Below are 42,204 nucleotides of genomic sequence, written 5' to 3'. Positions count from 1 at the left end.
GGCACGGGCCCTGGCCGAGTACCAGAATCAAACCAATCAAGCAGCAGCTTAAGAAGAAAAACCAATCAAGCTGTCTCAAAAACTTGACGGGCGCATCCTGCTGATCGCTGTGGCCGTGTACATCCGCCTCCAGCTCAAGGAAACCCCGGTCTTCCAGGAGCTGGAAAAGCACAAGAACGTCACCAAGAACCCGCTCGGCACGCTGTGGCGCACCTCCAAGAAGAACGTCCTGATCGGCATTGGCTTGCGCATGGGCGAAAACGGCAACTCCAGCATCTACTCCACCCTCCTGGTCGGCTTCATGGCTGCCAAGGGCGGCGTCTTTGAAGGGGACAAATTCATCGGTCCCGTGGGCCTGCTGATCGCGGCTGGATTCGCCGCGGTCATGGTCATTTCCTTCGGTGCGATCTCCGACCGCGTTGGCCGCGTCAAGGTCTACCGCTACGGTGCACTGTTCCAGCTGCTCTTTGCCTTCCCGGCGTTCTACCTGATCACCCTGGGCCACGTCTGGCTTGTCTGGGCTGTCATGGTGGTGGGCATCTCCATCGGCGTGCAGTCCATGCTTGGCCCGCAGTGTGCCATGCTACCCGAGCTCTTCGGGGCCACCCACCGCTTCACAGGCGTCGCCATGAGCCGTGAAATCTCCGCCGTGTTTGCCGGTGGCATTGCGCCGATCGTTGGAGTCGCCCTGTTGGCTGTCACCAACCACTCCTGGCTGGTGCTCGCCGTGTACTCCGCGGTCCTAGCTGGAATCTCCTTCGTGACCACGTTCTTCACACCGGAAACCGCGGCCCGCGACCTGAACCTGGTTGAGGACGCCTCCTAACCTTCCGTTGACCAAGTGGCACCTGCTCCGGCGGGTGCCACTTGGCGTTTAAGGTCCCTTGGTGATGGACGACGCCGGTCCCGTCCCCCTGCGCTGGGAGGGCGAGCCTGTCGCCGTCGTACTTTAAGAGGGCAAGCCGCCACCAGGGTGCGGGCAAAACAGGGTGCGGGCATGCGAAAGGGGAGCCTTCCGCGAACGGAAGGCTCCCCTTGAGGAAGTGCTATTAGTAGAAGTGGACGGGGTCCACTGTGTGCAGCAGCGGCGTGCCGGCCTGGAAACGGGACAGGTTGTCGATGAAGCGCTCGGCGATCAGGCGGTTCTCGGCGGAGCTCAAGGCCGAGGTGTGGGGGGAGACCATGACGCGCGGGTGCTCCCAGAGCGGGCTCGCCTCCGGCAGCGGCTCGACGGCGAACACGTCCAGGCAGGCGTAGGAAACCTGGCCGTTGTTGAGAGCCTCAAGGAGCGCATCCTCATCAATGACCGTGCCGCGGCCCACGTTGACCACAATGGTGCCCGGCTTCATGGCGTTGAAGATCTCGGCGTTGATCATTTTTTCCGTGTAGGGGGTGCCGGGGAGGGTGTTGATCAGAATGTCGGCCGTGGCGACGAGGCCGGGCAGCCCGGCGGTGTCGGTGACAGTCTCGATTCCCTCGATGGGCTCCACGGTGCGCTTGGTGCCGCTGACGTTCATGCCAAGGGCGCGGGCCAGGCGGGCGGTTTCGAGGCCGATCTCGCCCAAGCCGGTGATGACCACGTTGGAGCCGCGGGCCAGGCGGGTGGGGGTGCGCAGTTCGGGCCAGTGCTTGGCGGCCTGGTCAGCAGCCAATTCGGCGCTGCGCTTGAGGCCGTTGAGGGCGCCCATCATGGCGAACTCACCCAACGGCAGGCCGTGCACGCCGGCTGAGCTGGTGACCTTGATGCGGGCCAGCTGCTCCGCCGTCAGGTTGGCTGCCTTTACGGCCCCGCCCGCGCCGGCGGCCATGGCCTGGATCCACTGGAGCTTCTCGCTGGAGGCAATTTCGGCCAGTCCGGCCGCGTTCTCGTTGGGGAAGCCGTACAGCACGTCGGCGCGCTGCAGCATCTCCCAGTAGCGAGCTTCCTGCTCCTGCGTGCGCTTGAACGCCGGATCGCCGGCGTGATCAGCGGGGAAGCGCTCCTGGGGGAGCAGCTCGGGTTCGTACAATACGGTCACGGACGGATTGGCGGCACGGATGGCCTCCACGTGCTCTGCTTCGAGCGGTACGGCAATCGCAACGGTGAGATTATTAGGCGTCATGATGTTCATCATACTGAATTGCGGATAGAATACTGAACAAATGTGGCGATGAGTCACTTTAAGAACCAAACCACAAAGTTGTGAGGACTGGTGTTCAATGACGCAAACCACTGATTCCCCCCGGCAGGCCCCGCCCGCCATTGGCTTTGTCGGCCTGGGCCACATGGGTGCCCCCATGGCCGCCAATCTGCTCCGCGCCGACTGGGACGTGACGGTGTGGAACCGTTCGGCTGCAGCGCTCGAATCGCTAGCCGCAGAGGGTGCCCGGACCGCGTCCGGCGTGGCCGAACTGCGAGATGCCAACGTCATCATCTTCATGCTCCCGGACTTGGGCTTCATTGAAGAAGCTGCGGAGCCGCTGCTAGCCGCATGGCGAGAAGCGCCACCGACACAGGGAACCGTTGTGGTGGTCATGAGCAGTGTCTCCCCGCAGGCGGTCCAGGCCTTCGGTGCCCGGGTAGCGGAAGCCTCTGTTGGCCGGGCGACCGTCATCGATGCTCCCGTCAGCGGAGGCACGGTCGGTGCCGAAAAAGGCACCCTAGCCATCATGGCCGGAGGAGACGCCGCCGACTTTGAGCGCATCGCCCCAGTACTGGACAGCATGGGCACCACCGTGCGCCTGCTGGGCCCGCTGGGCAGCGGATCCCTAGCCAAGGCCTGCAACCAGTTGTTGGTGGGAACCACCATGGCAGCCCTCGCCGAGGCGGCGGAGCTCGCCGAATCCTCAGGCATGGACGTTCCGGCGCTCTTTGAGGTGTTGGCCGGCGGTCTGGCCGGCAGCAACGTCCTGCGGCTCGGCGGGCCAAAGATCGCGGCCAAGGACTACACACCCACCGGCCCGGCGAAATTCATGCACAAGGACTTGGGATTCGTGCTGGAAAGTGCCGCCGCAGTTGGTTCCGCGACCCCCATGGCTAGTGCGGGACACGCCTTGTACGGCACCCTGAAGGATCAGGGCTTGGGGGACCAGGACCTGACAGTGGTGCGGGAAACCATCGCGCGGCTCGGCACCGGGAACAAGCCTTCGCCGCGATGACACGTGCGCGGTGACATGCTCGTGTGCCGGTGACACGTGCGCGGTGACCACCGCTTGGGTGAGCCGTGCGCCGTCGGACCTTTGAAAGTCTTCAAAATCATTGAAGCCCTAGATCGACTAAGACTAGAAAACCATTAAGGACAGAATTGATGAGTGGATTGTTTGACTTGACCGGCTGGGTGGCCCTGGTGACTGGTTCAAGCCGCGGAATTGGCAACGCCTTGGCGCGTGGACTGGCTCAGGCCGGGGCAACCGTGGTGCTTCACGGAATTGATCCGACGCGTCTGGCAGCAGCCGAGGCCGTCATGGCCGCGGATTTTGCCGAGGGGCAGATTCGCTCCGTCGCCTTCGATGTGACTGACGGTGTGGCGGCCGCGGAAGGCATTGCCTGGGTGGAGGAGAACGTGGGCCCACTGGAGATCCTGGTCAACAACGCCGGAATTCAGCACCGCGTTCCGTTGCTTGAGCTAGATGTGAAGGACTGGGATCGGGTCATCAGCACCGACCTGACCAGCGCCTTCCTCGTGGGCCGCGAAGCTGCCCGCGGCATGCTGGCACGCGGACACGGAAAGATCATCAACATTTGCTCGGTGCAGACAGATCTGGCCCGCCCCACCATCGCTGCCTACACCGCGGCCAAGGGTGGACTGCGAAACCTGACCCGTGCCATGACGGCAGAATGGGCCAGCGGTGGCCTGCAGATCAATGGCATCGCGCCCGGATACATTCACACCGAGATGACGCAAAACCTGGTCGATGACGAGACGTTCAACTCCTGGATCCTGGGCCGCACCCCGGCCAACAGATGGGGAACCGTGCAGGACCTGGTGGGGCCGGCCGTCTGGTTGTCCTCCGATGCCTCCAACTTTGTCAACGGCCAGACCATCTTCATCGATGGCGGCATGACGGTGGTGGTCTAAATGGCGAACGAACAACTCCCGCTTCCCGTGACAGCTGCGGCCGTCGTGGCTCACGGCAAGGACGATCTGCGGATTGACCAGGTGACGTTGGGTGAACCGCGTGCCGACGAGGCCGTCATTGAAATTGCCTACGGCGGCATCTGCGGCTCTGATCTGCACTACTGGCTGCACGGAGCTGCCGGGGAATCCATTTTGAAGGACCCCATGGTGCTGGGCCACGAGGTGGTTGGCGTCGTGGCCCGTGCGGCCGCGGATGGCACCGGACCTGGCGTAGGAACCCCCGTCGCCGTGCATCCGGCCACCCCGGCCCCGGGTGCGGCGAGGTACCCGGCTGATCGGCCCAACCTTTCCCCGGGTTGCACCTATCTGGGGAGCGCTGCACGCCATCCGCACACCGATGGTGCGTTCCTGCGCTACGCGAACTTGCCTACTCGCATGCTGCGGGTGCTGCCGGATTCCTTGCCCTTGCGCTTGGCAGCCTTGATCGAACCGGCCAGCGTGGCCTGGCATGCCGTCTCTCGGGCCGGTGACGTGCGTGGAAAATCGGCGCTCGTAGTGGGCTGTGGCCCCATTGGAACCCTCGCAATTGCCGTTCTCAAGCGCGCTGGGGCTAGCCATATCACTGCTGTCGATATGCATCAGAGGCCGTTGGACATTGCTGCGGCCGTGGGCGCTGATGTGTTGCTGCTGGCACCGGATGCCGAGAGAATTGCCGCAATCGAGGCCGATGTGGTGATTGAATCCTCCGGAAACCATTTTGGTTTGGGAACGGCCATCAATGGCGCAACGCGCGGTGGTCGAGTTGTCATGGTGGGCTTGCTCCCATCCGGTGCGCAACCGGTTGCCATCTCACTGGCGATCACGCGCGAGCTTGAGCTCCTGGGGTCATTCCGCTTCAATGAGGAAATTGTCGAGGTGATTGCCGCTTTGGCTGACGGTTCCCTTTTTGTGGAACCCGTGATTACGCATGAATTCGCACTCAGCGACGCCTTGGCTGCATTTGATATGGCTAAGAACTCGGCTCAGTCGGGGAAAGTTCTGCTCAACTTCGCCGATTGAGTCTGAATTTTGGCATCCGATTGCCAGCTTGCCCATGTGGCTTGCGTAATGTTACGTATCCAAATCATGGAATGAGGTGGGGAACTGGACCCATCACCGATAAGCTGTAGGAAACTATTCAATTCACCCTGGAGGTAGTATGTCTGAACTAACTGGCACTGCACAGATCGGTGTTACAGGTCTGGCCGTTATGGGCGCCAACCTGGCACGCAACTTGGCTCGCAACGGATACACCGTTGCGCTGCACAACCGCTCGGTCGCCAAGACTGACGCACTGCTCGAAGCCCACGGCAGCGAAGGCGAATTCGTTCGCACGGAGACCTTGGCCGAACTCGTTGACTCCCTCGAAAAGCCGCGCCGCGTGCTCATCATGGTCAAGGCTGGCGGCCCCGTTGACTCCGTCATCGATCAGCTCGTTCCGCTCATGGAAGCTGGCGACATCATCATCGATGGCGGCAACTCGCACTACCAGGACACTCGCCGCCGCGAAGCCGCACTGGCCGAGAAGGACCTCCACTTTGTAGGCGTTGGCGTTTCCGGTGGTGAGGAAGGTGCTCTTCTGGGCCCATCCATCATGCCCGGTGGTTCCAAGGAATCCTACGATGCTCTTGGCCCGCTGCTGGAAAAGATTTCCGCGAAGGTTGATGGCCAGCCGTGCTGCGCTTGGATCGGCACCGATGGCGCCGGCCACTTCGTCAAGATGGTTCACAACGGCATCGAATATGCCGACATGCAGGTTATTGGTGAAGCTTTCGACCTCCTGCGTAGCGCCGCTGGCATCGAGCCGGCCGAGCAGGCAGAGATCTTCGGCAAGTGGAACGAAGGCCAGCTGGCCTCCTTCCTGATCGAAATCACCGCTGAAGTTTTGGGCCACGTTGACGCCAAGACCGGCAAGCCGTTGGTTGACGTCATCGTTGACTCCGCAGGTCAGAAGGGCACAGGCCGCTGGACGGTTCAGTCCGGCCTGGACTTGGGTTCGCCCATCTCCGCCATCGCCGAGTCTGTTTTTGCTCGCGGTCTCTCCTCACAGCGTGATCAGCGTGCCATCGGCCAGGAAGTTCTGGCCGGCCACGAGGTTGCTGTTGAACTGGGCGCCGACTTCGTTGAAGACGTACGCCAGGCACTCTACGCTTCCAAGCTCATCAGCTACGCACAGGGCATCGACATGCTCACCAGCGCAGCTACCGAGTACAACTGGGATCTGAAGCTGGATGAGATTGCTTCGCTGTGGCGTGGTGGTTGCATCATCCGTGCCGAGCTCCTCAAGGACATCACCAAGGCTTACGCTGCTGATGAGAAGCCGGCCAACCTGTTGTTCGCTCCGGCGTTCCAGGCAGAAATCGCCGAGGTTCTTCCGGCTTGGCGTCGCGTGGTTGCAACCGCCGTTCAGCTGGGTATTCCGGTTCCGGTGTTCTCCTCCTCGCTGGCTTACTACGACGGCCTGCGCCGCCCGCGCCTGCCCGCCGCACTGACCCAGGGCCTGCGCGACCTCTTCGGCGCCCACACGTACAGCCGTGTTGACGTTGAAGGTACCTTCCACACCCAGTGGAGTGGCGACAAGTCCGAGATCGAAGCAGTCGACACACACTAGTCCCCACCCGCTCCCAAGTTGAAGACGCTGGCGCGTCTTTAACTTGGGGCCCTCGCGGGCGTGGGCCCATTGGTTCGGGGGTTCTTTGAGCCTGTGGGCCCATCTGGCTGAGAACGACGGCGGCCGGTGACCTTCCCTAGGAAGGTCACCGGCCGCCGTCGAACTTTAAAACGAAGTTAGATCCACATAGCAGGGTCAATGTACTCGGCAGGATCTACAGCCGGGGCCATTTCCTTGCGGGCGTCGCGATGCCGAATGGTGGCAGGGATGCCGGTCAAGATTGAAGCGGCTGGCGCGTCCTTGACCACGACGGAGTTGGCGCCCACGGCAGAGTCGTCGCCGATGTTGATAGGGCCCAAGACCTTGGCACCGGCACCAATGGTGACCCGGTTGCCGATAGTGGGGTGGCGCTTGGTTTTCTCCAAGGAGCGCCCGCCCAAGGTGACACCGTGGTAGATCATGACGTCGTCGCCAATTTCACTGGTTTCACCGATGACCACACCCATGCCGTGGTCGATAAAGAACCGCCGGCCGATCGTGGCGCCGGGATGGATCTCAATACCGGTGAGGGAGCGGGTGATCTGCGAGAGGAGCCGTGCGGGGAAACGCAGGGCAGGAACGGCCCACATTTTGTGTGTCAGCCGATGCACCCAGATGGCGTGCAGGCCGGAATAGACAAACAAGTTCTCCATGGAGCCTCGGGCCGCCGGGTCATGTGACCGGGCCGATTCGAGGTCTTCACGCATTCTGCCGAAAAATCCCACAGACTTCTTTCAGTTTATCGCCGTCACCATGTGAGGGCGGAGCTTGCATGTATTTGGGGCCACAGACCAGAAGACCCGCATTACCGACATAGCGTCAGTAATGCGGGAAAAATTCCGGCTAACCACAATGTGGACACTTGGGTCCACAATTTGGGCCTACAGCCCGAGGGCCTACAACCCGGGCCCAATGTTCCGGCGCGCCAGCGGCAGAACAAAAGAACATCGGGAGACGTTAGGAGGCTAGCCCCGGATGTCGTCGTAGAGCACCGTGGAAATGTAGCGTTCGCCGAAGTCGGGGACCACGGCGACAATGAGCTTACCGGCGTTTTCTTCACGCTTGGCGAGCTCGATGGCAGCCCATACTGCGGCACCGGCGGAGATGCCGCCGAGGATGCCTTCCTGATTGCCCAGTGCGCGGGAGAAAGCCACGGAATCTTCCAGTGTGGCGTCCAAAACCTCGTCGTAGATGTCCTGGTCCAGGATTTCGGGGATGAAGTTGGCGCCCAAGCCCTGGATCTTGTGCGGGCCGGGTGCGCCACCGTTGAGGATTGCTGAATCGATGGGCTCAACAGCCACAACCTTCAGGCCCGGCTTGCGGGACTTCAGGTACTGGCCTGCGCCGGTGATGGTGCCGCCGGTGCCGATGCCGGCAACGAGGATGTCTACGGCGCCGTCGGTGTCTTCCCAAATTTCCACACCGGTGGTGGTGCGGTGGATGTCAGAGTTGGCCTGGTTGGCGAACTGCTGGGCCCAGATGGCGTTCTCGGTGGTGGCGACGATTTCCTTCGCCTTTTCCACAGCGCCGCGCATGCCCTCAGAACCCGGTGTCAGGACGATCTCGGCCCCGTAGGCGCGCAGCATGACGCGACGCTCAGTGGACATGGTCTCCGGCATGGTCAAAATGACCTTGTAGCCGCGTGCGGCGCCGACCATCGCCAAGGCGATTCCGGTGTTGCCGGAGGTGCCTTCAACAATGGTTCCGCCGGGCGTGAGTTCGCCGGAGGCTTCGGCGGCGTCGACAATGGCGACACCGATCCGGTCCTTGACGCTGTTGGCCGGGTTGTAGAATTCCAGCTTCACAGCGACCGTGGCGGCAAGGCCCTCGGTCAGGCGGTTCAGGCGCACCAACGGTGTGCCGCCAACCAGCTGGGTGACATTGTCATAAATACGTGCCATGTGTGGTCCTTAATCAATCTGTGAAGCGGGGGAGTGCGTGAGTTCGATGCAAGAAACTCGACGCTGTGCTTAGTCGTCAGCGTATCGAGTACCTTAGTTTGGTTCTAGGCGGTGAGCCACTTCGCGTAATGTTTTCTAACTTTCGCAATTTTTGGGTTGATAATGACCTGGCAATATCCAACCTCGGGCCGCTGAGCGTAAAAGTCCTGGTGATAGTGCTCGGCCTCATAGATCACACCGAGTCGGCTGACTTCGGTGACGATCGGGTCCGAGAACAGCGGCTGGTTACGTTCAATCGCAGCCCGGAACTCCGCCTCCTCGGTCTCATCGCGGTAGTACATGACCGAGCGGTACTGAGTGCCGACGTCGTATCCCTGGCGGTTCAAGGTGGTGGGGTCATGCTGGATAAAGAACATGTCCAAAATGACGTCCGCCGGGATGATGGTCTCGTCAAAAGTGACGGAGACAATCTCGGCGTGGCCGGTCATTCCTGTGCAAATTTGTTCATAACTCGGGTTGGGAATGGCGCCGCCGGTATAGCCGGACACCACAGATTCCACGCCGCGGGTCATCTGATATACGGCATCGAGGCACCAAAAGCAGCCGCCGCCTAATACAAAAGTCTTCATGGTTATTTATAAGTCATTAATGGCTCTCAAGATTCCCGGGCGGCGCTGATGTGTGCTGCAGCTCCTGCCCGCCAGTAAGGTAGAAGTATGAGCAAGGAACCAACTTTTCCCACGTCCGACGCCGGAAGTGCTGCAGGTGCCCACCTCGCCGACACTCCGGAACAGTCGGTAGTTGGCGCAGACGCCGCTTTTTCAGGCGCGGAATCCGCTGGTGAAGCTGGCTTCGCTGATCAAGCTGGCGACGGCACTGACATGGACGGCACTTCCATCATCGGTGACGATGAGGGTGGCACGGACGTACTGGAATCGGAAGAAGACGTAACGGACGATTCTTTCGTCACTGAACGCGTCACTGAACGCGTCACTGTGTCCGAGCCTGGAGTAGAGGCGGATTCGGAACTCAACGCTGAGCCTGTGAATCCTTTACAAACCCCTGTCCTTTCCGATGTGCTCCTGGCGGCAGAAGAACTGTGGCCGGAATCGCTCGCCGAGGATTGGGACCGTGTGGGCTTGGTGGTGGGGCGCCTCGAAGCCAGAGTAGACCGGATCATGTTTGCTGTGGACCCCACACATGAGGTCATTGAAGAAGCTCTGGAATGGGGAGCTCAACTCCTCATCACCCACCACCCGTTATTGCTCAAGGGTGTTAATTCAGTGGCCGCCACCACCGGGAAGGGTCGGGCCATCCACAGCCTGATTGAAGGTGGCTGCGCCCTGTTGACGGTGCACACCAACGGCGACAGTGCCGTGGGCGGTGTCTCTGATGTCCTGGCCGACATCCTGAAACTCGACGAGGTCCTGCCGCTCATGCCGGCACCCAATGGATTGGCTGAAGAGGGGATTGGTCGGGTGGGGTTCCTGCCCACTCCGGAAAAGCTCGGTGACCTTGCCGCTAAGGTGTTCCTGACCCTGCCCGCCGTGGCCGGGGGAGTGCGCGTGTCAGGGGACAAAGACGCACTCGTTCGCAAGGTTGCTGTTTGCGGCGGCGCCGGGGACAGCCTCTTTGATGCGGTGCGAGCCAGTGATGCGGATGTGTTTGTCACCGCAGACCTGCGCCACCACCCAGCTTCTGAAGCCCGCGAGGCACGGCTTGATGGACGTCCATACCTGATTGATCTTTCACACTTTGCCAGCGAATGGTTGTGGCTACCTAACGCCATGGTGGCTCTTGGCAATGTACTCGGTGACCAGGGGTTTGCCGCGGAACTAGCACTAAGCCAGACCAACACGGACCCCTGGGACTTTATTCTGACTCCCGGGAACTAGGCTCTTACCAAGAACAATCACAGCACTTGATGCAGCAGGAGGAGTTACATGGCTAAGGCAGCACCGGCCGAACAAATGCGTTTGCTGGAGGTCCAGGTATTGGATGGCAAATTGCGGGCACTAGATGTCCAGGCGAAGGCTTTGAAGGAAGACCCCAGACTTCCGGACCTGCACGCGGGCGTCACCGTGGCCAAGAGCGATCTGGTGGTCTTAGACACGGCTGTCAGTGACTGCCAGCGGGCCCTGACCAAGTCTGAAGATGATGTGGCCGCCGTGGTGGCCCGGATTGAGCGCGACGAAGCCAAGTTGAACAGTGGCACCGGCCTGTCCAAGGACCTCATGGCGTTGCAAAGTGAAGTCGAGTCGCTGACACGGCGTCGCAGTGAGCTTGAGGATACTGAGCTCGAAGCCATGGAAGCCTTTGAGGAAGCCACCGCTAAGGCTCAGGCCGAGCGGGATCTGGTGACCCAGATGCAGAGCGTCCTCGACGAGGTTCTGGATGAGGTGCGCAGCAAGCTAGGCGGCCTCAAGATGGAACGCGATGCCATCCTGGCAGAACGTGCCGAGCTGGCAGCTACCTTTGACCCGGCGCTCATGGCCATCTACAACCGTTCGCTGGCCAAATACGGTGTGGGCGCAGCGCGTTTGTTCCATGGGAAGTCTGAAGGCTCCGGCATGCACATTAGCGCCGGTGACTTGGCTGAGATCAAGAAGGCCAGCCCCGACACCATCGTGATGTGCCCGGATTCCGGTGCCATCTTGGTCCGCTCGGAGGAATGGAGCTAACTAGCTCCTCAGGTGCGGGCGCTCAGGAGCGAGCGCTGCGACAGCAACTAAAAGCTGCGGCCGGTCCGGCATATGCCAGGACCGGCCGCAGCTTTTCGCGCTACTAGTTCAGAATCAGTCGGTCAGGATGATATTCAAGGTATGGGCCTTGCGCGCCGTCCCTGGAACAAGCTCCACCACCCACTTTTCCGCGGCTGCCTTCGCCAGCTGAGCGGGTGTCTCTGGCGCCTTGCCGCGGCGGGTCAGTAAATGCCGGGCCAGTTCCCCACGAGTATGTTTGGCGAAGTGCGAGACCACTTTACGGACGCCGTCGCGCTCGGTGAAAACGTTAACCGCCACGGTGTGGGCCGGATCCGGAACCCAAGCGGCTGCATACGTGCTGGAGCGGCAATCGACCATCAAATGCCCCTCCGTATGGCCGTTGATGGCCTCGGCGAGTTTCGGCTTCCAATAACTGGCCAGCTTGCCTAGGCCAGGCAGACCTATCGACATGGACAGCCTGTACGCCGGAATTCTGTCGGCAAAGCCCACTGCACCCCACAGCCCCGAGACAACCACGACGGCGGCGTCGGCCTTGCGCTGTTGCGTTGCCGTCATGCTCTGGTAACCCAGGGCATCGAACAGCACGCCCGTGTAGATGCTGTGGGCTGGTGCGGCAGGCTCGTGGGCCAACCGGGTATTTCGGCTGACTTCATGCACCAAGGTGGCACCCACACCAAGCTGTTTCAGTGCGTCGTCTTGACCCGAAACGGTGGCCAAGGCTTCGGCAACTTCCTGTCGGGCGGCGTTGAGCTCAGGAAAACTCAGCTCGGCCAGATCAACGGGAGCGCCGGCGTCGGGCGGGGTCTTACCTTCAGAGGGGGGAAGCAAAATTAGCACCGTTCGAGCTTATCGGTTCGGTGGGCCCGACGTTTCCGCTCCGCCCTTTGCTCGAAAGGTGAGTAGCTGACAATCCGGGACGTCAGCATTGTCAGCCGCTCACCTTTCGCTGGGCGCGCGCGGGGCGGGCGTGGGGCATGCGGGGCGGGGCGCGTGCGGGGCGGGCGGGCGTGGTTCACACCTTGCGCTGGGGAGGAGCGGGCAGCGCCTAGACCGGTCTAGTGAGTGCGCTCACTGAACTCGCCGGTAGTATGTGCCTCCTGAGACACTGGGGGTGGCTTAAACCAAGGGTGTTTTAAGCTAGAAGAGGGTAACTACAGTGGTGCAAGAACTCGTGGCTAACAACTCCGACGCCGTCCTGGATTCCTGGATCGGACGCGAGACCATGGCCGAGGCCATGATTCCGCTCATCGGCAAGCTCTACCGGGAAAACAATGTCCTAACCAACATTCACGGCCGTTCATTGATCAACCAATCGGTGATCAGCCTTTTGAAAGCTCACCGCTTTGCCCGTCAGATTGACGAGGTTGAACTTCCCCTGGAGGAGACCCTGCCACTGCTGCGGGCCCTAGTAACTTTGCAACTGGGCGCCGCTTCACTGGATCTGGCCCGACTCAACGCCTGCTTCAAAGCCTCCGGACAAGCCGATCTCGAAGCCTTCCTGCGTACCGAATTGGCCGACATCGTTGACCGATTCGGCGCCGACGAACGCACCAGCACCGACGTTGTCCTGTACGGCTTTGGCCGCATCGGCCGCCTCCTGGCCCGCATCCTCATTGAACACTCCGGCGGTGGCCACGGCCTGCGACTGCGCGCCATTGTGGTCCGCAACGGCGGCGACATGGACCTGACCAAGCGTGCCAGCCTGCTGCGCCGCGACTCCGTCCACGGCCCGTTCAACGGCACCATCACGGTTGACCACGAGAACAACATCATCCAAGCCAACGGCACCGCCATCCAGGTCATTTACTCGGACAGTCCGGCCACCATTGACTACACCAGCTTCGGCATCAACAACGCCCTGATCGTGGACAACACGGGCCGCTGGCGCGATGAGGAAGGCCTGTCCCAGCATCTTAAGAGCACGGGTGTGGCACGGGTACTGCTCACCGCTCCGGGCAAGGGCACGCTGAAGAACGTGGTGCACGGCATCAACCATGGCACCATCACCGCCGAAGACAAGATCGTCACCGCCGCTTCTTGCACCACCAACGCCATCACCCCGGTGCTGAAGGTTCTCAACGACAAGTACGGCATTGTGCACGGGCATGTGGAGACGGTTCACTCGTTCACCAATGACCAGAACCTGACGGACAACTTCCACAAGGGAGATCGCCGTGGCCGCTCGGCAGCCCTGAACATGGTGCTGACCGAAACCGGCGCCGCCAAGGCAGTAGCCAAGGCCCTGCCCGAACTCGAGGGCAAGCTGACCGGTAACTCCATCCGCGTCCCCACCCCCAACGTCTCCATGGCGATCCTGAACCTGACACTGGAGAACGCCACCACCAAGGACGAGGTCAACACCTACCTGCGCGAGATTTCGCTGCACTCGGGCCTGCGCAAGCAGATCGACTACATCGATTCTCCCGAGGTGGTCTCCAGCGACTTCGTGGGCTCGCGCCGCGCCGGTATTGTCGATGGCCTGGCCACCATCAGCACCAACAAAAACCTGGTCCTCTACGTCTGGTACGACAACGAGTTCGGCTACAGCTGTCAGGTAGTGCGCGTCATGGAGGAAATGGCCGGGGTCCACCCACGCGCATTCCCCACACTTGATGCGTCGGCCGAGCTGGCCACAGCGCAGGCCTAGCCTCGGCACCCAAAGCAGGCTCCGGCGTCGAACCTTAATGTCCGACGCCGGAGCCTTAGCTTTTGTACCGAGCGCCACCTTCGCTCCGCTCGCTCGGGGCCCCTCGCCCTGTACACTTGATAACTGGATAGGGCAGCTAGGCAACCGCGCGTCACGCAAGTGGCTCGAGGAACGTCCGGGCTCCACAGGACAGGGTGGTGGGTAACGCCCACTCGGGGTAACCCGCAGGACAGTGCCGCAGAGAATAGACCGCCCGCACGGCTTCGGCTGGAGCGGGTAAGGGTGAAACGGTGGTGTAAGAGACCACCAGTTCCCTAGGTGACTAGGGAAGCTAGGTAAACCCCACCCGGAGCAAGGCCAGACAGGGCATGACTGAGGGCTGTCCGCCCGAGTGCCTGGGTAGGCTGCTAGAGGGCGTCGGCAACGGCGTTCGTAGATGGATGGTTGCCTCTCCGCCACGGGTAACTGTGACGGATGACAAAACCCGGCGTAACGGCTGCCCTATCCAACACACATCACCTTTATGGAAAATGCCGCAGTTTGACGTTGATGCCAGGGTTTGAGCTATGGCATTTGCGTCAAACGGTGGCATTCTTGGGTCTCGAAGACTTTTGGGTCTCGAACGCCTGTGGATAACCGGGCGCACGTTTGCCCGCCAGTCCCTAGACTTAAGCCCATTGCGATTCACCGTTTCTTAGAACACCCAACAGGTGGATCAGAACCCACGGTGGGTCAGGGGCGGGGTGGTTGATGTCACGGCATGCGCAACAGCTCCCTGTGCGCCCGCTACCCCCAGCGCGTCCGCCCCTCACAGCCGCTGCTGTGCTTTTTGTTCTCGTTGCGGTGATCCTTCTTGGCTGGCTCCATACCTCCGGCCGTTGGCCATTTACGCCCGACGCCGGTCCGCCGCCTGCCGTGGGCATCTCACCTCCGGGTTTGGGACAGCCGGTGGCCGTGGTGGGCCCAGGAACTGCGCTGGCGTTGTTGGAAACGCTTGTGGTGAAGGGTAAGGCGCCCCGTAGTGACTACCAGCGCAGTGCGTTCGGTGAGGCGTGGCTGGATGCCGATGCTAACGGCTGCGACACCCGCAACGACATCTTGCGCAGGGACATGCAGGGCCTCACTTTCACGGACGGTTCCCTGTGCTTGGTAGCTTCCGGAACACTGCAAGAGCCCTACACGGGGCATGGGGTTTCTTTTCAACGTGGCAAGGACAGTAGCGGGGCGGTGCAGATCGACCACGTGGTGGCACTCGGCAACACCTGGCAGACAGGAGCCGCGGCGCTGACGCCCATCCAGCGGCAGAGTCTGGCCAACGATCCGCTAAATTTGCTGGCCGTTGACGGTCAGGCGAATCAAGACAAGTCCGACGGCGACGCCGCGACGTGGCTGCCGCCGTCCAAAAAGTTTCGGTGCCATTATGTGGCCCGCCAGATTTCCGTCAAGGCCGCCTACCGGCTGTGGGTCACCCCTGCCGAGAAGTCCGCCATGGTGCGTGTTTTGGGCCTGTGCCCGAAACAGCAAAGCCTGCCCTCTGGCTACCTCCCGTGAAGGAGGCAGCCAGAAGGCAGACTCAGAGCCGGAGTGATCCGGGGGTTGCTACATCGTGGTGCCGATTTCGCTCAGAGGCAGGTCCGGGTGGTTCTTTTCCACGCGGCGCATGGCCCAAATGTCATTGAACAGAGCCAGGAATTCGCCGTCACTGCGCTCCAGCACCTCAGCGCCATGGACATTGGCCAACACGGCTGTTGCGTCCGGCGTCGTCAATCTCGCGAGCGAATAGCTGAGGCGTTCCAGACGCATGGGGGCGTTGAAGTCGTGGTGCATGCGGTCTTCGACCACTTCGAACTGCATGGGTCCGACGGCGGCCAGCACCGGCGCTTGATCTCCACGCAGATCCGAGCGGAGCACCTGGATGACGCCTTCGTGTTCAAGCTGTTCGATGCCGCGGCGGAACTGCTTGTACTTGCTGGGGTCCTTGGACCGCGCCACCTGGAAGTGCTCGGGTGCGAACAGCGGGATGGCCGGGTATTCCACGGGTTCCTCGACAAACAAGGAATCGCCAACGCGCAGCGCCGAAGCGTTGACGAGGCCCACCACGTCGCCAGGGAAAGCCGTATCGATGACTTCGCGGTCGCGGCCAAAGACCTGCTGCGCATACTTGGTGGCGAAGGACTTGCCGGTGCGGGTCTGGGTGACCACCATGCCGCGCTCAAACATGCCTGAGCACACGCGCACAAAGGCCACGTGGTCGCGGTGGGCCTGGTTCATGCCGGCCTGGACCTTGAACACAAAGCCGGAGAACGGGGCGTCAATGGCGCGGTCGCTGCCATCAACATCGGGTCGGGGTGCGGCCGGCGGCGCGAAGTCCACCAGGGTGTCCAGAATCTGCTTGACACCAAAGTTCAGCGCCGCCGAGGAGAACAGCAGGGGGGTGGCCTTGCCGGCGTAGAACGCTTCCAAATCTAGGGGTTTGTCCTCGTCGATGACCAGGGACGCCTCGTCGATGGAATCGCTCCACGCAACACCTTCAGACGCGGCAGCTTCCTCGGGGGTCATGATTTCGGTCAGGGCGATCTGGGCGCCGGAGCTGTTACGGGCAAACTTCGCGAACTCATTGCGGCGAACATCCCACACGCCACGGAAATCACCGGCGATGCCAATGGCCCACGTCAACGGCATGGGGGTCAGGCCCGTGCGCTCGGTGATCTCATCCATCAGTTCCAACGGGTCAAGTCCCGGGCGGTCCCACTTGTTGATCACGGTGATGATGGGCAGGTTGCGCTGACGGCACACCTCGAACAACTTCATGGTCTGTGTTTCCAGGCCCTTACCAGCATCCACGAGCATGACGGCGCAGTCCACAGCCGCCAGCACGCGGTACGTATCTTCGGAGAAGTCGGCGTGGCCGGGGGTGTCGAGCAAGTTGATGACGGTGTCGCGGTAGGAGAACTGCAGCGCAGCCGAGCTGATCGAGATGCCGCGGTCCTTTTCCATCTGCTGCCAGTCAGAAACCGTGTCCTTACGGTTGGACTTGCCGTTCGTGGCACCGGCCGTACCGATCACTTTGGCGTGCAGCGCCAGCGCTTCGGTCAGCGTGGACTTACCGGCATCGGGGTGGGAGATGACGGCGAACGTTCGCCGGCGCTCGGCCTGGCCGGAAATTTCGGTGGCACGGGCGGGGGACTGGGCCGGAGAGGACACAAGACTACTTTCTAGCGGTGAAGAATTTGTTCAAGCAAGATAAAAGGTAAAGAGGGCGCAACGATCTAGTTTACCGCAGCCCGCGGCTCCCTTTGGTGGCACGCACGACGGCGGCATCCCTGACGTGGGTGCGCGGGCTCGGCGAGGGCTAGGCACAGCTCAGGCGATGCTCAAGTGCGAGCTAAACAGGGAGGGTGAGGCTGCCAAAGCCCAGCTGCCAAGCACCTCCGCCATCGATGCGGTTAAGGACAATCTGTTGCAACGCCGTCGTCCGGGGGAGGGAAGTGAGGTTCTCCATGCTGCGGGTGCGGAAGGTGAAGTACACGGCGTCGGTGGGCTCGGTGCGCGGTTCGCCATAGGGAGTGAAGAGGGCAGCAAAGGTGGCGATGTTGGAGGCAGGGGCCAAGTGGGCTGACAGGTATGGATCCAGTAGCCAGGACTCGCAATTGGCGGTCCGGACGGGTTTTTCGGGGAAGTGTTTGGCAAAGAAAGGGGCCGCTAGTGTCAAGCTGTGGGCCACCGCGTCTGCTGGCAGGCCGCCGTCCTCGGGAATGTGAATGCCTAGAATCCACTCGTCGGAGCCAACGCCGGGGATCTGTGCTGCGGGCTGGTGGATGAGATATTGCAGACGGCCCAGCTGGTAGATGCGGCCGGAGAAAACATGGTTGAGCCACTTGTAGGTGTCCATGCCGAAGCGTTGGTGGACGCGGCGGTTGATGGCCATGTTGCGGCCGAAGTCAGCCAGCGTTTCCCGGGAGGTGGTCTCGGGAATACCGCGTTCGGTATGCCAGGCCACGATTTCGGGCACAAAGTGGAGCATGGCAGTGAGCCAGTCGAGCTCCGTGATGGGTGCCTCGGGGCTGCTCAACTCAGGAAGTGAGTCATCGGAGCTGCCCAGGCGCGCTGCCAAATGAGCCAGCACGGCTTCCACCGCCGGCGTCACTGGATTCTGCAGCAGCGCCAAAGCCTCGGCCCGATCCTCCGGAGCAATGTTCAGGTACTCAAGTGTTTGGTCTGGGCTCATGGCAGTGCGCAAGGTCATAAGCCCAGCTTAGCGACCATAGTGGGGACCCGGCCGGCCTTGCTGGATCCGCCTAGTTTGCTCCTGCGCGTGGTTAAACCTTAACGGCGCGCCACTCCAGGAGTGGCGCGCCGTTAAGACGTAACCGAACGCAGCTTCAGACTGCAGGGTTCAGCACAGCACAGATCAGGACTGCTTGGCAGCCTTGGGCTTCTTATCGAACAGGGTTTCAGCCTGCTCCAGCGACATTCCGTTGGTCTCCGGGATCTTGAACATCACGAAGAAGAACGACGCCACGGCGAACAGGGCGTACATGCCATAGGTGAGCGGCAAGGACGCGGCGGCCATGGACGGGAACGTCAAGGTGATGGCGAAGTTGGCAATCCACTGGGCGGCAGCAGCCAAACCGAGAGCGCGGGCGCGGATCCGAGAGGGGAAGATTTCGCCCAACAAGACCCAAACCAGCGGTCCCCAGGAAGCGCCAAAGCTGACAACGAACACGTTGGCTGCAACTAGGGCAACGGGGCCCCAGGCGCCGGAGAGTGAGACATCAGAGCCGGTACCGGTGGCAGTGGAGAAGGCCAACGCCATGGTGCCCAGAGACAGTGCCATACCCACTGAACCGACCAGCAGGATGGGCCGCCGGCCAACTTTATCCACCAGGGCAATGGCAACCAAGGTGACCAGGATGTTCACAATGGCAGTCACCACGGAAATGGTCAGCGAGTCCTTCTCCTGGAAGCCCACGGCCTTCCACAAGGTGGTGGAGTAGTAGAAGATCACGTTGATGCCCACGAACTGCTGCAACATGGACAAGATGATGCCGATCCAGACCACGGGCATCAGGCCAAAGCGCTTGCCGCGCAGCGTACCTTGGCGTGCGGCCATTTTATCGGCGTGGACAGCGTCCAGGATTTCCCGGATGCTGATTTCAGCGTCCTCGTTCGGTGCGATGGTCTTGAAGACCTTGGCGGCTTCTTCTTCCTTACCGTGGAGGACCAGGAAGCGTGGTGATTCCGGCAGGACCATGGCAATGACGAAATAGACCACGGCCGGCACGGCGGCGGCAAGGAACATCCAGCGCCAAGCCGGCAAACCAAACCACAGCTCCTGAGCAGCGCCGCCGGCAGCATTGGCGAACAATGCATCGGAGAGCAATGCTGCAAAGATACCCATCGTGATGGCTAGCTGTTGCAGCGATGCCAAACGGCCGCGGTGCTTGGCTGGGGAAATTTCAGAAATGTAGGCCGGCGCAATCACGGAGGCCAAGCCAATGCCCAAGCCGCCGACGAAGCGCCAGAAGACCAGGTCGTAGACGCTGAAGGCAAAGCCAGTGCCCAAGGCGCTGACCAAGAACAGGATGCCGCCAATCTTCATGGCGGGAATGCGGCCCTTGGCATCGGCGATGCGGCCGGCGAGGTAGGCGCCTACGGCACAACCCAAAAGTGCGACGGCGACAGCGAACCCGGTGAGGGCATCGCCAAGAATGAAGTGATCTTGCATGGCGTCAACGGCTCCGTTGACTACCGATGAATCAAAGCCAAAGAGGAATCCTCCCACCGCACCGGCGATGGCCAGCCCCGCAACTTTTCTAGGTATCCCCGTTGCTGGCTGTTTTTGCATAGTTGTCCCGGACATGGTTCCCCTTTGAAGCCGCCTCGCTCATTAGCGTGGCCCATTTGAAAAAAGTGCTTAGTAATTCCAAATGGTAAAACTACTCCTAGTGGGGCGTTTCTAGCCGTCTTAATCGCTGATTAGAGCCGTGAGATATGACTCATGGGAGCTGTGCCACAGTAAGGGGGCGGCTGCACTGGGGAAGAAAGCGCGTGGATGGGCCCACAATTCCGAGGGGCCCCGGCCGAGGAACGAGGTTGGGGAGGAATTGGGGATTAGTGGCCGAAGGGGTCCGGGTCAACGCCGGGCATCCAGGTTAGCCCCGGAACGCCCCAACCATTGTTCTTGGCGGCACGTTTGGACTTTTTGGAATAGCGGGCGTTGAGCCGGTCCACATAGAGTTTGCCGTCGAGGTGGTCGTATTCGTGCTGCATGCAGCGAGCAAACCAGCCAGTGGCTTCAAAATCGAGGGGGTTGCCGTCTATGTCGAAGCCACGCACTCGAACCCACTCGGCGCGTTTGAGCGGATAGTCGATCCCGGGAACGGAGAGGCAACCTTCCACCTCGTCGTCCACGCTCGGCGGGTTGCCAGAAATCTTGCCCACGGTGAGTGTGGGGTTCACAACCACGCCGCGGGCGGGAACGTCGTCGTCGTTCTCCATTTGGTAGGTAAAGAGGCGCAAACCCACACCAATTTGCGGGGCCGCCAGGCCCACACCATGGGCGGCATCCATGGTCTCGTACATATCGGCGACAAGGGCCTTGAGGTCCTCATCGAAGGCCTGGACCTCATCGGCGCGGCGGTGGAGCACGGGCTCACCCAAAATGGTCACGGGGCGGATGGTCATGACGGATTCCTTTTCAGGCTCGAAAACGTTTTTCAAGTTTTAGCGCACTCAGGCAATGAAAAACACCCCGATCAAATGACCGGGGTGTCTTCGTGATTCTCAGCGAACCACATAAGGGGTGAGATACGGGGGTTGAACCCGCGACCTCCTGGACCACAACCAGGCGCTCTGCCAACTGAGCTAATCCCACCATGTCCGCCGCAGTCTCTTGGAGCATCTTGCGATGTCCGCCTTGCTTGTGGCAACGACAAATAGTCTACCCGAAATAAAAGGGGGTCAAGACCAAAGCGGTCCCTTTTGCAGTATTTGTGATGCAAGTCGCAGCACGGCAGTGGCGGAGGGGCGAAAAGACGCGGAATTTATCCCGAGAATTGTGCCGAAATCTTCTTGGCCGTTTTGGTATCGGGGCCCGGAGCCGGCACGAATACCGCCTCGCGGTAGTACTTGAGCTCGTTGATGCTGTCGATGATGTCCCCCAGTGCCCGGTGGTTTCCGGTTTTAGCGGGCGACTGGAAGTAGGCGCGCGGGAACCAGCGGCGTGAGAGCTCCTTGATGGTGGAGACATCAACCACCCGGTAATGCAGGTGTTCCACCAGTTCGGGCATGTCACGGGCGAGGAACACCTTGTCTGTTCCGATGGAGTTCCCAGCCAAGGGAGCCTTGTTGGCCACGGGGACATGTTCGCGAATGTAGGCCAAAACCTGCGCCTGCGCGTCCTCCATGGTGGTGCCACCGGCCAGTTCGTCGAGCAGTTTTGAGGTGGTGTGCATGTTGCGCACAAAGTCGCCCATCTGCGCCAGAGCCTCGTCACTGGGCTTGATGACCACATCAACGCCCTCGCCCAGAATGTTCAATTCGGAGTCTGTGACAAGTGCCGCAACCTCGATCAGGGCGTCATTGACGGCATCCAAGCCGGTCATCTCACAATCAATCCACACAATGCGTTCATTAGTTATAGCCACCCGTCCAATGTACCGCGAACCCGGCTCCTGCCGCCCCGTGCGCTAAAATTGGGGCTTCGGGGTTGCTGTACCGCCCACATGATATGAAACTACTTTTTGATGGCCGGAGGCGTGGGATGAAGTCGGCACCGTCTGCCGCTGCCCCTGCGGGTACTACCGTTCAAGGGCCTTGGTTCGCGTGGTTGCAGTTACTACAAGGGTTTATTGGCTCCTTGATGATCTTGGCCGGTTCAGTGGGTGTGGGTTGGATTGCCAATGGCTCACCCATGATCCGGAATCAGCTGGTGATAGACATGCGCACGGAAGGCGTAGGGGTCATCACCTCCACCATTCTTTTGACGTTGGGCGCCATTATTCTCCTGCGCTCCTGGCTGCGGCTGGGACAGCGGCTTCGTGCATGGCGCCCTGGGTCGCTGCACACCGTGGTCACGGCAGTGTTGCTCTGGGGTGCTCCGCTGTTCGCCGCCGTGCCCATCTTCTCCCGTGACGTGTACGCCTACACTGGCCAAGGCCGGCTCATGGCAGCGGGCCAGAACCCATACACCACCGGAATCTCGGCACTGAGCAACTGGTTTATGCTCGGCACTGACCCCTCCTGGGCTGAGAATCGGACCCCCTATGGGCCCGTGTTTTTGTGGCTGAGCCGCGGCGTGGTGGCCTTGACCGGTGGGCAGCCGGACACCTCGGTGCTGTTGTTTCGGGCACTTGCGTGTGTGGGTGTGGCGCTGTGTGTCATCTATGTTCCCAAACTGGCCGCCCTGCATGGTGTTGATGGTGCCAGGGCCCTGTGGATCTCTGTGGCGAATCCCTTGTTCCTTATCTCGTTCGTGGCCAGCGCCCACAATGACGCGTTAATGGTGGGTCTGGCCGTGGCCGGCACCTACTTTGCGGCAACACGGCGGGGTGTGCTGGGTGTGTTGTTGGTGACGCTGTCCATTGCGATCAAGCCCATTACGATTGTGCTGCTGCCGTTCATCGGCCTGCTGTGGGCTGGGCACAAGGCCGGCTGGGGGAGGCGCTTCCTGTTCTGGGCAGGGACAGGAACTCTGAGCCTGCTTATTCTGTGGCTCCTAGGCCTGCCGGGAAACTTGGGCTTCGGCTGGACCTGGGCTCTGTTGGATTCAACTCCTGGCTACACCGGATACTCACCCTCAGGCTTTGGTGGCCAAATGGTAGGGGCGCTCAGCAACGCGTTGGGACTGGACGGGGTGGCCTTTGAAAATGGGTTCCGGACGCTGCTGACAGTTCTCAGTGTGGGCCTGGCCGTGTGGTTCATGTTCCGAGGGAACCCGCAACATGTGGTGCGTCGAATGGGGTTGGCGTTTGCCGCCGTCGTGCTGTTGGCGCCCATCATCCAGCCCTGGTACATCCTGTGGTTCCTGCCCTTCTTGGCGGTGACGGGCATCCGCAACAACTGGCAGATCAAGATCTGCTACGTAGTGATTGCCTTCTTCGTGGTGTTTGGGGCACAAGACCAGTTGTTTGTGTGGGGCTTTGTGGAGCTGCCGGTGGGCACAGCATCGCTGTCCATGGCAGTGGCCTTGGCCGGTGTGCTCTACCTGCTGGTGGTGGATGTGTATACGCGCAAGCTGCTGTTTAGCCGTGAGGCTGCCCTCAGCACTGAGAGTGTTGAGGGCACTGCGAACTAAGCCGGCGCTAGTTGACGGCTGGCTTTGCGGGGACAGCTGCGGGCCGTGTCGCGGTGCGGCCCAGTTCCACGGTGCGGCGTACAGCCCAGACCAGCAGTGTCACCAGCAGCACGTTGCGGCTGGTGAGAACGGCCGCCATGATCGGGTTCGCGTGGATCAGCGGGGTATAGAACAACGGGTAAATGATGAAGGTCGTGAAAGCGATGCCCATCAGGAGTGTGGCGGGAATTTTCCACCGATCCCAGTGGTGCACCAGACCGGCGACTACCACTGGCAGCAGCCAGATGATGAACTGCGGGGAACCGACTTTGTTGAAGACAATGAAAGCTGTGACCATCAGCAACGAGCCTTCAAGGAGCAGCTCTTGGCGTTCGGCGCCGCGGCGCAGAGCCCACACCATCAGTAGCGCCCCAGCCAGTGCAGCGACAATGAGCAGCGGCTGCATCAGGAACGCGGCCACTTCGGCGCCCGGACCATAAACCTCGGTGGAGTTGATAGCCACGTTGTCGGCAATTTTGGACCCGCCAATGTTGAACACGCTGAGCCAGACCCACGGCGTAGAGAACGTGGCCTCCAACTGCATGCCACGGTCACCTTGGTTAATGGCAAAGTCCAAGAGGTGCGAGCCCGCGCCGGTCAATACTGCAAAGGCAGCAACGACTGCGCTCACAGCCACACCTGTGAGGAAAATCTGGACTCGTTTGGCGCTGGCAATCAGCAAGGGCGCAATGACTGCCGCCGGCCAGACCTTGATCCAGGTGGCAACTGAGAGCAGCAATGCGGCCACCAGGGGACGTTCCGCCGCGTAGAGCAGCGCAATCAGCACCAACGAGGTGGTGATGCCCTCCACCCGGGCAAAACTGAGAAAGCCCATGAACATGGTGAAGAAGAGCCAAAACCAAGCCGGTGCGATGCCGCTGACAGAGCGTTTGCCGCGGGTTAAGAAAACAAGACCCAGAGCATTGAGGGCAATGATGATCAGCGTCCAGCCCAGCAGATAGAGCGACGGACCAAAGACGTTGGCGGCAAAAATAGGTATTTGAGCCAGCAGGGGGTACACCCAGGGGCTGATCGTATCGCCCAACGAGGAAGGGTTGTAGCCTAACAGCGCCCACTGCCGGTACTGCTCGGTGTCGCTGAATGTGTCCCCGTGGACAAAGAAGCTGAACATCCAGGCCAAGAAAAATGCGTGCACGGCGGCAAATCCCCACCAGACGCTGGCCGGCGTACGGAACCAGGCAATCACCGGCGGTGGCAGGAAGCGGCCACGCACGGCAACCGCCCGTCCTAGGACTCGATCAAACAACGGCGCAGAAATCTTAGTGTTCCTTGTTTATGGGATTGTTAGCGGGATCGTCCGCAGGATCAGTCGCAGCACTCGTGGCCGAAGCCGTACCGGTGGCCGAAGCGGTACCGGTGGCCGAAGTGGTGCCAGTGGCCGAAGAAGTGGCCACAGCGGCGTCAGCTGAGGAAACCACAGCGGCAGGCTCGAGAAGCACGGGGGAGGCTCCGGCGTCGTGCCTGGGAATAGCCAGGGGATTGCGTCCCATGATCACAAGCTGACGCACGCTCCACACAAAGAGGACAACGAGCAACAGGTTCCGCAAGGTCAGCACACCGGCCATGATGGGGTTGTTGTGCGCAAGGGCGTTGTAGAAGAGCGGGTAGACCACAAAGGTCAGCATGGCCACGGCAATGAGCATGGCGGCCGGGACCCGCCAAGCCTTCCACTGATGGGTCAGGCCGACGGCGACAGCGGGGGCCAGCCACACCATGAACTGGGGTGAGCCCACCTTGTTGAACACAATGAAGGCGGTGACGAGGGCGAGTGAACCGAAGAGGAGTAGGGCGGTGCGGTCGGCGCCACCATTGCGCTTTCCGGTGTGCAGTGCCCAGAAGATGAGGGCCGCGACCAGCAGTGCTGCGACGATCAGCAGCGGCTGCATGAGGAAGCTCATGACATCGGATCCGGGGCCATCGACTTGCATGGAGTTGATGTCCTGGTTCATGTACATGCGCGCCCCGCCTATGCCGAGCACGCTCATCCAGAGCCACGGGGTAGTGAAGGCGGCTTCGAGTTGCATGCCGCGGTCGCCCTGTTCGAGCAGGAAGTTCAACAGCAGCGGAAGTGCGTTCATGGCCATGGCCAGCGCCACCACAAATGCGGTGACCAACATGCCAGCCAGCACCACTTGGATGCGTTGTTTCACAACCGTGAAAAGCGCCAAGATGATGGCGGCCGGCCACACCTTGGTCCAGGTGGCCACACTGAGGATGAACGAGGTCAGGAACGGGCTGGCGACGCCGAAGCACAAGGCAATGAGCACCACCGGAGCCGTGAGTCCGTCAACGCGGGCAAAGCCGAGCCAAGCCATCAGTGTGGTGAAGGAGATCCACCAAAGCGCTGCCGGAATGGCCTTGTGGTTGCGGCCCCAGCTGGTGAGTTTGCCCACGGCCAAGGCGTTCAGGCCGGCGATCATCAGAACCCAAATAAACAGGAACGGACCGAGACCGAAGATGTAGGCCACGGCCATGGGCACCAAGGCCAGAATCGGGTAGACCCAGGGGCTGGGACCATCCACGCGGGAGCCATCAAAGTCCACATAAGCCCACAGGCGGTAGAAGCTGGTGTCGCTAAACGCTTCCCCATGGAGGGACAAAAGGCCCGCCAAGGTGAGGAAGACCAAGTGGATGGCAGCAAAGAAAGTCCACATGCCACGAGGGGTCTTGAGCCAAGACTGGGCCCGTGGGGGCAGCACAGCATCCCGGCATTGGGTGAGGGTGGCAAAGAATTTGTCCGTGGACATGGTCCGGTCCTTCTCAAGTGTGGGGGCGCCTGGGCCGGGCCCGGGGCGGTGCAGATGCTGCGTGTTGCATGGCGTCTTTCCAGCGGTCTGCCCTGCTGGAGTGGGTAGAATGCCAAGAACGGTGTCCGCGGCTGCTTATATATTAGCGCAGGCGCCTTGTGTTGCCCGGGTGTTGCCCTTGTGTTGCTCGGGTCTCGCCCGGTGTTGCCCGGGTCGGTCCGCTTCGCCGCAGGCCAGCCATTGCCGCCATGATCGGCGGAACAAGTTCAGGAGTTAGTTGTTGACCAGCACGCGCAGTGTCCATCCGGAGGTGAACGCCAAGGTGTCTAAAAGGCTGCCGTTCCGCCTAGGAACAGCTGATTCGGCCGTGTGGCAGGGTTTTGCCGGTTCCCTGATGCTGCTGTTGGGCTCACTGGGAGTGGGCTGGTTGGCCAGCAGTTCGGTGCTGATCCGGAACCCGTTGTTCATTCTGGCCCGGACCACGCCTGTGGCCGTTGTCACCACCACCGTGCTGTTGTGTTTAGGTGCAGCGCTGATGCTGAGAGCCTGGTTGCGGCTGCGCCAGCACTTGGCCGGCTGGGATGCGAGCAGTGCTCCTGTCCTGAAGAAGGCACTGATCTTGTGGGTGGCGCCGATGATGCTGGCACTGCCCCTCTTCAGCCGGGATTCTTATGCCTATATTGGCCAGGGCCGACTCATGCAAGAGGGGCTGAACCCGTACACCGACGGGATTTCTGCCCTCAATAACTACTTTTTGCTGGGCCCGGACACGCTCTGGACCGAGGCGCCCACACCGTACGGCCCGCTGTGGCTGTGGCTGGAACACTTCGCGGTCATTTTGCCTGCCAACAGCCCCGAAATTGCGTTGATCCCGTTCCGGATCGCCTGCCTGGCCGGTGTGATCTTGCTGGCCTTCTACGTGCCAAAACTGGCCGCCCGCCACGGCTTCAACCCGCACCGCGCCTTGTGGCTGGTGGTCTTAAACCCAGTGGTGCTGATCAACTTCATTGCCAGCGTCCACAACGATTCACTCATGCTCGGACTGGTCGTGGCGGGCCTTTACTACGCCTCCGCGAAGCGCCCTGTGCTGGGCATTTTGCTGGTCACCGCATCCATCGCTATCAAGCCGATCACGTTGATTGCGCTGCCGTTTGTTGGCTTGCTCTGGGCTGGTTCGCAGGCCGGCTGGGTGCGAAAATTTGCTCTATGGGCGGCCACCTTGGGCATCTCGACGGCCGTGATGGCGATCATGGGAGCCATCAACGGATTGGGCTTTGGCTGGTTGGCTGCCCTGCAGACGCCCGGCACAGTATGGATTTGGTACGCACCTGTGGGGCTTTTCTCCAACGCCGTGGGTTTCGTGGTCACGCTCCTAGGAGGAGCCGGGGCTGTGGTGACCGACGTCATTCAGAACATTGGACAGGTGGCCTCGATTCTGATCGTCATGGCCTTAGCCTTCCTACCGGTCAGGGCGCGGATACGACCCCTTTCCGGAAAGTACGACGCCGGCACTCCTGTTCTGGACGAAGCGCAGCTTTACAGCCTGGCCGTCATGCGACGAATGGCGTGGGCTTTTGCCGCTGTCGTGCTCATGGCATCCATGATCCAGCCTTGGTACATGCTGTGGCTGCTGGCCTTCTTTGCGGTGACCGGGATTGAAGAAGGCTGGCAGACACGTACGGTGCTGTACTTGACGGCCTTCTTCACCGTGATCGCTTTGACCGACCAGCTGAGCGTCTTTCCCTGGATTCCGGTGGTGATGGTGCGGGCTGTGGCCATTGCGGTGGGCCTCGCCGGGGTGCTGTACATCATGTATGGCGACAAGAAGACACGGGTGTTGTTTATCCGCCAGCGTGAGCATCAAGATGCCAAGGGTGCTGCGCCACTGAGGTCCTAGGTCTTTAACTGGATATTGCCATAGGGATCTAACGGCTCAAAGCTGCTTGAGCGCCTCGCGGCGGGACAGCGGGCTGAGCTGCTCTTCATGAACGGCTACATAGTGGCGCACCCAGACCGGATCGGTCCGTGCGTGCTGACGCAGTGCCCAGCCAATAGCCTTGCGGATGAAGAACTCGCGGTCTGCAAGATTGGGAGCGATCACCTCACTCAGCAGTTGAGTATCGGTAGATGATTTTGCCGCCAGCTGGGAAATGATGGCGGCCCTGCGGAACCAGAAATTGGGATGCGTACTCCATTCCCGAAGCACCTCTTCCATCGCTGTCCGGTCCCGTTGTAATAGTTCGCATAGGCGAGGCACCACAGAATCCACATAGTCCCACCACTGGCCCGTCCTGATCACGACGGCGTAAAACGGCAGGAGCGTTGGTTCGCCTCGGCCCAGCTTGGAATCGGTGAGCATGATAGCGGCATAGCGTTCCTCGCGGTAGCTAGCCTCATCCCAAAGGTGGCTGACGGTGGCGAGGAGCTCGGCCACGCTGCTGAAAGGGTGTTCCTTGGCGAGCGCCCGCACCGTTTTGCGCACGGCGGGGGAGGGCACGCCCTTGAAGGGCATGGTCGATTTCATATAGCGGGCCATGCCGGCCGCTTTTTCGTGGATGGCCACGGTGTCAAGAGCGGGGCCCAAAGCGTTCAGGAATGCTGCGTTCGGGCTTGCCTGCTCGGGGGAGGAAATAACGGTTGTCATCTCCCCAGCGTAACTGTGACAGGGCTACCCTGAGAGGGTGATGGTGGATCGCGCGAAGATGCCCCAAGGAACACTTGTTGCTGCGCTGCGACATGCCGGTTGTGTCTTTGCCGAGGAGGAAGCGACCATCCTGCTGGAGCAAGCACGCTCTCAGGAGGAACTCGTCGCCATGCTGGCCCGCCGGATAGAAGGACAGCCACTGGAACACATTGTGGGCTGGGCCCAATTCCATGGTCAGCGTATTCAGGTGGGGCCAGGAGTTTTTGTTCCTCGACGGCGGAGTGAGTTTCTGGTGGAGCGAGCGCTCGCCGTACTTTTTGCTGATGATCTTTTTGACGGTGACGGTGACGGTGACGGTGCTCGAGCCGCCGTTGGCGGGCCTGCTGTATCCAGCACCCCAGCATCCACGAGTGAGTCCCACCGGGCAGTGGTCCTTGACTTGTGTTGCGGCAGCGGCGCCATTGGGGCGGCACTGGCTCAAGCGTTGGAACAGCGAAGGAGTGCAGGGCATACAGCCTACTCGGGGAATCTAGGGTGCCATCTGCATGCGGCGGATATTGACCCGGCAGCCGTGGCCTGCGCCTCCGAAAACATTGCCGACGTCCTTGGCGCGGCCTACTGTGGCGACTTGTTCGCAGCGCTCCCGGAATCGCTGCGCGGCAGGATCGATATGATCGTGGCCAACGCGCCCTATGTGCCTTCCGAAGCCATCGAGTTCATGCCTGCCGAGGCCCGAATCTACGAACCGGATGCAGCGCTAAACGGCGGAGTCGACGGGTTAGAGATGCACCGCAGGATCGCGGAGGAAGCACCACAATGGCTTGCTCCAGGTGGCGTGCTGCTTCTGGAAAGCAGCGAGCGGCAGGCAGCTACGACGGCCAGCATTCTTGCATCGCAGGGATTCTCAACCAGTATCGCCAGTAACAAGGGGCTGCAGGGGACAGTGGTTACGGGACGCAGGAAACTCACTCTTTCATAGCGGGCGCTGATGCGGGAAACTTGGGGGAGAGCCCGAACGCTATTGCCGGGCCCGGACGGAGTGGGGGCGCCATGAAACCTCGATTTGGATACGGCCCGGTGATAGTAGGGCTGCTACCGGAACAAGATCCTGCAGTGCTGAATCAGGCCGCCGCCTTGGCAGGGGCTCTCGGTGCTGAATTGATTGGTGCCTATGTTGATCCGGGCAGCTACCTGATTGAGTGGGACCCCAGCGGAAATGTCAGGGGCCAGTCTCTGGAAAGGGCGCTTGATCCGGACGACGAAGCCGCCAGTGCCGTGCGGGAACTGGGGCCGATTCTAGAGGAATTGGCGTTACGATATGGGCTGAAGCACAGCTTTCGTGTCCTGGGCGGGGAACCCAGCCTAGCGCTGGGACGTCTGGCGGATGCTACTGAGGCGGCAGCTATTGTTGTCGGGGCCCGCCGACCGGGGCTGCTGGCTGGCGTCAATGAGGTGCTTACCGGATCAGTGGTCCGCAAGTTGCTGGCCACACAGTCCGTCCCCGTACTGGCCATTCCACGTGTTGATGCGCGCTCTCCACTGCACGGCTGAGGCCGCGGAATGCCCGCGTGACGGATATTCTCGGCGGTGCGAGAATGCCTGTATGCGCACCTTCTTGGAGACTGAACGGCTTCTGCTCCGGCAATTCACCCCCGACGACGCCGATCTGCTGGTGGAACTGGACGGGGATCCGCGCGTGATGTGGTTTATCACCGGAGGCGCCCCCACGCCCCGGCCGGAGATAGAAGGCGAGGTCCTCCCGGCGTTTCTCGACTACTACCAGCGCCTTCCCGGCTACGGGTTCTGGGCCGCGCTCGAGAAGACGACCGGAAAATTCCTTGGCTGGTTCCACTTCCGGCCAGCCCCCGGTGATCCACAGGACCAACCGGAACTGGGCTACCGGCTCCGTCACGCGGCCTGGGGAAAAGGGTACGCGACGGAAGGAAGTCGAGCACTGATCGCCAAGGGGTACACCGAATTCGGGGTGCAACGGGTTGTCGCCTCCACCATGGCAGTCAACACAGCCTCGCGACGGGTGCTGGAGAATTCCGGAATGCGCCTCGTGCGGACCTTCGTCGCCGACTGGCCGGTATCGATTCCGGGCGATGAGCACGGCGACGTCGAGTACGCGATCACCCGAGATGAATGGGAGGCTGACTGTTCCCGCCCGAGCCCCCAACGGCCGCCGGCACCGGCCGATTCCACATAGGGCATCGCTGGATTGCCGGTCCGCCACGTGGCGGTCTGCCGGGTAGGGGTATTCCCGTGGACAGCAGGGGCTGGCCCGTCACCGTGCGCGGGGAAGTTCCAGAGGTTCCCGGCTTGTTCATTGTTGGACTGCCATTCCAGTTCGGGTTGACGTCCACTCTGTTGGGCGGTGTGGGGCGGGACGCCGCTCATATTGCCGGGCGCATAGCAGTGCGGGACGGTCAGCGTTCAGCAGCCACCACGGCAGCCAGATGAGCCAGACCCTTTTCAAAGTCACCGCCCACCAGCTTGTCCATATTCATGAACAAGGCAAACACCCGCCCAAAGCCTTTGTTTTCACCCGTCATGGTCCAGACGACGGTGGTTCCGTGACCGTCGGGGGCAAAGGTGAACGTGGTGGGGTTGACCGCTTTCATGGGCTTGGTAAATTCCAGCCGAATCGCAATCCGGGAGGGCTGCACCGCTTCAACAATCTCCATGGTGCCGGCGCCTGCTTTGCCGTTGCCCTTCCACGCATATTTGGCTCCCACGCCCTCCACAGGACCGGAATACGTCCGTTGCATGGACGGGTCTATTGCCTCCCACGGCGACCAATTGCGCCACCCTCTGAATCCGATGACGTGCGGGTAGATGTCTGCTGCCGGGGCGGGGATGAAGGCGCTGCGGGAAACACTAAAAGTGGACATGGGGACAGCCTATGCCTCAGCACGCACCAAGTCTTCAAGGAGCCGCACAATTTCGTTCGGCGCCGACAAGGCATTGAGCTAAGGTCGCAAGCTCGGCGGCCCGGGCAGCATGCCGCGGATCGGCCATGATCGCGGCAATGGCGCGGGCAAGTCGGGCCACCGTGGGCGTGCCGGTGCGCAAATCGATGCCAGCCCCGGAATAGGCCACCCGGGCTGCAATCTCCGGCTTGTCAATGTCCCCTCCGGTAACGATCAGCGGGACGCCGTGAGAGAGGGCGGCCAGCACCCCGCCCCAGCCGCCGTTGGTGATCATGAGGGAAACGTGCGGGAGCAGAGCTTCATAGGGAATCAAGTCCGTTACATGGGCGTTGCCGGCCAACGGCAGGCCCACATCGGTATGGCCCGCCCTGCCCGTGACGGCCACAGCCTGCACGTCCAGGGGGCCAGGGCGGCCAAGGCTGGCCGGATCAGCTCGGCTGGGCCAACGTTTAGCGTCCCCTGGGTGATGTGGACCAGCGGCCGCGGGGCAGTCAGCACCGCGTCCCACCACGGCGGTGGGTCCCAGTTCTCCACGGGGGTCTTGTGCACTATCTCCACATAACGGATGTGCGCCGGGCACTCCGGCCGGGGATAATCCATTTCCGGAGTGCCAAGGACACAGATCGGTGCCGGTGAGAACCAGGCCGTGTCGAGCCGGATGCGTGAGGGCGGCAGGCCGGCGTCGTGCCTGGTTTGGTTGTAGGAACTGTGGAGCGGGCGGGTCAACAGCGTGTAGGGACCGCGGGCCTTTGCTCCCCGCTGAGGCCGGAAAGGTGGCGGCTAGGTTGAATTCGTCAAAGTCGAGGGCGTGCTCCCACCCCAGCCAGATAGCCACTGCGGGGTGCACCCCGTCCTGATACGCCTTGCCCGTATAGACCCGGACCTCGTGCCCGGCTCGCACGAGGGCGGCGACTACCGGCAGCACCGAGGCGAGGTGCCCGGCAAAAGGGCATGACTGCCACCATGACGCGCATGGGCTTGGTTCCGGCTGGCTTCTGAAGGACCGGGCCGGCTACTCGTCGGGCCCCTCGGCTGCCGCCTGGGAATGCATCCGGATCTCCGGCAGGTCAACGCCGTCCTTGCCCTCGGCGGCGGTTTCGCTGTGTTCGCGGGGGTTGCCCGCCTCGCGTTCGGCCGGTGTTGTCTGTGGGGCGACGGGGATTGTTGAGTTGTTCATGATGCGTGCCTTCCCTCGTGCCGGGCGGCAACTGGGCGCCGCGCGGCCTCACCTTCATTGTGATCCCTTCCCGGAGGTTTGTCATGAGGTTCAGCGGCGGCGGGCAAGCGGCGCAAGGTCCCATTCGTCGTCGGACATTTTCAGGACCGCGGCGGCGACCATCAGTGTGCACAGGGTGGTCAGGCCCCAGCCGAGGGTCAGGTCCAGCAGCCGGCTGGGGATGACGACGGCGGCGATGAAGTGCACGGGCTGGGAGGCGATGAGCGCGATCCAGACCCAAGGCTTCACCACTTTTGCCTTGCCCAGGGCCACCGCCAGGATGATCATGCCCGCGAGGTGGCCGAACAGCCAGAAGATGCCGGCGGCGGCGTTGACGGGGTCGTCAATGATCAGCGCATTGATGTGCACAATGGCTGCCGCGTCAAAGCCGTTGTTGCCCAGCAGGTTTGTCAGATAGTCGGTGCTGGCGGTGTTGGTGGTGCCCACCCAGGACACGAACAATAGGCCTGACCCCAGCGTTGCCAGGACGGGGGCGCTTCGGCGGGCAACGAATCCCAGGGCTAGGGCGCCCAGCAGCAGTGCCGGCATCAGGAGCAGGCCCATCCAGTTCAGCACGGCGATGGAGCCGGGGTTGGCCAGTACGTTGTCCACGATGGTCTCGGGTGACTGGTCCGTCCAGTACGGCATGATGCCCCGCCCGATCGTGACGCCCAGCGGGCCCAGCGGGATCAGCACCGCGGCGCCGATGCGCCAGAACCGGCGCAGGTCCCGGACCGGCGGAACAGCAGTCTGGGTGGTGTTCAATGCTTGAGTGCGGCTCATGGCGGGCTCCTGCCAATCGTGGGTGCCGGCCACTTTGACCGGTGCCTTAAGCGTGGTCCGGCGGGCGGCAGTGCAGTAGGTGGCTGGCACCGGACAATGTCTCCGTGGCAGTACTGAAGACGGCGGGACGGGTGCGGGAATACACTGAAATATGCGGCGGCTGCGGGCTGAACCAGTGGGCATCGTGGTGGTTTCCCTCGGGGTGGCAGCCATGGGATTTTTGCTGCCTGCATTGGCAACGGGCCGGCCGCCGGAACTGTGGCCTGCCCTCTCCGCGGCTGCCGGTCTACCGTCCCTAGTGCTGGGTGTGGTGCTGCTGTGGCTGCGCCCGAACAACCGGACCGGGCTGCTTCTGGCACTCGCCGGGATGGTCGCCCTGCTGCTGGCTGGCATTGACAACTACCTGCAGGCTGCCCAGGTCCTGCAGGCTGCAGGCACCGGCAGCCTTCCCATCAGCGGCATCGCCGTCGCAGCCGTCCAGGGAAGCTGGATGCTGTACTACCTTCCGTGGGCCTGGCTGCTGCTGGTGTTTCCCGGCGGTGCTCCCACCCACCGCATTGACCTGGTCCTGGCGGCAGCCCTGCCGGCCATAGTGCTCCTGTTTGCCGTGCTGGCGGCGCTGGGCCCCGTGGTTTCGCCACTTCCCGGGGTGAGCCGGGATGCGGCACTCGTGCCGGGGGCGGATGTGGCGGCCGTGGCGTTGCTGCCGCTCTTTTTCGCGTCCCTGTTGGCCAGCGTGGTTCGATTTGCCGTCAGGTTCGGCCGCGCACCCGCGGCGCAGAGGGTGCAGATGCGGTGGCTGGCCGCCGCGGGGGTGCTGGTTCCGGCCACCTTGCTGCTGTGTTGGGCAGGCTACTTACTGGGCGGTTCCTCGGATGTTGTGGTGGTGGGGCTGTGGCTGATCTACCTGCTCCTTCCCGCGCTGGTGGTTGTCGCCGTGCTGCGTGCCGAACTTTTTGACGTTGACCGGGTGCTTGCTGCAGGGCTTGTTGGGACTGGACTTGGTGCCGTCGCACTGGCGGCGCTGGCGGCCATTGGAGGCTGGGCCGGTGCGGCACTGGGGCAGGAATCTACCGCGGCCACGGCTGCTGCCACTGCTGTCATGGTGCTGGTGCTGCTGCCGGTGCACAAGATGCTGGTGCGTTGGGTGGACAGGCGGCTTTTCCCCAAACGGTGGCTGATCATGGAGTCTGTTGCTGGCCTTGAGCGAGACGTGTATGCCGGACGGGCCCGCCCCGAAGACCTGGAAGCGAGGCTGCGGGCCGTCCTGTCGGAGCCGCGCTTGGAGATTGGCCATGTGCTCCCTGGCACTGGCGAGGTGGTCAATGCCAGGGGTGGGGCCATGACGCCAGACCCGGCAGCAACGGCCGTTGTAGTGGCGGGCCAGGCCGTGGGATTCTTGGGACAGGTTCCCGAACTGGGGAACCTGCGAGCGCCCGACAAGGAGGTCATGGCTGCGCTTGCCAGGCCCATGGAGCTGGTGCGGCTGCGTCTGGAGCTGTCCATGGCCTTGGCCGAGGTCGAAGCCAGCCGGGCCCGGATCCTGGCAGCGGGCTACGTGGAGCGCCAGCGGCTGGAGCGCGACCTGCATGACGGCGCCCAGCAGCGGCTCGTGACCCTGGGCATGTCGCTGCGCCTGGCCCAGCGCCATCTTGGGGCCGGCAATCAGCAATTACGAGGTGTCATGGATGCGGCAGTGGCGGAATTGGGCACGGTGGTGGCGGAGATCCGCCAACTGGCCCACGGGATCCGCCCCGGCAGCTTGGACGCCGGCCTTCCTGCAGCCTTGGAACAGCTGTGCCACACAGCACCCTTCCGCGTAGACCTCGAACTCCGACCGGCCGGGAACCCGGCGGACGTCATTCCAGAGCTGGTGGGCACCACCGCGTACTTTGTTGCCAGCGAAGCCGTGGCCAACGCCGCAAAATATGCCGAGGCCAGCAGGATTGCCGTCCGTCTGGAGCACGGCGGGGGCATGATCCGCATCGGTGTGCGCGACAACGGAGGCGGGGGCGCCGTCGCACGCATCGGCGGGGGACTGGCAGGACTGATGGACAGGGTGGCGGCGCAGGGCGGCACCCTGCGGGTGGTCAGCCCGGCTGGCCGCGGCACACTGGTGGAGGCGCAACTGCCATGCGTTTAGTCATTGCCGAGGATTCGGCGCTTTTCCGGGACGGACTCGCCCGGCTGTTGGCGGACGCGGGCCACGACATCGTCGCTGCCGTGCCCGACGCCGTCGCCGCCCTTGCTGCCATCCGCGCCCATGCCCCGGACCTGGCCATCCTCGACATCCGGATGCCGCCGGACTGCTCCGACGACGGCGCCCGTCTGGCGGTCACCGCTCGGGTTGAGTTCCCACACATGGGCCTTGTGCTGTTGTCCCAACACGTCCAGGCGCGCCTGTCGGCAGAACTGGTGGGGGCGGGGAGCTTCGCTTACCTGCTCAAGGACAGGGTCCTTGACATTGATGAGTTCCTTGACGTCCTGGAACGAGTCCGCGCCGGCGGCTCCGCACTCGACCCGGAAGTGGTTGCCCGGCTGCTGGGCGCCCGCCGGGCAGACAGCAGGCTGGCCCAGCTCACGCCTCGGGAACACCAGGTGATTGCCCTCATGGCGGAAGGCCTCACCAACACGGGGATAGCGCACAGGATGTGGCTGACGCCGCGAACCGTTGAAACCCACGTCGGCAACATCCTGGCCAAGTTGGAACTGCCGCTGGGTGCCGACGACCACCGCCGCGTCCTTGCCGTCATCGCTTACCTGGACACCCATGGTGCCGACCACGCCTGAGCGTGGCAGGCTGGCTACATAGGACAGACTGCCTGCATAGGACAGACTGGAAACATGGAGAACATCTTGGACAGCACGGTGGGCCGCTGGCGTAGGGAGTTGCGCGGGACGTTCAGCAACAATTCGCCCACCGTCCCGCAGTGGGAGCTTGACCTGGAAAAGGGCGACGACGGAGGGTACTTTGGGCCCGGATCGGCGGCCTGGGCGGTGCACGGCTCCATGACGACGCTCGTGGCCGGGATCCAGTCGCTGCTCATCCAGGCGCTGCACCCGGGTGCGCTCGCAGGGGTCCATGACCATTCCAACTACCGTGCTGACCCGCTGGGGCGGCTGGCCGGGACCATCCGCTGGATCTTCACCGTCAGTTACGGCGACACCGCCGCTGCCCGGGCGGCCTCGGAGAAGGTTCTGCGCATCCACGAATACATCCGCGGGAGCTACACCACCAACGCCGGTGCGGAGCGCCCCTACACTGCCAATGATCCGGACCTGCTGCGCTGGGTCCACCTCGCCTTCACCCAGGCATTCCTGGGCACCCACCGGGCCTTCGGGTCATCCATCCCGGGCGGGGCCGACGCCTATGTTGCCGACTGGGCCGTGGCCGGGGCGCTCATGCGCGTGGACAACCCGCCCACCACGGTGGCCGAAATGGAGGCACAGCTGGCCGCCTTCCTCCCCGAGCTGCGCCACGACGAGCGCGTGGCCGAAACCATCGCCTTCATCAAGGACCCGCCGCTGCCGCGCTCGCAGCAGGCCGGGTACAAGGTGCTCTTCGCCGCCGCCGTGGCGTCCCTGCCACCGGACTACCGGGAACTGCTCCGGCTTGCGGCGCCGTCCCTTGGCCCGGTGCCGCTGCCGGTGACGGTGCCGGCGAAAGCCGTGCTCGGCGTCGTGCGCTGGAGTTTGGGATCTCCGGGACCCAGTGAGGCCGCGGCCCGTGCGCGCCGGATGCGGCTGGGAGTGGAGGCGGCTCCCAGCAAGCGCGGCTAGGATATTCACGGCGCCTTTTGCCGACTCTCTGTCACCAACTAGCCAAGGACTGCACCCAGCCCATGACACCCCGCACTTTTTACCGCGCATTGTCCATCGCCGAGGCCGTCACCTGGACGCTGCTGATTGCCGGAATGATCATGAAGTACGCGCTGAAGGTGGGGGACTGGCCCGTCACGGTGGGCGGTTTTGCGCACGGCTTGGTGTTCATCGCCTACGTGACCACGGCCGTTTTGGTGGGGCTGAACCAGCGCTGGCGCCCCCGGCTGATCGTGGGTGCGGCGCTGACAGCGTTTGTCCCGTACCTGACCATCCCCTTTGACAGGCGGCTGGAAAAGCAGGGCAGGCTCGACGGCGGCTGGCGCACCTCCGCGACCAGTCACCCGGGCGACGGTCACTGGATCCAGGTGGTGCTGCGCTGGATGCTGAACCGCCCGGTGCTGTTGAGCGTGCTGTTTGTGGTGTTTGTTGGCGGAATCATGGCCACCATGATGTTCGTTGGCCCTCCCGGCGGCCGCGCGTAACTTTTCTTTAGTCGGTTTCGGCCGCGTTCTGGCGGAACCCCACGAGCCGTGCCTGCAAGTCCCAATAGGGGGTGGCCGGCGGCAGTGGCGAACCGTCGCGCAGCGCATTGACAGCTTCGACGGCGGCGTCCACTGCCCTGCGGTACGGCAAGGAACCGGAACTGATGCGCCGGACACCCAACGTACCGAGCTCGGCCACCGTCAGTGTGGGATGTGCCAGGACGTTCACCGGCAGGCTAGTTCCGGCGGTGACGGCCTGAATGTCTTCCGCACGGGCGAGTCCGGGTACGAAAATCCCGTCTGCCCCGGCCACTTCGTAGTGGCGGGCGCGGGACAGAACCTGGTCAACCGTGGCCTGTTCGGAGACTCAGAAGTTGTCCACGCGCGCATTGATGAACACGTCCGGGTTGCGGTGTTTCACGGTGCTGATCTTGACGGCGGCGGCAGCCGGATCCACCAGGTGCCCGTCGGTGCTGTCTTCCAGGTTGATCCCGGAAACACCCAAGGATGCCAGCTCGGCAACAAGGTCAGCGACGTCGGCCGGGTCATCGGAGTATCCGTCCTCAATGTCGGCGGTGACGTGGACGTCCATGTGGCTCAGTTCGGCAACCAGGGTGATGGTGGCCTGCTTGCTGGAGCGGCCGCCGTCGGGCATTCCTGCGCTGGCGGCAATGCCGAAACTGGTGGTGCCCACCGCCGGGTAGCCCGCAGCCGCGAAGGCCATGGCCGAGCCCACGTCCCAGGCATTGGGCAGCACCAGCGGGGCAGTGCCGTGATGGAGTTCCCGAAAAGTGGCCATGATCATTCCTGTCCTATTCGTTGGCGGCGTAGGGGTTCACTGTCCTGCCGGCGAACGGCGTGAACCACTGTGAAAAGTCGAGGTTGACGATCCTGAGCTGGGCGTAGTCCGGGTTGCTGCTGATCCCGTCCATGGCGGGGTCGTACAGGAATTCGTGATCCAGATCCTCAAAGAGGGAATCTTCCAGGGAACCGCGCCAGTCCTCGGGCAGCTCCAGAGACGGGAGCAGCTCTGGCAGAATTTCCACGCCGTCCAGGACCAGCCGGAGCGCAAGCTCCTGCGCCACACAGCTCGGCGCGGTGAAGGAGGAAGCGAAGGCGGTGCCCAAATCGAGTGCCACGGCCAGGAACCTTTGTGCGAACAGTGGCCCGTAACTGGCACTGTGCAAGGGAGGCAGGCTGCTCAGTTGCATGGTCTCATCGATGGCGTCGGGTGCCTCGCGGAGCACTGAAATGTCGTCAAAGAGTTCATCGATCAACGACTCGTAGGCCCAGTGGATGGCACCACGGAGCATCGTGGCCCCATACAGTGAATTGGCGCGGGCATCGGGATCGCCCTCGTCCGCGTCATACCCCAGCCGTTCCAGATTCAGGCCCGGCAGCTTGTCGGCATCGGCAAAAATTTTCTCCAGCCAGTCTTCCTCACTGTCCAGCCCCTCGCCGGACGCCAGGGCATCCGTCCCGGCATCCTCCTGGTCCTCAGTGTCGTTGTCCGCAGCAAAGTCCTCCGCGCCCGAGTCGTCGCCGGCATCGCCTTCCGGACCCTCCACCCACATGGTGGCGCCCACCGCCATGACACCAGGAATGCCGCCGACCACGTCGGAGGGCTCCACCAGCATCATGAGTGCGGCGTCGGGTCCTTCACCGGCTTGCTCCAACATGGCGGCCTGTGTTTCCGGATTGTCGCCGGCGTTCTCTTTCGCCCATGAGCGGGCATGGTCCTGTACCGCCCCGGCGTCGGTGAATTCGAGGTCCAGTTCAAGGTGCAGCCGTGCTGTGCGGGTTGTCTCCATGCACGAAATCCTATCCCGCAACCGTGCCGTCGCCGCCCAGCCCGCCACCCTGTCAGCCGGACCGTCGCGGCTTCCCGCTGGCGGGGCGGGTGGCCAGGCGGGACAGGTCCATGCGGTTGGTGGCCCCGGTTTTGCGCAGCATGTTTGAGATATGTGAGCTGACGGTCTTCTCGCTGACAACCAGGGACCGGGCAATCTCGCCATAGGTGCGCCCGGCGACCACATGGTCAAGAATCTCTCGTTCCCGGGGCGTCAATCCGGGCAGCACTTCGTAAAGAGACCGCACAGCATCCTCCGGGTGACTCGTGTCGATGCGGGCGCTGGCGGCCAGTTTCTCGAGCTGGTCCTTGAGTGGAAGGGCCTGCAGCCCTTCGGCCAGCTCAAGCCCGCGGCGCAGCCACAGGGCGGCAGCTGTGCGCTGGGTGTGGCTACGCAGCAGCATGGATTCCGCGGCCTGCCAGCAGCAATAGGCTTCCTCCCAGAGGAACGAGACCGAGTGGAAGGCGTCGGCGGCCGCGGCCCACTGGACGGCGTTGCCGGGCTCTGCCCTCGCACGTCCGACTTCCGCAGCGTACAAGTGGTTGAAAGCGGCCAGCTGCGCCCGGTACAGGGGTGAGTTGTAGCCCTCGTCGGAAACGACCTGTGGGAACCGCGTCTTCAGGTCCTCGAGCAGGGCAAACAGCTCCGCGGTGGGATTCCCGGCGTCCTGGGCCAGCCCGATCCTGTCGGCGAGGGCCCGGGCGGCCAACGGGATCAACCACTCACACATGGTTGGCGGCGCGCCGTCTGTGCAGGACCCTTTCATGGCTGCCGCATAGGCGGCAGCCTGGTTCCCTCCGGCAAGGAGTACCTCGGCACGGACGGCGTCAAAACTCAGGTTCAGGAATGCCACGTTGGCGGCGTACAGTTCTTCCGCGCGGGCCAGGTGCGCCTCCGCCTCATCCTGTCTGCCTTGCCAGGCTGCGAGCCTGGCCGCCACGAGGCGGGTATCGACGTCGGCCATGACCCCGGGGTCGCTGCCCAGTGCAAGGCGGAGCGCTGTGGCGCAGTCACGCCAGCGCCCAACAGCCAAATAGCTGCCGGCCTCGATGGCGGCCAGTTTGGCGACATAGGTGTGCGGGGCGCCAAGATCGAGAAGTTGCTGACGCCCGGTGCGCATGAGCTCGGCAAACGCCACGCTTGACCAGCAGTCTGTGGCGTTGGCCAGCCACATGGTGGCATGGACGAAGGCCCAGAAGTCGCGGGCCTGCACAGCTGCCTGCAGGCCCCCCGCCGCAAAATCGATGGCTTCCGGGGCCCGGTCCGCAAAAACCGCGGCCATGGCGTTCGCCGTCAATGCGTAGCTCAATGCGCGCTGATTCCCGGCGGCCGCGGCTATGGCGAGCGCCTGCCTGGCGCAGGCTGCAGCCTCGGGATCGTCATGCCACAGACCGGAATGGGCGAGCTCGGCAAGCGCCAGCCCGTGCTGCCAACTGTCGGGCTCGACGGCAGCCAGCAGCACTGCCCTGCGTGCATCCTCCACGGGGAGAAAGGCCTTGCCTGTTGAAAAGCGCAGGAGGCTGCGGCGCACCAAAAGTTCAGCCTCGGCCAAAGGCCCGGAACCGCCGTCGGGCAGGGCAAGAAGAGCCTCCACCGCTTCAAGTTCCTCCTCCAGAGAGCCGGTTTCTTCGGCCGCGGCGCGCAGCCGTGACCACAGATCAGCAAAACTCTCCTGCGCTTCTGGAACGCTGCTACGCAAGTCGAGGGCGCGGCGGAGAAGGCGCAGCATTTCAGCCGCTCCGCCAACTTTTCCGGCGGCAGCCGAGGCGCGCAACGCCGCATAGAACGCGTCTTCGGCGTGGCCTGCTGCGTAGTGGTGGTCGGCCAAGGCTGCCAGCGACTGGAAGTTCGGATGTGCCAGCCCGGCCAGCTGGTCCTCGTAGTGTTGGGCAAACGCCGCATGCCAGCGCCGGCGCTGATCACCATCCAGTTCCTGCAGGAGAGCTTCGGCAATCATTGGATGGTGAAACCACCAAAGGGTGGCGTCGGGGCCGCAATCCAAGATGCCAGCCGCGGCGCTTTCGTGCAGGAGCTTCAACGCTCCGCCGGACAGCATTGCAGCAGGGTCCACGGCAGGCATCAGGGCCGCCAGATCCTGTGCCCCGATGGGGCGCCCGCCCACAGCAATGAGCTGGGTCAGCGTCTGGGCACCGGGGGACAGTGCCACCCACGAACGCAGCACAGCGACCTTCAAGTCTGCAGGCAGTGCGCTGGGCAGATGGCGTGAGCCGGTGCGCACATCGGCAACAACCAACCGGTTGAGATACGCGTTTCCGCCCGTGTGGTTGAAGACGTCCTGGACCAGGCTTTGGTGCGGGGCGCCACCCATCAGGCCCGCCAACTGGAACCCG

37 protein-coding genes, 1 tRNA gene, 1 other RNA gene and 2 pseudogenes (1 of these 41 running past the window's edge) are annotated in these 42,204 nt (G+C 62.6%); 20 read left to right on the top strand and 21 right to left on the bottom strand.

The window, feature by feature from the left end; translation table 11 throughout:
• Positions 1-97: 97 nt before the first annotated feature.
• Positions 98-826: pseudogene (locus tag AB0P14_RS08665) on the top strand (MFS transporter); the annotation flags it as partial.
• Between the two features lie 223 nt (positions 827-1,049).
• Here the strand turns inward: AB0P14_RS08665 and AB0P14_RS08660 are convergent.
• The gene (locus AB0P14_RS08660) at positions 1,050-2,114 is read right to left on the bottom strand and encodes a D-2-hydroxyacid dehydrogenase (RefSeq protein WP_363840389.1); all 1,065 of its coding nucleotides are present in this window, start codon (positions 2,112-2,114) and stop codon (positions 1,050-1,052) included.
• Between the two features lie 85 nt (positions 2,115-2,199).
• Here AB0P14_RS08660 and AB0P14_RS08655 point away from each other — a divergent pair, with 85 nt between their 5' ends.
• The 4 genes from AB0P14_RS08655 (at position 2,200) to gndA (ending at position 6,708) form a co-directional block, all read left to right on the top strand.
• Entirely contained in the window at positions 2,200-3,138 is a 939-nt protein-coding gene (locus tag AB0P14_RS08655) for an NAD(P)-dependent oxidoreductase (protein ID WP_363840388.1), read from the top strand.
• A 149-nt stretch (positions 3,139-3,287) separates the two neighbouring features.
• Positions 3,288-4,058, top strand: a complete 771-nt coding sequence (locus tag AB0P14_RS08650) for an SDR family oxidoreductase (protein WP_363840385.1) — start codon at positions 3,288-3,290, stop codon at positions 4,056-4,058.
• The gene (locus AB0P14_RS08645; protein ID WP_363840382.1) at positions 4,059-5,117 is read left to right on the top strand and encodes an L-idonate 5-dehydrogenase; all 1,059 of its coding nucleotides are present in this window, start codon (positions 4,059-4,061) and stop codon (positions 5,115-5,117) included.
• 139 nt (positions 5,118-5,256) lie between these two features.
• The gene (gene gndA, locus AB0P14_RS08640) at positions 5,257-6,708 is read left to right on the top strand and encodes an NADP-dependent phosphogluconate dehydrogenase (RefSeq protein ID WP_363840379.1); all 1,452 of its coding nucleotides are present in this window, start codon (positions 5,257-5,259) and stop codon (positions 6,706-6,708) included.
• Positions 6,709-6,884: 176 nt separating this feature from the next.
• Here the strand turns inward: gndA and epsC are convergent, their stop codons facing one another.
• The 3 genes from epsC to msrA form a co-directional block, all read right to left on the bottom strand.
• A complete protein-coding gene (gene epsC / locus AB0P14_RS08635) occupies positions 6,885-7,472 on the bottom strand; it encodes a serine O-acetyltransferase EpsC (protein ID WP_363840375.1) in 588 nt (195 codons plus the stop codon).
• 240 nt (positions 7,473-7,712) lie between these two features.
• Complete coding sequence (gene cysK / locus AB0P14_RS08630; RefSeq protein ID WP_363840372.1) at positions 7,713-8,648, bottom strand: cysteine synthase A; 936 nt, start codon at positions 8,646-8,648, stop codon at positions 7,713-7,715.
• 104 nt (positions 8,649-8,752) lie between these two features.
• Positions 8,753-9,277: a peptide-methionine (S)-S-oxide reductase MsrA gene (gene msrA / locus AB0P14_RS08625; RefSeq protein ID WP_363840369.1), complete on the bottom strand. Its 525-nt coding sequence runs from the start codon at positions 9,275-9,277 to the stop codon at positions 8,753-8,755.
• A gap of 414 nt (positions 9,278-9,691) precedes the next feature.
• Between msrA and AB0P14_RS08620 the strand changes: the two genes are divergently transcribed.
• Positions 9,692-10,543: a Nif3-like dinuclear metal center hexameric protein gene (locus AB0P14_RS08620; RefSeq protein ID WP_363840482.1), complete on the top strand. Its 852-nt coding sequence runs from the start codon at positions 9,692-9,694 to the stop codon at positions 10,541-10,543.
• Positions 10,544-10,591: 48 nt separating this feature from the next.
• Entirely contained in the window at positions 10,592-11,329 is a 738-nt protein-coding gene (locus AB0P14_RS08615; RefSeq protein ID WP_363840367.1) for a DNA-binding protein, read from the top strand.
• A gap of 114 nt (positions 11,330-11,443) precedes the next feature.
• On the opposite strand, the gene AB0P14_RS08610 is transcribed toward AB0P14_RS08615, so the two are convergent.
• Positions 11,444-12,208, bottom strand: a complete 765-nt coding sequence (locus AB0P14_RS08610; RefSeq protein ID WP_363840364.1) for a peroxide stress protein YaaA — start codon at positions 12,206-12,208, stop codon at positions 11,444-11,446.
• A gap of 334 nt (positions 12,209-12,542) precedes the next feature.
• On the opposite strand from AB0P14_RS08610, the gene AB0P14_RS08605 reads away from it, so the two are divergent.
• The 3 genes from AB0P14_RS08605 (at position 12,543) to AB0P14_RS08595 (ending at position 15,569) form a co-directional block, all read left to right on the top strand.
• Positions 12,543-14,018: a glyceraldehyde-3-phosphate dehydrogenase gene (locus AB0P14_RS08605; protein WP_363840361.1), complete on the top strand. Its 1,476-nt coding sequence runs from the start codon at positions 12,543-12,545 to the stop codon at positions 14,016-14,018.
• 128 nt (positions 14,019-14,146) lie between these two features.
• An RNA gene (gene rnpB, locus AB0P14_RS08600) (RNase P RNA component class A) lies at positions 14,147-14,526 on the top strand.
• Between the two features lie 314 nt (positions 14,527-14,840).
• Positions 14,841-15,569, top strand: a complete 729-nt coding sequence (locus tag AB0P14_RS08595) for an HNH endonuclease family protein (RefSeq protein ID WP_363840358.1) — start codon at positions 14,841-14,843, stop codon at positions 15,567-15,569.
• Between the two features lie 48 nt (positions 15,570-15,617).
• On the opposite strand, the gene AB0P14_RS08590 is transcribed toward AB0P14_RS08595, so the two are convergent.
• The 6 genes from AB0P14_RS08590 to orn all read right to left on the bottom strand — a co-directional run bounded on the left by AB0P14_RS08590 (position 15,618) and on the right by orn (position 21,667).
• Positions 15,618-17,222: a peptide chain release factor 3 gene (locus AB0P14_RS08590; protein WP_363840355.1), complete on the bottom strand. Its 1,605-nt coding sequence runs from the start codon at positions 17,220-17,222 to the stop codon at positions 15,618-15,620.
• 181 nt (positions 17,223-17,403) lie between these two features.
• A complete protein-coding gene (locus AB0P14_RS08585; RefSeq protein ID WP_363840352.1) occupies positions 17,404-18,264 on the bottom strand; it encodes an acyltransferase domain-containing protein in 861 nt (286 codons plus the stop codon).
• Positions 18,265-18,429: 165 nt separating this feature from the next.
• Positions 18,430-19,881: a sugar porter family MFS transporter gene (locus AB0P14_RS08580; RefSeq protein WP_363840349.1), complete on the bottom strand. Its 1,452-nt coding sequence runs from the start codon at positions 19,879-19,881 to the stop codon at positions 18,430-18,432.
• A 251-nt stretch (positions 19,882-20,132) separates the two neighbouring features.
• Positions 20,133-20,705 carry a peptide deformylase gene (gene def / locus AB0P14_RS08575; protein ID WP_363840346.1) on the bottom strand — a complete coding sequence of 191 codons (573 nt, stop codon included), beginning with the start codon at positions 20,703-20,705 and terminating at the stop codon, positions 20,133-20,135.
• Between the two features lie 117 nt (positions 20,706-20,822).
• Positions 20,823-20,895 (bottom strand) — tRNA-His (locus tag AB0P14_RS08570).
• A gap of 169 nt (positions 20,896-21,064) precedes the next feature.
• A complete protein-coding gene (gene orn, locus AB0P14_RS08565; RefSeq protein ID WP_363840343.1) occupies positions 21,065-21,667 on the bottom strand; it encodes an oligoribonuclease in 603 nt (200 codons plus the stop codon).
• Between the two features lie 116 nt (positions 21,668-21,783).
• Here orn and mptB (AB0P14_RS08560) point away from each other — a divergent pair, with 116 nt between their 5' ends.
• Entirely contained in the window at positions 21,784-23,316 is a 1,533-nt protein-coding gene (gene mptB, locus AB0P14_RS08560; protein ID WP_363840340.1) for a polyprenol phosphomannose-dependent alpha 1,6 mannosyltransferase MptB, read from the top strand.
• Between the two features lie 7 nt (positions 23,317-23,323).
• Here mptB (AB0P14_RS08560) and AB0P14_RS08555 read toward each other — a convergent pair whose 3' ends face one another.
• On the bottom strand, positions 23,324-24,562 hold the full coding sequence (locus AB0P14_RS08555; protein WP_363840479.1) for a hypothetical protein: 1,239 nt from the start codon (positions 24,560-24,562) through the stop codon (positions 23,324-23,326).
• A 73-nt stretch (positions 24,563-24,635) separates the two neighbouring features.
• Positions 24,636-26,123 (bottom strand): glycosyltransferase 87 family protein, encoded by a 1,488-nt coding sequence (locus AB0P14_RS08550; protein ID WP_363840337.1) that lies wholly within the window; start codon positions 26,121-26,123, stop codon positions 24,636-24,638.
• Positions 26,124-26,403: 280 nt separating this feature from the next.
• On the opposite strand from AB0P14_RS08550, the gene mptB (AB0P14_RS08545) reads away from it, so the two are divergent.
• Entirely contained in the window at positions 26,404-28,020 is a 1,617-nt protein-coding gene (gene mptB, locus AB0P14_RS08545; protein ID WP_363840334.1) for a polyprenol phosphomannose-dependent alpha 1,6 mannosyltransferase MptB, read from the top strand.
• A gap of 36 nt (positions 28,021-28,056) precedes the next feature.
• On the opposite strand, the gene AB0P14_RS08540 is transcribed toward mptB (AB0P14_RS08545), so the two are convergent.
• A complete protein-coding gene (locus tag AB0P14_RS08540; protein WP_363840331.1) occupies positions 28,057-28,767 on the bottom strand; it encodes a DNA alkylation repair protein in 711 nt (236 codons plus the stop codon).
• Between the two features lie 40 nt (positions 28,768-28,807).
• Between AB0P14_RS08540 and AB0P14_RS08535 the strand changes: the two genes are divergently transcribed.
• The 4 genes from AB0P14_RS08535 (at position 28,808) to AB0P14_RS08520 (ending at position 31,230) form a co-directional block, all read left to right on the top strand.
• Entirely contained in the window at positions 28,808-29,746 is a 939-nt protein-coding gene (locus AB0P14_RS08535) for a methyltransferase domain-containing protein (RefSeq protein ID WP_363840476.1), read from the top strand.
• 71 nt (positions 29,747-29,817) lie between these two features.
• Positions 29,818-30,318 carry a universal stress protein gene (locus AB0P14_RS08530; RefSeq protein ID WP_363840328.1) on the top strand — a complete coding sequence of 167 codons (501 nt, stop codon included), beginning with the start codon at positions 29,818-29,820 and terminating at the stop codon, positions 30,316-30,318.
• Positions 30,319-30,370: 52 nt separating this feature from the next.
• Positions 30,371-30,976, top strand: coding sequence for a GNAT family N-acetyltransferase (locus AB0P14_RS08525; RefSeq protein ID WP_363840325.1), 606 nt, complete (start codon positions 30,371-30,373; stop codon positions 30,974-30,976).
• A 56-nt stretch (positions 30,977-31,032) separates the two neighbouring features.
• A complete protein-coding gene (locus tag AB0P14_RS08520; RefSeq protein ID WP_363840323.1) occupies positions 31,033-31,230 on the top strand; it encodes a hypothetical protein in 198 nt (65 codons plus the stop codon).
• On the opposite strand, the gene AB0P14_RS08515 is transcribed toward AB0P14_RS08520, so the two are convergent.
• The 4 genes from AB0P14_RS08515 to AB0P14_RS08500 all read right to left on the bottom strand — a co-directional run bounded on the left by AB0P14_RS08515 (position 31,197) and on the right by AB0P14_RS08500 (position 33,699).
• Positions 31,197-31,661, bottom strand: coding sequence for an SRPBCC family protein (locus tag AB0P14_RS08515; RefSeq protein ID WP_363840320.1), 465 nt, complete (start codon positions 31,659-31,661; stop codon positions 31,197-31,199). The genes AB0P14_RS08520 and AB0P14_RS08515 overlap by 34 nt on opposite strands.
• A gap of 34 nt (positions 31,662-31,695) precedes the next feature.
• Positions 31,696-32,625 carry a nucleotide disphospho-sugar-binding domain-containing protein gene (locus AB0P14_RS08510; RefSeq protein ID WP_363840317.1) on the bottom strand — a complete coding sequence of 310 codons (930 nt, stop codon included), beginning with the start codon at positions 32,623-32,625 and terminating at the stop codon, positions 31,696-31,698.
• A gap of 87 nt (positions 32,626-32,712) precedes the next feature.
• Positions 32,713-32,877: a hypothetical protein gene (locus AB0P14_RS08505; RefSeq protein ID WP_363840314.1), complete on the bottom strand. Its 165-nt coding sequence runs from the start codon at positions 32,875-32,877 to the stop codon at positions 32,713-32,715.
• A gap of 90 nt (positions 32,878-32,967) precedes the next feature.
• The gene (locus AB0P14_RS08500; RefSeq protein ID WP_363840311.1) at positions 32,968-33,699 is read right to left on the bottom strand and encodes a hypothetical protein; all 732 of its coding nucleotides are present in this window, start codon (positions 33,697-33,699) and stop codon (positions 32,968-32,970) included.
• A gap of 151 nt (positions 33,700-33,850) precedes the next feature.
• Here AB0P14_RS08500 and AB0P14_RS08495 point away from each other — a divergent pair, with 151 nt between their 5' ends.
• The 4 genes from AB0P14_RS08495 (at position 33,851) to AB0P14_RS08480 (ending at position 38,003) form a co-directional block, all read left to right on the top strand.
• Positions 33,851-35,842 carry a histidine kinase gene (locus AB0P14_RS08495; RefSeq protein WP_363840309.1) on the top strand — a complete coding sequence of 664 codons (1,992 nt, stop codon included), beginning with the start codon at positions 33,851-33,853 and terminating at the stop codon, positions 35,840-35,842.
• A complete protein-coding gene (locus tag AB0P14_RS08490; RefSeq protein WP_363840306.1) occupies positions 35,833-36,489 on the top strand; it encodes a response regulator transcription factor in 657 nt (218 codons plus the stop codon). Before AB0P14_RS08495 ends, AB0P14_RS08490 begins: the two co-directional genes overlap by 10 nt.
• A gap of 54 nt (positions 36,490-36,543) precedes the next feature.
• Positions 36,544-37,479 carry an oxygenase MpaB family protein gene (locus AB0P14_RS08485; protein WP_363840303.1) on the top strand — a complete coding sequence of 312 codons (936 nt, stop codon included), beginning with the start codon at positions 36,544-36,546 and terminating at the stop codon, positions 37,477-37,479.
• 62 nt (positions 37,480-37,541) lie between these two features.
• On the top strand, positions 37,542-38,003 hold the full coding sequence (locus AB0P14_RS08480) for a DUF3817 domain-containing protein (protein ID WP_363840300.1): 462 nt from the start codon (positions 37,542-37,544) through the stop codon (positions 38,001-38,003).
• A 7-nt stretch (positions 38,004-38,010) separates the two neighbouring features.
• On the opposite strand, the pseudogene AB0P14_RS08475 reads toward AB0P14_RS08480, so the two are convergent.
• The 3 genes and pseudogenes from AB0P14_RS08475 to AB0P14_RS08465 form a co-directional block, all read right to left on the bottom strand.
• Positions 38,011-38,802 (bottom strand): annotated as a pseudogene (locus AB0P14_RS08475) (isocitrate lyase/phosphoenolpyruvate mutase family protein).
• Between the two features lie 13 nt (positions 38,803-38,815).
• Positions 38,816-39,814 carry a hypothetical protein gene (locus AB0P14_RS08470; RefSeq protein WP_363840297.1) on the bottom strand — a complete coding sequence of 333 codons (999 nt, stop codon included), beginning with the start codon at positions 39,812-39,814 and terminating at the stop codon, positions 38,816-38,818.
• Positions 39,815-39,866: 52 nt separating this feature from the next.
• Positions 39,867-42,204 carry the 3' portion of an AAA family ATPase gene (locus AB0P14_RS08465; RefSeq protein ID WP_363840294.1) on the bottom strand. Its footprint extends 599 nt past the window's final position, so only the last 2,338 of its 2,937 coding nucleotides appear in the window; its start codon lies beyond the right edge, outside the window; its stop codon occupies positions 39,867-39,869.

Source organism: Specibacter sp. NPDC078709 (assembly GCF_040686795.1).
Classification (GTDB): Bacteria; Actinomycetota; Actinomycetes; order Actinomycetales; family Micrococcaceae; genus Specibacter.
Note: the sequence above shows the minus strand (reverse complement) of the source record. Positions and strands in the feature narration are given on the sequence as shown.

Bases quoted from the DNA above. Each gene is read 5' to 3' on its own strand.
- AB0P14_RS08500 (WP_363840311.1), bottom strand. From the start codon at position 33,699: ATGAGCCGCACTCAAGCATTGAACACCACCCAGACTGCTGTTCCGCCG.
- AB0P14_RS08655 (WP_363840388.1), top strand. From the start codon at position 2,200: ATGACGCAAACCACTGATTCCCCCCGGCAGGCCCCGCCCGCCATTGGC.
- AB0P14_RS08470 (WP_363840297.1), bottom strand. From the start codon at position 39,814: ATGGAGACAACCCGCACAGCACGGCTGCACCTTGAACTGGACCTCGAA.
- mptB (WP_363840340.1), top strand. From the start codon at position 21,784: ATGAAGTCGGCACCGTCTGCCGCTGCCCCTGCGGGTACTACCGTTCAA.
- AB0P14_RS08580 (WP_363840349.1), bottom strand. From the start codon at position 19,881: ATGTCCGGGACAACTATGCAAAAACAGCCAGCAACGGGGATACCTAGA.
- AB0P14_RS08585 (WP_363840352.1), bottom strand. From the start codon at position 18,264: ATGACCTTGCGCACTGCCATGAGCCCAGACCAAACACTTGAGTACCTG.
- AB0P14_RS08550 (WP_363840337.1), bottom strand. From the start codon at position 26,123: ATGTCCACGGACAAATTCTTTGCCACCCTCACCCAATGCCGGGATGCT.
- AB0P14_RS08660 (WP_363840389.1), bottom strand. From the start codon at position 2,114: ATGATGAACATCATGACGCCTAATAATCTCACCGTTGCGATTGCCGTA.
- def (WP_363840346.1), bottom strand. From the start codon at position 20,705: ATGACCATCCGCCCCGTGACCATTTTGGGTGAGCCCGTGCTCCACCGC.
- cysK (WP_363840372.1), bottom strand. From the start codon at position 8,648: ATGGCACGTATTTATGACAATGTCACCCAGCTGGTTGGCGGCACACCG.
- AB0P14_RS08525 (WP_363840325.1), top strand. From the start codon at position 30,371: ATGCGCACCTTCTTGGAGACTGAACGGCTTCTGCTCCGGCAATTCACC.
- AB0P14_RS08495 (WP_363840309.1), top strand. From the start codon at position 33,851: ATGCGGCGGCTGCGGGCTGAACCAGTGGGCATCGTGGTGGTTTCCCTC.
- AB0P14_RS08485 (WP_363840303.1), top strand. From the start codon at position 36,544: ATGGAGAACATCTTGGACAGCACGGTGGGCCGCTGGCGTAGGGAGTTG.
- msrA (WP_363840369.1), bottom strand. From the start codon at position 9,277: ATGAAGACTTTTGTATTAGGCGGCGGCTGCTTTTGGTGCCTCGATGCC.
- AB0P14_RS08540 (WP_363840331.1), bottom strand. From the start codon at position 28,767: ATGACAACCGTTATTTCCTCCCCCGAGCAGGCAAGCCCGAACGCAGCA.
- AB0P14_RS08490 (WP_363840306.1), top strand. From the start codon at position 35,833: ATGCGTTTAGTCATTGCCGAGGATTCGGCGCTTTTCCGGGACGGACTC.
- AB0P14_RS08505 (WP_363840314.1), bottom strand. From the start codon at position 32,877: ATGAACAACTCAACAATCCCCGTCGCCCCACAGACAACACCGGCCGAA.
- AB0P14_RS08615 (WP_363840367.1), top strand. From the start codon at position 10,592: ATGGCTAAGGCAGCACCGGCCGAACAAATGCGTTTGCTGGAGGTCCAG.
- AB0P14_RS08645 (WP_363840382.1), top strand. From the start codon at position 4,059: ATGGCGAACGAACAACTCCCGCTTCCCGTGACAGCTGCGGCCGTCGTG.
- AB0P14_RS08515 (WP_363840320.1), bottom strand. From the start codon at position 31,661: ATGTCCACTTTTAGTGTTTCCCGCAGCGCCTTCATCCCCGCCCCGGCA.
- gndA (WP_363840379.1), top strand. From the start codon at position 5,257: ATGTCTGAACTAACTGGCACTGCACAGATCGGTGTTACAGGTCTGGCC.
- AB0P14_RS08480 (WP_363840300.1), top strand. From the start codon at position 37,542: ATGACACCCCGCACTTTTTACCGCGCATTGTCCATCGCCGAGGCCGTC.
- AB0P14_RS08535 (WP_363840476.1), top strand. From the start codon at position 28,808: ATGGTGGATCGCGCGAAGATGCCCCAAGGAACACTTGTTGCTGCGCTG.
- AB0P14_RS08650 (WP_363840385.1), top strand. From the start codon at position 3,288: ATGAGTGGATTGTTTGACTTGACCGGCTGGGTGGCCCTGGTGACTGGT.
- AB0P14_RS08530 (WP_363840328.1), top strand. From the start codon at position 29,818: ATGAAACCTCGATTTGGATACGGCCCGGTGATAGTAGGGCTGCTACCG.